Annotated in this window: 60 protein-coding genes, 1 pseudogene and 2 riboswitches (2 of these 63 cut by a window edge); of the genes and pseudogenes, 45 read left to right on the plus strand and 16 right to left on the minus strand. The window is 43.7% G+C overall.

The window, feature by feature from the left end; genetic code table 11:
• The 3 genes from ACH6CZ_RS10370 to ACH6CZ_RS10380 form a co-directional block, all read right to left on the minus strand.
• Positions 1 to 2,496: the 5' portion of an efflux RND transporter permease subunit gene (locus ACH6CZ_RS10370; RefSeq protein WP_374097353.1), read on the minus strand. The gene continues 582 nt to the left of window position 1, outside the view; only the first 2,496 of its 3,078 coding nucleotides appear in the window; the start codon lies at positions 2,494 to 2,496; its stop codon lies beyond the left edge, outside the window.
• A gap of 344 nt (positions 2,497 to 2,840) precedes the next feature.
• Complete coding sequence (locus tag ACH6CZ_RS10375; protein ID WP_374097354.1) at positions 2,841 to 3,593, minus strand: HAD family hydrolase; 753 nt, start codon at positions 3,591 to 3,593, stop codon at positions 2,841 to 2,843.
• 18 nt (positions 3,594 to 3,611) lie between these two features.
• Positions 3,612 to 3,929 carry a thioredoxin family protein gene (locus tag ACH6CZ_RS10380; protein ID WP_374097355.1) on the minus strand — a complete coding sequence of 106 codons (318 nt, stop codon included), beginning with the start codon at positions 3,927 to 3,929 and terminating at the stop codon, positions 3,612 to 3,614.
• A 369-nt stretch (positions 3,930 to 4,298) separates the two neighbouring features.
• Between ACH6CZ_RS10380 and ACH6CZ_RS10385 the strand changes: the two genes are divergently transcribed.
• Both ACH6CZ_RS10385 and ACH6CZ_RS10390 read left to right on the plus strand, forming a co-directional pair.
• A complete protein-coding gene (locus tag ACH6CZ_RS10385) occupies positions 4,299 to 5,120 on the plus strand; it encodes an ABC transporter ATP-binding protein (protein WP_374097356.1) in 822 nt (273 codons plus the stop codon).
• Between the two features lie 296 nt (positions 5,121 to 5,416).
• Complete coding sequence (locus tag ACH6CZ_RS10390) at positions 5,417 to 5,662, plus strand: DUF2573 family protein (RefSeq protein WP_374097357.1); 246 nt, start codon at positions 5,417 to 5,419, stop codon at positions 5,660 to 5,662.
• A gap of 63 nt (positions 5,663 to 5,725) precedes the next feature.
• Here ACH6CZ_RS10390 and ACH6CZ_RS10395 read toward each other — a convergent pair whose 3' ends face one another.
• Together ACH6CZ_RS10395 and ACH6CZ_RS10400 are read right to left on the minus strand one after the other, a co-directional pair.
• A complete protein-coding gene (locus tag ACH6CZ_RS10395; protein WP_374097358.1) occupies positions 5,726 to 6,019 on the minus strand; it encodes a spore coat protein in 294 nt (97 codons plus the stop codon).
• A 22-nt stretch (positions 6,020 to 6,041) separates the two neighbouring features.
• Positions 6,042 to 6,248 carry a hypothetical protein gene (locus tag ACH6CZ_RS10400; RefSeq protein WP_374097359.1) on the minus strand — a complete coding sequence of 69 codons (207 nt, stop codon included), beginning with the start codon at positions 6,246 to 6,248 and terminating at the stop codon, positions 6,042 to 6,044.
• A gap of 178 nt (positions 6,249 to 6,426) precedes the next feature.
• Between ACH6CZ_RS10400 and ACH6CZ_RS10405 the strand changes: the two genes are divergently transcribed.
• The 19 genes from ACH6CZ_RS10405 to sufB all read left to right on the plus strand — a co-directional run bounded on the left by ACH6CZ_RS10405 (position 6,427) and on the right by sufB (position 25,731).
• Complete coding sequence (locus ACH6CZ_RS10405; RefSeq protein ID WP_374097360.1) at positions 6,427 to 7,344, plus strand: proline dehydrogenase family protein; 918 nt, start codon at positions 6,427 to 6,429, stop codon at positions 7,342 to 7,344.
• A 402-nt stretch (positions 7,345 to 7,746) separates the two neighbouring features.
• A complete protein-coding gene (locus ACH6CZ_RS10410; RefSeq protein WP_374097361.1) occupies positions 7,747 to 10,125 on the plus strand; it encodes a 3-hydroxyacyl-CoA dehydrogenase/enoyl-CoA hydratase family protein in 2,379 nt (792 codons plus the stop codon).
• A gap of 230 nt (positions 10,126 to 10,355) precedes the next feature.
• Entirely contained in the window at positions 10,356 to 11,534 is a 1,179-nt protein-coding gene (locus tag ACH6CZ_RS10415; protein ID WP_374097362.1) for an acetyl-CoA C-acetyltransferase, read from the plus strand.
• Positions 11,535 to 11,741: 207 nt separating this feature from the next.
• The gene (locus ACH6CZ_RS10420; RefSeq protein ID WP_374097363.1) at positions 11,742 to 13,526 is read left to right on the plus strand and encodes an acyl-CoA dehydrogenase family protein; all 1,785 of its coding nucleotides are present in this window, start codon (positions 11,742 to 11,744) and stop codon (positions 13,524 to 13,526) included.
• Positions 13,527 to 13,862: 336 nt separating this feature from the next.
• Entirely contained in the window at positions 13,863 to 14,633 is a 771-nt protein-coding gene (locus ACH6CZ_RS10425) for an SDR family NAD(P)-dependent oxidoreductase (RefSeq protein ID WP_374097364.1), read from the plus strand.
• A gap of 13 nt (positions 14,634 to 14,646) precedes the next feature.
• Entirely contained in the window at positions 14,647 to 14,949 is a 303-nt protein-coding gene (locus tag ACH6CZ_RS10430; RefSeq protein WP_374097365.1) for an ArsR/SmtB family transcription factor, read from the plus strand.
• 14 nt (positions 14,950 to 14,963) lie between these two features.
• A complete protein-coding gene (locus ACH6CZ_RS10435) occupies positions 14,964 to 15,323 on the plus strand; it encodes an arsenate reductase family protein (protein WP_374097366.1) in 360 nt (119 codons plus the stop codon).
• 83 nt (positions 15,324 to 15,406) lie between these two features.
• A complete protein-coding gene (gcvH, locus tag ACH6CZ_RS10440) occupies positions 15,407 to 15,790 on the plus strand; it encodes a glycine cleavage system protein GcvH (RefSeq protein ID WP_374097367.1) in 384 nt (127 codons plus the stop codon).
• A 371-nt stretch (positions 15,791 to 16,161) separates the two neighbouring features.
• Positions 16,162 to 16,518, plus strand: a complete 357-nt coding sequence (locus ACH6CZ_RS10445) for a toprim domain-containing protein (protein WP_374097368.1) — start codon at positions 16,162 to 16,164, stop codon at positions 16,516 to 16,518.
• Positions 16,518 to 16,847 (plus strand): thioredoxin family protein, encoded by a 330-nt coding sequence (locus tag ACH6CZ_RS10450; RefSeq protein ID WP_374097369.1) that lies wholly within the window; start codon positions 16,518 to 16,520, stop codon positions 16,845 to 16,847. The genes ACH6CZ_RS10445 and ACH6CZ_RS10450 overlap by 1 nt, the downstream gene beginning before the upstream one ends.
• A 95-nt stretch (positions 16,848 to 16,942) precedes the next feature.
• A riboswitch (SAM riboswitch) is annotated at positions 16,943 to 17,045 on the plus strand.
• 144 nt (positions 17,046 to 17,189) lie between these two features.
• Positions 17,190 to 18,215: a methionine ABC transporter ATP-binding protein gene (locus tag ACH6CZ_RS10455; RefSeq protein WP_374097460.1), complete on the plus strand. Its 1,026-nt coding sequence runs from the start codon at positions 17,190 to 17,192 to the stop codon at positions 18,213 to 18,215.
• Positions 18,208 to 18,876 (plus strand): methionine ABC transporter permease, encoded by a 669-nt coding sequence (locus ACH6CZ_RS10460; RefSeq protein ID WP_374097370.1) that lies wholly within the window; start codon positions 18,208 to 18,210, stop codon positions 18,874 to 18,876. Before ACH6CZ_RS10455 ends, ACH6CZ_RS10460 begins: the two co-directional genes overlap by 8 nt.
• Positions 18,877 to 18,919: 43 nt before the next feature.
• A complete protein-coding gene (locus tag ACH6CZ_RS10465; protein ID WP_374097371.1) occupies positions 18,920 to 19,762 on the plus strand; it encodes a MetQ/NlpA family ABC transporter substrate-binding protein in 843 nt (280 codons plus the stop codon).
• Between the two features lie 467 nt (positions 19,763 to 20,229).
• A complete protein-coding gene (locus ACH6CZ_RS10470; protein WP_374097372.1) occupies positions 20,230 to 20,376 on the plus strand; it encodes a YuzK family famiily protein in 147 nt (48 codons plus the stop codon).
• Between the two features lie 170 nt (positions 20,377 to 20,546).
• Positions 20,547 to 21,329, plus strand: a complete 783-nt coding sequence (gene sufC / locus ACH6CZ_RS10475; RefSeq protein ID WP_322422554.1) for a Fe-S cluster assembly ATPase SufC — start codon at positions 20,547 to 20,549, stop codon at positions 21,327 to 21,329.
• Positions 21,330 to 21,346: 17 nt separating this feature from the next.
• The gene (gene sufD / locus ACH6CZ_RS10480; RefSeq protein WP_374097373.1) at positions 21,347 to 22,657 is read left to right on the plus strand and encodes a Fe-S cluster assembly protein SufD; all 1,311 of its coding nucleotides are present in this window, start codon (positions 21,347 to 21,349) and stop codon (positions 22,655 to 22,657) included.
• On the plus strand, positions 22,654 to 23,883 hold the full coding sequence (locus ACH6CZ_RS10485) for a cysteine desulfurase (protein ID WP_374097374.1): 1,230 nt from the start codon (positions 22,654 to 22,656) through the stop codon (positions 23,881 to 23,883). Before sufD ends, ACH6CZ_RS10485 begins: the two co-directional genes overlap by 4 nt.
• Entirely contained in the window at positions 23,873 to 24,307 is a 435-nt protein-coding gene (gene sufU, locus ACH6CZ_RS10490; protein ID WP_039810760.1) for a Fe-S cluster assembly sulfur transfer protein SufU, read from the plus strand. Before ACH6CZ_RS10485 ends, sufU begins: the two co-directional genes overlap by 11 nt.
• Before the next feature lie 26 nt (positions 24,308 to 24,333).
• Positions 24,334 to 25,731, plus strand: coding sequence for a Fe-S cluster assembly protein SufB (gene sufB / locus ACH6CZ_RS10495; protein ID WP_374097375.1), 1,398 nt, complete (start codon positions 24,334 to 24,336; stop codon positions 25,729 to 25,731).
• Positions 25,732 to 26,178: 447 nt separating this feature from the next.
• On the opposite strand, the gene brnQ is transcribed toward sufB, so the two are convergent.
• Positions 26,179 to 27,543 (minus strand): branched-chain amino acid transport system II carrier protein, encoded by a 1,365-nt coding sequence (gene brnQ, locus ACH6CZ_RS10500; RefSeq protein WP_374097376.1) that lies wholly within the window; start codon positions 27,541 to 27,543, stop codon positions 26,179 to 26,181.
• Between the two features lie 252 nt (positions 27,544 to 27,795).
• Here brnQ and ACH6CZ_RS10505 point away from each other — a divergent pair, with 252 nt between their 5' ends.
• The 9 genes from ACH6CZ_RS10505 to ACH6CZ_RS10545 all read left to right on the plus strand — a co-directional run bounded on the left by ACH6CZ_RS10505 (position 27,796) and on the right by ACH6CZ_RS10545 (position 37,322).
• Entirely contained in the window at positions 27,796 to 28,644 is an 849-nt protein-coding gene (locus tag ACH6CZ_RS10505; RefSeq protein WP_374097377.1) for a DUF72 domain-containing protein, read from the plus strand.
• 18 nt (positions 28,645 to 28,662) lie between these two features.
• Positions 28,663 to 29,487 carry a sulfite exporter TauE/SafE family protein gene (locus ACH6CZ_RS10510; RefSeq protein ID WP_374097378.1) on the plus strand — a complete coding sequence of 275 codons (825 nt, stop codon included), beginning with the start codon at positions 28,663 to 28,665 and terminating at the stop codon, positions 29,485 to 29,487.
• Positions 29,488 to 29,511: 24 nt separating this feature from the next.
• Complete coding sequence (locus ACH6CZ_RS10515) at positions 29,512 to 30,867, plus strand: bifunctional metallophosphatase/5'-nucleotidase (protein ID WP_374097379.1); 1,356 nt, start codon at positions 29,512 to 29,514, stop codon at positions 30,865 to 30,867.
• A 28-nt stretch (positions 30,868 to 30,895) separates the two neighbouring features.
• Positions 30,896 to 31,993, plus strand: coding sequence for an HD-GYP domain-containing protein (locus tag ACH6CZ_RS10520; RefSeq protein ID WP_374097380.1), 1,098 nt, complete (start codon positions 30,896 to 30,898; stop codon positions 31,991 to 31,993).
• A 56-nt stretch (positions 31,994 to 32,049) separates the two neighbouring features.
• Positions 32,050 to 32,805: a sporulation protein YunB gene (gene yunB, locus ACH6CZ_RS10525; protein ID WP_374097381.1), complete on the plus strand. Its 756-nt coding sequence runs from the start codon at positions 32,050 to 32,052 to the stop codon at positions 32,803 to 32,805.
• A gap of 66 nt (positions 32,806 to 32,871) precedes the next feature.
• A riboswitch (Lysine riboswitch) is annotated at positions 32,872 to 33,054 on the plus strand.
• Between the two features lie 123 nt (positions 33,055 to 33,177).
• The gene (locus tag ACH6CZ_RS10530) at positions 33,178 to 34,797 is read left to right on the plus strand and encodes a Na+/H+ antiporter NhaC family protein (protein WP_374097382.1); all 1,620 of its coding nucleotides are present in this window, start codon (positions 33,178 to 33,180) and stop codon (positions 34,795 to 34,797) included.
• A gap of 298 nt (positions 34,798 to 35,095) precedes the next feature.
• Positions 35,096 to 36,619, plus strand: a complete 1,524-nt coding sequence (locus ACH6CZ_RS10535) for a sodium-dependent transporter (protein ID WP_374097383.1) — start codon at positions 35,096 to 35,098, stop codon at positions 36,617 to 36,619.
• A gap of 14 nt (positions 36,620 to 36,633) precedes the next feature.
• A complete protein-coding gene (locus tag ACH6CZ_RS10540) occupies positions 36,634 to 36,744 on the plus strand; it encodes a methionine/alanine import family NSS transporter small subunit (protein WP_374097384.1) in 111 nt (36 codons plus the stop codon).
• Positions 36,745 to 37,037: 293 nt separating this feature from the next.
• Positions 37,038 to 37,322 carry a YutD family protein gene (locus ACH6CZ_RS10545; RefSeq protein ID WP_374097385.1) on the plus strand — a complete coding sequence of 95 codons (285 nt, stop codon included), beginning with the start codon at positions 37,038 to 37,040 and terminating at the stop codon, positions 37,320 to 37,322.
• 296 nt (positions 37,323 to 37,618) lie between these two features.
• Here ACH6CZ_RS10545 and ACH6CZ_RS10550 read toward each other — a convergent pair whose 3' ends face one another.
• Together ACH6CZ_RS10550 and ACH6CZ_RS10555 are read right to left on the minus strand one after the other, a co-directional pair.
• Positions 37,619 to 37,846: a cytosolic protein gene (locus tag ACH6CZ_RS10550; protein ID WP_374097386.1), complete on the minus strand. Its 228-nt coding sequence runs from the start codon at positions 37,844 to 37,846 to the stop codon at positions 37,619 to 37,621.
• 48 nt (positions 37,847 to 37,894) lie between these two features.
• Positions 37,895 to 38,164 carry a DUF3055 domain-containing protein gene (locus ACH6CZ_RS10555; protein ID WP_374097387.1) on the minus strand — a complete coding sequence of 90 codons (270 nt, stop codon included), beginning with the start codon at positions 38,162 to 38,164 and terminating at the stop codon, positions 37,895 to 37,897.
• A gap of 115 nt (positions 38,165 to 38,279) precedes the next feature.
• On the opposite strand from ACH6CZ_RS10555, the gene ACH6CZ_RS10560 reads away from it, so the two are divergent.
• The 3 genes from ACH6CZ_RS10560 to ACH6CZ_RS10570 all read left to right on the plus strand — a co-directional run bounded on the left by ACH6CZ_RS10560 (position 38,280) and on the right by ACH6CZ_RS10570 (position 40,672).
• A complete protein-coding gene (locus ACH6CZ_RS10560) occupies positions 38,280 to 38,717 on the plus strand; it encodes a DUF86 domain-containing protein (RefSeq protein ID WP_374097388.1) in 438 nt (145 codons plus the stop codon).
• 21 nt (positions 38,718 to 38,738) lie between these two features.
• Positions 38,739 to 39,503 (plus strand): TIGR01457 family HAD-type hydrolase, encoded by a 765-nt coding sequence (locus ACH6CZ_RS10565; protein WP_374097389.1) that lies wholly within the window; start codon positions 38,739 to 38,741, stop codon positions 39,501 to 39,503.
• Positions 39,504 to 39,709: 206 nt separating this feature from the next.
• Positions 39,710 to 40,672, plus strand: coding sequence for a 2-hydroxyacid dehydrogenase (locus tag ACH6CZ_RS10570; RefSeq protein ID WP_374097390.1), 963 nt, complete (start codon positions 39,710 to 39,712; stop codon positions 40,670 to 40,672).
• 69 nt (positions 40,673 to 40,741) lie between these two features.
• Here the strand turns inward: ACH6CZ_RS10570 and ACH6CZ_RS10575 are convergent.
• Positions 40,742 to 41,034: pseudogene (locus tag ACH6CZ_RS10575) on the minus strand (NifU family protein).
• A 257-nt stretch (positions 41,035 to 41,291) separates the two neighbouring features.
• Between ACH6CZ_RS10575 and ACH6CZ_RS10580 the strand changes: the two are divergent.
• Positions 41,292 to 41,621 carry a YuzD family protein gene (locus tag ACH6CZ_RS10580; RefSeq protein ID WP_374097391.1) on the plus strand — a complete coding sequence of 110 codons (330 nt, stop codon included), beginning with the start codon at positions 41,292 to 41,294 and terminating at the stop codon, positions 41,619 to 41,621.
• 46 nt (positions 41,622 to 41,667) lie between these two features.
• Here the strand turns inward: ACH6CZ_RS10580 and ACH6CZ_RS10585 are convergent, their stop codons facing one another.
• Both ACH6CZ_RS10585 and ACH6CZ_RS10590 read right to left on the minus strand, forming a co-directional pair.
• The gene (locus tag ACH6CZ_RS10585; protein WP_374097392.1) at positions 41,668 to 41,835 is read right to left on the minus strand and encodes a hypothetical protein; all 168 of its coding nucleotides are present in this window, start codon (positions 41,833 to 41,835) and stop codon (positions 41,668 to 41,670) included.
• 153 nt (positions 41,836 to 41,988) lie between these two features.
• On the minus strand, positions 41,989 to 43,056 hold the full coding sequence (locus ACH6CZ_RS10590) for an NAD(P)/FAD-dependent oxidoreductase (RefSeq protein ID WP_374097393.1): 1,068 nt from the start codon (positions 43,054 to 43,056) through the stop codon (positions 41,989 to 41,991).
• Between the two features lie 234 nt (positions 43,057 to 43,290).
• Here ACH6CZ_RS10590 and ACH6CZ_RS10595 point away from each other — a divergent pair, with 234 nt between their 5' ends.
• Complete coding sequence (locus ACH6CZ_RS10595) at positions 43,291 to 43,527, plus strand: YuzB family protein (RefSeq protein WP_374097394.1); 237 nt, start codon at positions 43,291 to 43,293, stop codon at positions 43,525 to 43,527.
• Positions 43,528 to 43,571: 44 nt separating this feature from the next.
• Here the strand turns inward: ACH6CZ_RS10595 and ACH6CZ_RS10600 are convergent, their stop codons facing one another.
• Positions 43,572 to 44,255, minus strand: a complete 684-nt coding sequence (locus ACH6CZ_RS10600; protein ID WP_374097395.1) for a DUF2225 domain-containing protein — start codon at positions 44,253 to 44,255, stop codon at positions 43,572 to 43,574.
• A gap of 224 nt (positions 44,256 to 44,479) precedes the next feature.
• Here ACH6CZ_RS10600 and ACH6CZ_RS10605 point away from each other — a divergent pair, with 224 nt between their 5' ends.
• Entirely contained in the window at positions 44,480 to 44,842 is a 363-nt protein-coding gene (locus ACH6CZ_RS10605; protein WP_374097396.1) for a HesB/IscA family protein, read from the plus strand.
• 34 nt (positions 44,843 to 44,876) lie between these two features.
• Here the strand turns inward: ACH6CZ_RS10605 and ACH6CZ_RS10610 are convergent, their stop codons facing one another.
• A complete protein-coding gene (locus ACH6CZ_RS10610; protein ID WP_374097397.1) occupies positions 44,877 to 45,524 on the minus strand; it encodes an SDR family oxidoreductase in 648 nt (215 codons plus the stop codon).
• Between the two features lie 68 nt (positions 45,525 to 45,592).
• A complete protein-coding gene (locus tag ACH6CZ_RS10615) occupies positions 45,593 to 46,588 on the minus strand; it encodes an NAD(P)/FAD-dependent oxidoreductase (protein WP_374097461.1) in 996 nt (331 codons plus the stop codon).
• A gap of 301 nt (positions 46,589 to 46,889) precedes the next feature.
• Between ACH6CZ_RS10615 and ACH6CZ_RS10620 the strand changes: the two genes are divergently transcribed.
• The 5 genes from ACH6CZ_RS10620 (at position 46,890) to ACH6CZ_RS10640 (ending at position 50,526) form a co-directional block, all read left to right on the plus strand.
• Positions 46,890 to 48,104, plus strand: a complete 1,215-nt coding sequence (locus ACH6CZ_RS10620) for an NAD(P)/FAD-dependent oxidoreductase (protein WP_374097398.1) — start codon at positions 46,890 to 46,892, stop codon at positions 48,102 to 48,104.
• Between the two features lie 51 nt (positions 48,105 to 48,155).
• Positions 48,156 to 48,641 carry an NUDIX domain-containing protein gene (locus ACH6CZ_RS10625; protein WP_374097399.1) on the plus strand — a complete coding sequence of 162 codons (486 nt, stop codon included), beginning with the start codon at positions 48,156 to 48,158 and terminating at the stop codon, positions 48,639 to 48,641.
• A 382-nt stretch (positions 48,642 to 49,023) separates the two neighbouring features.
• The gene (locus ACH6CZ_RS10630) at positions 49,024 to 49,131 is read left to right on the plus strand and encodes a YuiA family protein (RefSeq protein ID WP_162182134.1); all 108 of its coding nucleotides are present in this window, start codon (positions 49,024 to 49,026) and stop codon (positions 49,129 to 49,131) included.
• A gap of 344 nt (positions 49,132 to 49,475) precedes the next feature.
• Entirely contained in the window at positions 49,476 to 49,766 is a 291-nt protein-coding gene (locus ACH6CZ_RS10635; protein WP_374097462.1) for a YuiB family protein, read from the plus strand.
• A gap of 121 nt (positions 49,767 to 49,887) precedes the next feature.
• Positions 49,888 to 50,526 (plus strand): 3D domain-containing protein, encoded by a 639-nt coding sequence (locus ACH6CZ_RS10640; RefSeq protein ID WP_374097400.1) that lies wholly within the window; start codon positions 49,888 to 49,890, stop codon positions 50,524 to 50,526.
• A gap of 40 nt (positions 50,527 to 50,566) precedes the next feature.
• On the opposite strand, the gene ACH6CZ_RS10645 is transcribed toward ACH6CZ_RS10640, so the two are convergent.
• Both ACH6CZ_RS10645 and ACH6CZ_RS10650 read right to left on the minus strand, forming a co-directional pair.
• Positions 50,567 to 51,379: a cobalamin-binding protein gene (locus ACH6CZ_RS10645; protein WP_374097401.1), complete on the minus strand. Its 813-nt coding sequence runs from the start codon at positions 51,377 to 51,379 to the stop codon at positions 50,567 to 50,569.
• A 14-nt stretch (positions 51,380 to 51,393) separates the two neighbouring features.
• Positions 51,394 to 51,873, minus strand: a complete 480-nt coding sequence (locus ACH6CZ_RS10650; protein WP_374097402.1) for a divergent PAP2 family protein — start codon at positions 51,871 to 51,873, stop codon at positions 51,394 to 51,396.
• A 129-nt stretch (positions 51,874 to 52,002) separates the two neighbouring features.
• Between ACH6CZ_RS10650 and ACH6CZ_RS10655 the strand changes: the two genes are divergently transcribed.
• The 4 genes from ACH6CZ_RS10655 to ACH6CZ_RS10670 form a co-directional block, all read left to right on the plus strand.
• A complete protein-coding gene (locus ACH6CZ_RS10655; RefSeq protein WP_374097403.1) occupies positions 52,003 to 53,517 on the plus strand; it encodes a leucyl aminopeptidase in 1,515 nt (504 codons plus the stop codon).
• Between the two features lie 166 nt (positions 53,518 to 53,683).
• On the plus strand, positions 53,684 to 55,003 hold the full coding sequence (locus ACH6CZ_RS10660) for a Na+/H+ antiporter family protein (RefSeq protein WP_374097404.1): 1,320 nt from the start codon (positions 53,684 to 53,686) through the stop codon (positions 55,001 to 55,003).
• 276 nt (positions 55,004 to 55,279) lie between these two features.
• On the plus strand, positions 55,280 to 55,669 hold the full coding sequence (locus tag ACH6CZ_RS10665) for a hotdog fold thioesterase (protein WP_374097405.1): 390 nt from the start codon (positions 55,280 to 55,282) through the stop codon (positions 55,667 to 55,669).
• Positions 55,670 to 55,723: 54 nt separating this feature from the next.
• Positions 55,724 to 56,046, plus strand: the 5' portion of a protein-coding gene (locus tag ACH6CZ_RS10670; protein WP_374097406.1) for a DUF2188 domain-containing protein. The gene runs 61 nt beyond the window's last position; the window shows 323 of its 384 coding nt (coding positions 1-323); the start codon lies at positions 55,724 to 55,726; its stop codon lies beyond the right edge, outside the window.

The following is a 56,046-nucleotide window of genomic DNA, read 5'->3' on the forward strand; positions in this document are numbered from 1 at the left end:
GCGTACATCTTCTACAATGTCAGTTGTTTTTGCTTCAAGGTCTTCCACATCGCCAGGGAAAGCGCGGATTGTAATGGCACGCTCACCGTCTTCATGCTGGATCCGCTGCAGCTGGGAGGTTTCTTCAACTGTCACAAGATCTGAGAGCGGGATCAGCTGAGACGGACCGTTTTGCTGGGCCGCAACCGGCACTTCAATCTCATCAAGCGGGATGTTCTGACCTTCTTCAATCGGATCAACAAGCAGTTTCATATCACGCTGCGTCACACCATCGTCAAATGAAGCCATCGGAATGCCTTCAGTGACAAGTCTAATCTGCTGGCTGATCGCCTGAATGCTGATATCATTTTCTTCAAGTGCTTCGCGGTCCGGCACATATGAAATCACCGGCTCTTCCTCACCGATATTATCAAGGACAAGGTCAACGCCAAGATCTTCAATCTGTGTCATCACTTCATCGCGGATCGATACAATTTCATCAAGCTCAGGTCCTTTTACAGTGACTGTTACAGGTGCACCAGATGGCGGTCCCTGTTCAATTGTATTCATAAAGATAATCGCATCTGGATACTGGCTTCTTAATTCATCTGTCCAATCTTCAATCAGTCCCTGTGCCGTCTGGTTTTCACGGTCAACTCTTGCAACGACCTGACCAGTGTATTCTCCAGTCGTATTCAGTGAACTGTTGAAAAGGTTTGGCAGTCCGGTACCGGCAAATACAGCCGTTTCATAGACGCCTTCATCCTGTTCAAGCACCTCTGCCATTTCAAGCAGTGTACTCTCTGTTTCATCAAGCGGCGTTCCGATTGGAAGTGTTACATCTACTGTTACCTCTTCACGGTCAGCAGCAGGGAAAAATTCAAATGGTGTTAACACGACAAGTCCGAATAACAATGTCGTGATGATCAGTCCGATCGCACCAGTTAATAGCGGCTTCTTAGCCGTTCTTTTCAATACTTTGTCCGCATAGAAATCGGCCAGAATATTAAGCGGCTTACCAAGCAGACCAGGAGCATCTGATACTTTTTTAGATGTATTTCTGTAGAATGTGTATCTAAGCATTGGTACGAGCAGTAAAGCAACGATTGTTGACGCAATAATCGTCGTGATCAGTACTGTCGGCAAGGCTCTGATAAAGTCTCCATTCCCGCCTGATAAAAAGACAAGAGGGAGGAAGGTAAAGACAATTGCAAGTGAAGAAGTGATAATCGACACCCAGACTTCCTTTACCCCGGTTACAACGCCCGGTAGTGCCTTATCACCAAGCTTGAATCTGCGCTGGATATTATCATTCACCACAATCGAGTCATCGACCAGAATACCAAGTGCGATAATCACACCAATAACTGAAATCTGGTTTAAATCAACGCCTGCACCAGGTAGTGGAATAATGCCCATTAATACAGACATTGGTACTGCAATCGCAACCACAATGGCCCCACCTGCAGTCAGTCCGAGTGAACTTGTTACGATAACTGCAAGTACAGCAATCGCAAGTGAGAAAAACAGTCCCTGGAAAATCTCATTAACTAAATTAGCCTGTGAATAATACGATTCAAATGAGACTTCTTCAGGCAGTTGTGATTCAAGTTCAGCGACTTTTTCTTCAACTGCTTCGCTCACTGAAGGAATATCTTCACCTGATTCTAAGTAAGTCGTAACGGAAACAGCCGGCTGACCGTCAAGTGTAATCAGGTCTTCGGTTTGTTTCGGCTGAACTTCAACCGTACCAACATCAGAAAGCAGGACTGATTCTCCCTGAGGATTCTGTCCAATGACAACCTGTTCCATTTCATCTACAGAACTGTAAGATGAAATGGCAAGCTGATAAATCGTGCCGTCAGCTTCCTGCTTTCCAAGCGGTACAGGATTAAACTCTTCTTCAATCGCAGTCAGTACCTGCGGGAAAGCAAGGCCATTGTCCCCAAGATCCTCACTGTTTAATGTAAGTATAATTTCTTCTTCCTGAACACCTTTTACAGTGACGCCTGAGATACCAGGTACAGCAGATAACTCTTCTTCCCATGTATCCATGACACTTCTGAGGCCTTCAAAGTCTTCACGGCTGTCTGCAGTCAGCATATAGGATGTGACCGGGAAATTAGCAGCCGCTTCACTGACAGTCGGTTCAAGTACTTCTTCCGGGAAAGAAGCGCCTGCATCTGATACTTCCTGTCTGATCGCTGATAATGTCTCCTGCTTATCAGCATCACCAGTCAGGGTCACGATAATCTGTGAGAACCCGGCAGCAGAAGATGAGGAAATACTGTCAATCCCATCCAGACCATCAAGATTTCTTTCAATCGGATTGGTTACCGTCCGCTCCACGGTTTCCGGTGTGGCACCCGGGTATGGAGTGGAGATCGTTGAGACGTTAATCGATGTCTCAGGAATTTCCCGCTGTGGTAGCTGAAGGAAAGTCAGCACACCGACAATCAGGAATAATACAAATAAAATCATAAATATTTTTGATCTTTTCAGCACCCATTCAAACATGGTTGCACCTCCAATTGTTCTATCAATACGCTAACTTTTTCACAAAACCGACAGTTGTGTCAAGAATGAAGGTGCTCGGATGTGTTTTAATTTTCGAGGGGCGTTTTTCGTTGGGAGGTGTAAGCTGGATGGTAAGTGTCGTATGCTGCCCGCTGACATCGCTATGTCGCTGATTGACTGCGCGATACACCCGGGTTGAACGCTGTATCAGCGCAACTGAACGACATGAAGTCAGGATTGACTGTCAAGAGAGGACTATCGACTGCGCTAAAGCCCCATTTAGATGCATGAAGCGGCACAAAAAAATCCGGAACACATCAGAACATGTTCCGGAATCTTAAATATTATGTTTCCCATTTAATCATAATATCAGCCACACTCGGGAGGCTGAAGTCAGCTCTTAGTGACAATTCCTCAAGCAGTGCCGGGTTTTCATTCACGGCAATTGACTTGCATCCCGCTGCTTTCGCCATCATACAATCAACCATACTGTCACCGACCATCAACACTTCGTCAGGCGGGACAGTAAAATCTCTGCAGATTTTCTCTAGCATATCCGGAGCCGGTTTGCCATGTGATACATTTGCAGGCGTCACAATAAAGTCTGCATCATAAAAACCGAGCAGTTTCATACAATGAGAAGCCCGCTCTTTATTATCGGAAGTTGCGATCCCAACGATATATCCGGCATGTTTCAGCTCATGAAGCAGTTTTGCAGCTCCATGAACCGGTATAAATGCTTCTTGAATATTCAATGACTGATTACTTTCTTCAAGCAGCTTTTCAGCGAGTGCAAGCGATTCAATCCACGGCTTCCCGGTATGCTGATAAAGCAGGGCAGCAATCACGATTGTTTCTTCAGCTTCACTTGCCACAGCTAAAAGTCCGCTGTGATCCACGCCTGTTTCGTTCACACCCATGAACCGGTCCCACTCTTCTCCGTGGTGAAGACCGGTCATTGATACAAAACGCTTTTTTCGTTCTTTATTCAACGCTTTCCAAAAAGGTTCTGCCTGGAACAGCGTGCCATCCTTATCAAAAGCGACGATTGAAGCTGAAACAGGGGTTTCACCAACCTGAATCGTTCTTGCTGTCATAGCTGACCTCTCCTCTGATTACTTTTGCGCGTCAAGAAATTCTTTTACCTGTTCAGGGCTCTTCGCATTTGCTGAATGAAGATGCGCTTTCTTTTCACCGTTTTTAAACAGGAGCAGACTTGGAATACCCATGACTTCCTGTTCATCTGCAATTTCAGGAAGCTCATCACGGTTCAGTTCATACCAGCCGTATTCATTATAAGTATCCATGATATCATCAATGAACATATCCATTCTGCGGCAGTCAGGGCACCAGTCCGCTGTGAACTTGACGATAACCGGCTCATCCTTATTAATGGTTTCTTTAAATTGATCGTTATTTTTAATACCTTGCATTGTTCATCCCTCCATAAAGGAATCATAAGAGTTTTCTGTGTAAAACGCAAAAATAATATGCTCTGAAATGGTGGCTGGTGATTTCCGCTTCAGGGGGACGCTTTCCGCAGGATCGGCGGTGAGCCTCCTCGCGCTTCGCACTGCGGGGTCTCACCTGTCCGATTTCTCCTGCTGGAGTCGCCCCCTTCCGCTACAATCACCAGCTGTGCTAGAACATCATTGGTCTTTAATATAGCTATTTTAAAAAAAGTAAAGGTGAATTTAATGATAATGATTCTCAAATTCATTGACTGAATCTTTAAAAGAAGCTAGACTAATAGAAGTGAAGTTGCTGAAGCCCGCGAAGGAAACTAAAGGAGATCGGTTTAGATGCTAAAGACACAGTCATTAACATTAGGATACGGAGATTCCATTATAATAGAAGAGCTTGATTTAACGATTCCAAAAGGGGAAATTTCTGTTCTGATCGGTGGTAACGGCTGCGGCAAATCGACGCTGCTGCGTTCGATGGCACGTCTGTTAAAACCTCAGGATGGCGATGTTCTGTTAAATGGAAAAGAAATCAATCGCTATTCATCCCGCAAAGTAGCGCAGGAAATGGCGATCTTACCGCAATCACCGGTTGCACCTGAAGGTCTTACGGTTCTCCAGCTTGTTAAGCAGGGAAGATATCCTTATCAGGGTTTTTTACAACAGTGGTCTAAAAAAGATGAAGAAGCTGTGAACAGCGCACTTGAAGCAACAGGCATGACTGAGCTTCAGGATCGTTTCGTCGATGAATTGTCAGGCGGTCAGCGCCAGCGTGCATGGATTGCCATGACACTCGCTCAGGACACAGATCTGATTCTGCTAGATGAACCAACAACTTACTTAGATATGACACACCAGATTGAAATTCTGGATTTATTATTTGAGCTAAATGAAAAAGAAAACCGTACGATTGTAATGGTCCTGCATGACCTGAACCTTGCATGCAGATACGCACATAACCTGATCGCAGTGAAAGACCGCAAAGTATATAATCAGGGTAAACCTGAAGAAGTCATCAGCTGCGACCTTGTCAGACACGTATTTGAAATGAACTGTCAGGTTACAACAGACCCGCTTTTCGGCACACCACTCTGCATCCCGCACGGCAGAGGCCGATGCATCGTCCAGGAAACCAAAACCACTGCAGACGCAGTTTCATAACCAAAAAACCGTCTATTAAAAGGCGGTTTTTGTTTTTAATTTTTTCGAAATAATTTTAATCCACTATCGATATAATTTCACAGATGTGGATTGGAGCGTAAGGCGGCGACTCCGAGACGATTAGAGGGAAGCTGAGACCCCGCAGCCGAAGGCGAGGAGGCTCAGCAACCTCCGTCCGGAAAGCGTCCGCCTGAAGCGGAAATCCACAGCCAACCTTCATAAAACAGGACTAAATTTATCAACAAATTACCAAAATAAGATTAAACCAAATCAAACAGGGAAGGGATGTAAGTACAATGATGAAAGACAAGATGGATGCAATGGCAGAAAAATACGCAGAACTGCTAACAGGCGACACATCAGAACAATCAATCGAGGAAATTAAAATGTACGTACTCTATAACCACATTTCAAAAACAATGCCAGCACTCGCAAGACACTGGAACAGCCTTTATCCAGAAGGCAAAGAGGAAATGAAGCGGATTGTGAGAGACATTCAGAAGAAAAATAAATCAGTCCGAGCCGAAAACAAAGAAGAGTAGGTACCATTAAAAGTACATAAAAAAGCCGAAAAGTGTCCAGACACTTTTCGGCTTTTCCATCCATTAATGTACTGGCAGCTGGCTCTTATCAGTATGTGCCTGATTTGCAGCATTCTGGATATTGACCGGTGTCTCTTTCGCCGGGTTATACCAGTTTTGCTGTTCCATATAAGAGTAAAGGGTATGCTGCTGTCTCGACGTTTCAGACAGGATTGCCTGAAGAAACTGAAATAGCTGGTTAGTACTTGCTTCATTTGAAGCAACACTGTAGCTGACAGCAAGATGTTTTTCTAAAATAAGAAGATCGGTTGCCCAGTCTTTTTCAGACATGGTCGCAGTCTGTTGCATATTCTGCATTGGAATTCCTCCTGTTTTATCATTACTGAACCGGCTGACCTGATAGGAAAGCAGATGTTTTTTCATAGTGATTCTTGTGCATTGTACAGCATGCTTCAAGCATTGTTTTTAATTCTGGCGTTGCGCACTGAGTAGCTGCGTAATGGGCTTTCTTTGAAGCAAGAAGATTCCATTCAAGTACATCTTTCAGGTATAGAAGATCTTTAGTTGATAACTGTTGCTGTATCATCTTTTTCGCCTCCTTTTTTGTCCTGTTTACTATGTGCAGGAAAGGAAGGAAATATACGTCGATTTTTGTATTCAAATGGAGAATGGCATGATAAGATTAGGCTAGTTCGCTAAAGGATTCTTTATTTTGAAAAAATAGAAAGCGGTTGCAAAATTTATGATTCAGGGGGTTAGTCATCATGGAAAAAGTGATGCGTGATTTCTTTTTGTTTTTATCTTCAAATAAGCCGATGACGAAAGCAGCCAAACAGTATGGTTTGAAGTTTGGTGCGAACAGATTCGTTGCAGGAGAAACAGTTGAACAGGCAGTGCAGACGATTAAAGAGTTGAACGAAGAAGGTTTATGTGTAACCCTTGATTGTCTTGGGGAATTTGTGGACAATGAGCAGGAAGCAGAAGAAATCACAGAGCTATGTATCGAAGCTGTCCGTGGCATTGGTACAAACAATCTGGACTCAGAGCTTTCATTAAAATTAACATCTTTGGGACTTGATCTTTCAGAAGAGATTGTCCTTGAAAATATGAGAAGAATCCTTGATGCGGCAACTGAGCATGGCGTGTTTGTCACAATTGATATGGAAGACTATGAGCGCTGCGGTAAAACGATTGATGTATTCACTCAGCTGAAATCCGAATACGATCATATTGGTACAGTGATTCAGGCGTATCTTTACCGTACTGAAGAAGACATCAAAATGCTCAATGAATATTCTCCAAATCTGCGCCTGGTAAAAGGGGCTTACAAAGAATCACCGGAAGTTGCATTTCCTGAAAAGCGGGATGTGGATGAGAACTTCAAAAAGATTATTAAAATGCATCTGTTAAATGGGAACTACACAGCAGTCGCTACCCATGATGATGCAATCATTGACTATACATTAAAGCTTGTTGAAGAACATGGAATTTCAAAGGATCAATTCGAATTCCAGATGCTATATGGTATTCGTGAAGAGCGCCAGCGGGAGCTGCACAAACAGGGCTACAAAATGCGTGTGTACACACCATTCGGTACTGACTGGTACGGCTACTTTATGCGCCGTCTGGCTGAACGTCCTCAGAATGTGGCGTTTGTGGCAAAGGGGATTATTAGTAAGTAAATGTGAGGACTGTCCAATTTGGGCAGTCTTTTTGATTTTGCTGTTGAAAGCGATCTTTTAAATGTGAGTTGCTACAACTTCGGACTGGATCAGGTGAACTTTTGGCTTGATTGCTACAACTTTTAGCATGATTAGTGCAACCTCCCGGGTGTATCGCTACAACTTTAGCGGGGATTGCTACCTCCCGGAAAAGAACCATAACAAACAGTCTCGAGCGCCTCAAAAATGTCATGCTGAAAATTTTTCCTCTATTTATGAAAGCGCTTCTAATTTACTGTTGCTTTATTCTGAAAACTTGATTAAGATAGAAGTGTAGAGAATTTTCTTATATTTTTTTGCCGTAAAATGAATGAGTATTCATTCAAAAAAGCGGATTTAGTTTAAAAGGGGGATCTTTAATAGATGAGACACATTCAAAAAGCAGTAGTGATCGGCTCGGGTGTCATGGGCTCAGGCATTGCTGCCCACCTTGCAAATATCGGTATTCCGTCGCTTCTACTGGACATTGTGCCAAAGGAATTAACAGAAGCAGAACAGGCAAAGGGACTGACGCTTGAAAGTCCGCAGGTCAGAAACCGCCTGAGTCAGGGAGCTGTACAAAAATTATTCAAACAAAAACCAGCACCGCTTGCTTCAAAGTCAAATGCTGCACTGATTACAGCAGGTAACCTTGAAGATCATATGGATCAGCTGGGTAAGGCAGACTGGATCATTGAAGTCGTTGTTGAAAACCTTGATGTGAAAAAGAAAGTATTTGAGAAAGTAGATCAATATAGAAAGCCTGGCAGTATTGTAAGTTCTAATACATCAGGTATTTCAATAGAAGCAATGGTTGAAGGAAGATCTGAGGATTTCAGCAAACATTTCCTTGGCACACACTTTTTCAACCCACCTCGTTACTTAAAGCTGCTTGAAGTCATTCCGGCAAGTTCAACTGATCCGGAAGTCGTTCAGTTCATGAAAACGTTTGGTGAAGATACGCTTGGTAAAGGAGTTGTATTTGCAAAGGATACACCGAACTTTATCGCTAACAGGATTGGAACATACGGTTTACTTGTAACGGTAAAAGAAATGCTGAAAAGCGGATACAGCGTTGGAGAAGTCGACTCGGTTACGGGTCCATTAATCGGACGTCCAAAGAGCGCTACTTTCAGAACACTTGATGTGGTTGGTCTTGATACATTTATCCACGTTGCGAAAAACGTCTATGATCAGGTTGATGGCGAGGAGAAGGAAGTATTTGACGTGCCGGACTTCATGCTGAAAATGCGTGATAACGGCTGGCTTGGCAGTAAGTCTGGCCAGGGCTTCTTCAAAAAAGAAGGAAAAGAAATCCTTCAGTTAAATCCTGAAACGCTTGAATACGAAGCGCGCGGGAAGTTGAAAGCCGCTTCAGTCGAAATGGCAAAGCAGGAAAAAGGATTCTCAGGCAAGATGAAGACACTTGTCTATGGAAAAGACCGTGCATCAGAACTACTCTGGTCAATCCTTGCACCAGTTCTCGTATACTCAGCAGAACTGAATGGAGAAATTGCAGACGATATCACGGGTATTGATCAGGCAATGAAGTGGGGCTTCGGCTGGGGTAAAGGACCATTTGAAACATGGGATGCAATCGGCGTAGCGAAATCAGTTGAGCGTATGAAAGCTGAAGGATTGAATGTACCTGAGTGGGTTGAAGACATGATCGCAAACGGCCACGACTCTTTCTACAAAGAAGAAAACGGAGACCTTTTCTTCTTTCATGACGGTGCATATCAGCCGGTACAGGAAAATGCAAAAGTGATTGACCTGAAGCGTCTGAAGAAAAAGAACGGTGTCATTAAGAAAAACTCAGGTGCAAGCCTGATAGACCTTGGAGACGGCGTTGCGCTTTTAGAATTCACTTCACCTAACAATGCGATTGGTATGGATATCACTCAGATGATCAATTACGCAGTAGATGAAGTTTCTAAAAATTATAAAGGGCTTGTGATCGGTAACCAGGGTAAAAACTTCTGTGTCGGCGCAAACCTTGCCATGATCTTAATGGAAGCACAGGATGACAACATTTTTGAAATCGATATGGTCGTAAAGCACTTCCAGCAGGCGATGATGAAGCTGAAATACAGCTCATTCCCTGTAGTAGCTGCACCATTTGGCATGACGCTGGGTGGCGGAACTGAAGTTTGTCTGCCGGCTGACCATATTCAGGCATCAGCTGAAACATATATGGGTCTTGTAGAAGTGGGCGTAGGCTTGATTCCTGGCGGTGGCGGTAACAAAGAACTTTACCTGAATTACTACAACAGCCTGCCAAAAGGCGTAGACTTCGATCTTCAAAAGGTAGCAAACAGAGTGTTTGAAATGATCGCCATGGCGAAAGTATCAACATCTGCCGCTGAAGCAAGAGACTACAACTTCCTGAGCCAGTCTGACGGAATCAGCGTAAACGGAGATCACCTGATCTATGACGCAAAGCAGGCAGTCCTTCATTTAGCTGAGAACTATACCACACCTGTTAAAAAGAAAGTGCCTGTCGTCGGCGAACCGGGATACGCAACATTACTTCTTGGAGCACAGTCGATGTATCAATCAGGCTTTATCTCAGAGCATGATCTGAAAATTGCTAAGAAACTTGCATACGTCATCGCAGGTGGAAAGGTACCTTATGGAACGGAAGTAGACGAAGAGTACCTGCTTCAGCTTGAAAGAGAAGCATTTCTGAGCCTGATCGAAAAACCAAAATCACAACAGCGCATGCAGCACATGCTCGTAAAAGGCAAGCCGCTGCGTAACTGATTTTTCAATTAATATCAGTTGAGGATTTGACTTTATATCAGCAACTTTGAAATTTAAATTACCATCTAGTCGAACGGAGTGGAGGGCGGTGACTCCGGCGGGATTAGACGGACAGGTGAGACCCCGGAAGCGAAGCTGAGGAGGCTCACCGCCGTCCCCGCGGAAAGCATCCGCCCGGAGCGCAGTTCGACGGTCTAATCAGATAAATCGAGTTTTTAAGGGGGAGCATTATGCGTGAAGCAGTAATCGTTGCCGGAGCAAGAACGCCGGTCGGCAAAGCAAAAAAAGGATCACTGGCTCATGTACGTCCGGATGATTTGGGCGCACTTGCTGTCAGAGAAACACTAAAGCGTGCAGGAAACTATGACGGTGAAATTGATGATCTGATCTTCGGCTGTGCAATGCCGGAAGCAGAACAGGGAATGAATATGGCGCGGAACATCGGTGCACTTGCAGGACTGAATTACACAGTACCTGCAATCACGATTAACCGCTATTGCTCATCAGGACTGCAGTCAATCGCATACGGCGCAGAGCGCATTATGCTTGGTCAGGCAGATACAATTATTGCAGGCGGAGCAGAGTCAATGAGCCTTGTGCCAATGATGGGTCATACAGTCCGACCAAATTCAAAAATCGCTGAAGAAATGCCTGAATACTACATGAGCATGGGTCACACAGCAGAGGAAGTAGCGAAGAAATTCGGTATTTCACGTGAAGACCAGGATGCTTTTGCAGTAAGAAGTCATCAGAAAGCAGCTCAAGCTGTTCACGGCGGCGTATTTGATGAAGAAATTGTACCGGTGGAAGTCACACGCCGTACAGTTGGAGAAGATTATAAGATGAAAGAAGAAACATTTACTTTCTCAAGAGATGAAGGCGTTCGCCCTGACTCTTCTGTTGAATCACTCGGTAAACTTCGCCCGGCATTTTCAACGACTGGTTCAGTAACAGCTGGTAATGCTTCTCAGACGAGCGACGGAGCGGCAGCTGTGATGGTGATGGATCGTGAAAAAGCAGAGTCACTTGGACTGAAGCCAATCGCTAAATTCCGTTCATTCGCAGTAGGCGGCGTCCCACCTGAAATCATGGGTGTGGGTCCGGTTGAAGCCATTCCTAAAGCATTGAAACTTGCAGGACTTTCATTATCTGACATTGATCTGTTTGAACTGAATGAAGCTTTTGCTTCACAGTCAATTCAGGTCATCAGACAGCTTGGCTTAAATGAAGACATTGTGAATGTAAACGGCGGTGCGATCGCACTTGGTCACCCGCTTGGCTGTACTGGAACAAAACTGACACTGTCGCTGCTTCATGAATTGAAGCGCAGACAGCAGCAATTCGGCGTTGTCACAATGTGTATCGGCGGCGGAATGGGCGCAGCAGGCGTCTTTGAAATGATTAACTAATTAACTTTCCATAGGCCGGCTGCTCATTCCGCTCCAGGCGGACGCTTTCCGGACGGTGGTTGCTGAGCCTCCTCAGGCAAGCCTTGCGGGGTCTCAGCTTCCCACTAATCGTCCCGGAGTCGCCGCCTTCCGCTGCATTCGCAGCCTGGAAAATGACTTGCTACTAATTTCAATTTTAATAAAAGAACATAAAGGGAGGAATTTTTCATGTCAAACGAAACAAAAGCATTGGTAAAAGGCGGCAGCTTTCTGATTGAGGATGTTGAAGCTTCTAACGTATTCACACCGGAGGATTACACTGACGAGCAGAAAATGATTGCAAAAACAACTGAGGATTATGTGATTAACGAAGTAGTTCCTGAAGTTGAGCACATTGAAAACCACGAGTTCGACCGTTCAGTTAAGCTTCTGAAAAAAGCAGGGGATCTTGGTCTTTTAGGAGCAGATGTTCCTGAAGAGTACGGCGGTCTTGGACTTGATAAGGTCAGCTCAGCTTTAATCGCTGAAAAAATGTCACGCGCCGGCGGTTTCTCAATTACTCACGGTGCACACGTAGGAATTGGTTCATTGCCGATCGTTCTTTTCGGAAACGAAGATCAAAAGCAAAAGTATCTGCCAACACTTGCGACTGGTGAAAAAATTGCAGCTTATGCACTGACTGAGCCGGGTTCTGGTTCTGATGCACTTGGCGCAAAAACAACTGCTAAGCTAAACGAAGCTGGCACTCACTATGTATTAAACGGTGAAAAGCAATGGATTACAAATGCAGGCTTTGCTGATGTATTTGTTGTTTATGCAAAAATCGACGGCGAGCACTTCTCTACATTTATCGTAGAACGCGACTTCCCGGGCGTTTCGGTTGGTGCTGAAGAGAAAAAGATGGGTATTAAGAGTTCTTCAACTCGTACGCTGATCCTTGAAGATGCAGAAGTACCGGTTGAAAACCTGCTTGGTGACGCTGGTAAAGGTCACGTGATTGCATTTAACATTCTGAACATCGGCCGTTATAAGCTTGGCGTAGGTACAGTTGGTGCTTCAAAGCGTGCGCTTGAACTTGCTGTGAAATATACAAACGAGCGTAAGCAGTTTAATACACCAATCTCAAGCTTTAACCTGACTAAGGAAAAGCTTGCGACAATGGGTGCGAAGCTTTATGCAACAGAAAGCTCAGTTTACCGTACAGTTGGTCTGTTTGAAGATCGTATGAGCCAGCTGTCTGATGAGGAAATCAAAGACGGTAAAGAAGTAGCGAAATCAATTGCTGAATATGCAATCGAATGTTCACTGAACAAAGTATTCGGTACTGAATCACTTGATTATATTGCAGATGAGGCAGTTCAGCTGCACGGCGGTTACGGCTTTATGCAGGAGTATGAAGTAGAGCGCATCTACCGTGACTCACGTATCAACCGTATCTTTGAAGGGACAAATGAAATTAACCGCTTATTGGTTCCAGGAACATACCTTCGTAAAGCAATGAAGGGCGAACTGCCATTACTTCAAAAAGCACAGGCGCTTCAGGAAGAATTGATGACGATGATGCCTGAAGAAATCAGCGATGAGCCGTTAAAGCAGGAAGAGTATCTTGTGAAAAATGCGAAGAAGATCGGTCTTCTTGCTGCAGGTCTTGCTGCACAGAAGTACGGCAAAGCGCTTGAAGCAGAGCAAGAAATCCTTGTGAATATTGCTGATATCGTATCACTTGCTTATGCGATGGAGTCTTCACTTCTTCGTACACAGAAGGCTGTTGAAAAATCAGGTCTAGAGAAGAACCAGCAGAAGGTTCTTTATACGCAGATCTTCTGTCAGGAAGCGTTCAACGAGATCGAACAGCATGCGAAAGAAACGCTGATTGCTGCTGAGAGTGGTGATTCACTGCGCATGATGCTTTCAGCACTTCGCAAGTTTACTCGTTTCACTCCGGTAAACCTGATTCCAGTGAAGCGTGAAGCGGCTGCGAAGCTGATTAATGCTGAGAAGTTTGTCGTTTAATTAATTGAATAAAACCTACTTAAAGAGTCTGAAACGGATTATGTTTCAGGCTCTTTATCCGTTCCGCTGCGCTTCAAGGGGGACGCTTTCCGGCCGGTTGTTGCTGAGCCTCCTCGGCTTCGCTTGTGGGGTCTCAGCTTCCAACTTATCGTCCCGGAGTCGCCCCCCTTCCGCTTCGCTGCACTAAGGTTCAAATTAAATGTGGGTGAATTAATCAGATTGAAAATTTAGCAACAATAAACTTTCTTGTGAAAGCATCTTCAATTGACATTCTGTATATAAGTATTTAAAATATGTCTAAACTTTTAAACATATAGACATAAGGAGTGTGGTTGGATGAATGTGTTGATTACGGGTGCGTCTGGCGGGATTGGAAAAGAGTTGGCGAAGCTTTTTGCAGAAAAGGGGCATACGTTGATTCTTGCGGCGAGAAGTATGGATAAGCTGAATGAACTGGCGGATGAATTGAGAGAGAAATATACGATTGAGACGCATGTTTTTCAAAGTGATTTATCAAAAGCGGGTGCTGCCGAGGCTCTTTTTGCTGAGGTGAAAGGACAGGATTTGCAGGTTGATATTCTGATTAATAACGCAGGCGTCGGTTTATTTGGAGAGTTTCATCAGACTGATCTTCAAAAGGAACAGGAAATGATTCAGTTAAATATTACGTCATTAACTGAGCTGACAAAGCTGTTTGGCCGGGAGATGGTGAATGCGAAATCAGGTAAGATACTGAATGTCGCTTCGACAGCTGCGTTTTTCCCGGGACCATTAATGTCTGTGTATTATGCATCAAAAGCATATGTGAAATCATTTACTGAGGCGCTTGATAATGAATGGGCTGAGCATGGTGTGCAGGTGTCAGGGTTATATCCCGGACCTACAAGCACCGGATTTAAAGACACTGCTGAGCTGAATGATTCAAAGTTATTTAAGAACGGTACGATGAAACCGCAGGCGGTAGCAAAGATTGCGTTTATCGAATTCATGAATGGGAAAAAGCAGATTATTCCTGGCGGGATGAACAAGCTTCAGTCCAGAGCGAGCCGACTTATCTCCAGATCGGCTGCTGCCGGTATTGTAAGAAAAACTCAGGAAAGAGAGTAGTGAGGTGACAACGATGGGGGAACAAGCAGAAAAAGCATTTCGGGATTGTATACCGTTATTTCAGGCATTAAGTGATCCTTATCGTCAGGATATTGTCTTAATGCTGTCAGATGCCGATTCAATGACAGTGAATGAACTAACGGAAAGGCTTCCACTATCCCGTCCTGCTGTTTCTCATCATTTGAAAATTCTGCGTGAACAGGGTATTTTAAAAATGGAACAGCATGGCACACAGCGCAATTATTCCCTTGCACTTGAGGGTGCGCTTGAGACGTTAAAGCATCTGATCATTACAGTGGAAGACCGCTGTTATTAAAAGGAGGAGTTAACATGGCGATTACTTTTTATACGTACCCAAAATGCGGTACGTGCCGCAAAGCAAAAAAATGGCTGGATCAAAACGAGGTGTCATACGAAGAAATTCACTTAATTGATTCACCACCTTCAAAAGAGGAACTTTCTGAGCTACATAAAAAAAGTGGTATGGAACTGAAGAAGTTCTTTAATACAAGCGGCGTAAAGTACCGGGAGCTTGGCCTGAAAGACAAACTGGCTGACATGTCAGATGATGAAAAGCTTGAATTACTGGCTTCAGATGGCAAGCTGATCAAGCGTCCGCTGACAACTGATGGCACACAAGTCACTGTTGGATTTAAAGAACCTGAATTTGAGGAAAAATGGCAGGGCTAAATCAGAAACAATTCTTGTTTTCAGGCACCTGTTATGCCAATATGAAGTAGTATAGAAATCATTCATATGCGGAGGGAAAATACATGAGTTCACCAAAAGAATTACGTTATTCAGAAGAACACGAATGGGTAAAAGTTGAAGACGGTAAAGCACGAATCGGTATTACTGAATTTGCACAATCAGAACTTGGCGATATCGTATTCGTTGAACTGCCGGAAGTTGGCGACGAGCTGCAGGCAGACGAGCCATTTGGCAGTGTTGAATCTGTGAAAACAGTTTCAGAACTTTACGCACCAGTCAGCGGTAAAGTCGTTGAGGTAAACGAAGACCTTGAAGACAGCCCTGAATACGTTAACGAATCTCCATATGAAAAAGCATGGATGGTCGTAGTAGAACTTTCTGACGAATCAGAAGTTGACGAACTGATGGATGCTGAAGCATATGACAAAATGACAGACGAAGACTGATTAACATGCCGTTCACCTGGTTTGGTGAGCGGTATTTTGCTATCAAAAAGTGGCAGGTGATTTCCGCTTCAGGGAGACGCTTTGCGTGGCCGGGCGGTGAGCCAGCAGGCTTCGCCGTATGCCTCACCTGTCCCTTCATGCCACAGGAGTCGCCCCCTTACGATCCAATCACCTGCAGTGCAAGTATAAATATTTCTTTAAAAACTCCTGAATGATAATTGGCAAACCACACCTTCTAAGGTAAAGTACTACTGCAAAAGGAACTTCCCCATCTCATTTACTTGCATTTCTTCACTGTACAGGCGACAATTAAAGCAGCAGCATACCATGTAAGAAAGCCGTGCGATCCTTAGGTGAGGGTGTGATGGGAAATGGAGTGCAAAAAGGTTATTATTGTTGAAGGCAAATCTGATAAACGCAAGGTACAGCCGATTATTAGAGAACCGGTAGATATCATTTGTACAAACGGCACAATCAGCCTTTCAAAAATGGATGAACTGATTGATGAATTGTATGAAAAAGATGTCTATGTGCTTGTGGATGCGGATGATGCAGGCGAAAAACTGCGAAAACAGTTTAAAAGAGAGATGCCCGAAGCCGATCATCTGTATATCGACAGAGCCTATCGTGAGGTTGCAACTGCGCCTGAGCAGCACCTGGCAGTTATTTTAGCGGGTGCGAACATTGATATTTACACTGAGTTTTTAGAAAAAAGGATGAATCTTTAATGATAAAAGAATGGACAATTGAGGATCTGGATCAGCGATTACAGCAGCAACAGCAAGCAGCGATGTATTTGTATACACCAATGTGCGGGACATGTAAGCTTGCAGGTAAAATGCTTGAAGTTACAGCAGCAGCAATTAAAGACACTGAAATCGGTAAAGCGGATCTAAATTACGTCGAGCCGCTTGCAGAACGCTATCAGATCGAGAGCGTACCGTGTCTACTGTTATTTAAAAACGGCGAAATGGTGCAGAAAATCTATAAATTCGAATCGGTTCCAACGATTTTTGAAGCTTTCGAAGAACTTTCCAGGCAGCCGGTCGAAAAGTAAATGTGCAATTTTTGAAAAAAATCGTTGACATTAATTTTAGGGTCATGATACGATTTGTCTCGTACTCTTAATGAATCTTAACTAAATACGCGAAACTCTTATCAAGAGCGGCGGAGGGAAGTGCCCTATGAAGCCCGGCAACCGACAGTTTACTGGAAAGGTGCCAAGTCACACAGGTGAAAACCTGGCAGATGAGAGAAAGCCGTTTTAATTTTGGACGCCTTTCTGCTCATCACGCAGAGAGGCGTTTTCGTTTTTGTAGATGAGTGGGCAATTTATGGAATCATTTTAATGTCCCACTTTAACGGGATAATAAGTTAATTGACGAAAGTAGGTGATGGTATGATAACCATCTCAGATGTAAAAAAAGTATTTAAAACAAGAAGCGGTTCGCTGACTGCAGTAGATAAAGTCAATCTGGAAATCCAGGAAGGCGAAATATTTGGGGTTATTGGCTACAGCGGTGCCGGTAAAAGTACATTGATTCGCATGTTGAACGGTCTTGAACAGCCGTCAGAAGGTAAAGTGGATATAAACGGCAAGCTGATTTCCTCTATCAAAGGAGGCGATTTAAGAAAAGCAAGACAGAAAATCAGTATGATCTTCCAGCATTTTAATCTACTCTGGTCACGCACTGTCAGTGAAAATATTGCTTTTCCTCTTGAAATTGCTGGCGTACCAAAGCAGGAGAGGCAAAAGAGAGTCAATGAACTGATTGAGCTGGTTGGTCTGGAGGGACGTGGAGATGCATATCCGTCCCAGCTGAGTGGCGGTCAGAAGCAGAGAGTCGGGATTGCAAGAGCGCTTGCGAATGACCCTGAAGTGCTGCTGTGTGACGAAGCAACTTCAGCGCTTGATCCTCAGACAACAGATGCGATTCTTGAACTGCTCGTTGATATTAACAAACGTCTCGGGCTGACAATTGTCCTGATCACACATGAAATGCATGTGATCAGAAAGATCTGTCACCGTGTGGCAGTCATGGAAGGCGGAAAAGTTGTTGAACTCGGAGATGTGCTTGAAGTATTTAAGCAGCCGAAAGAAAAGATTACGAAACGCTTTGTTCAGCAGGTAACAGAGCCTGAAGAAACAAAAGAAACGATTGAACATCTTCTTGAAGAATATCAGGATGGTAAAGTGGTTAAGCTGTCATTCGTTGGAGAATCAGCAGAGCAGCCGGTCGTTACAAACCTGATCCGTTCATTTGATCTGCAGGTGAATATTCTGCAGGGGAAAATTTCTCAGACGCAAAATGGCGCATACGGTTCACTGTTTATTCATTTACACGGTAAGCAGGACGAGCTTGAGCGTGCGATTGAATTTTTAGAAGCGGCAAGTGTTGGAGTGGAGGTGATCACGCATGATTGAGCAGATTTTTCCGAACGTTGAGTGGCCGGTCATGTGGGAAGCGACATATGAAACAATTTATATGACTGTGCTGTCAGTTGTGATCACATTTGTGTTGGGACTCGCACTCGGATTGCTATTGTTTCTCACTTCTAAAGGAAACCTGTGGGAGAACAAAATCGCCTACACCATTACAACAGCACTCGTTAATATATTCAGGTCAATTCCATTTATCATTTTAATTGTACTGCTGATCCCGTTTACACGCTTTCTCCTCGGAACAATCAGGGGAGCGGATGCAGCACTGCCTGCACTGATTATCGGTGCAGCTCCATTCTATGCACGAATGGTTGAAATCGCACTGCGTGAAATTGATAAAGGGGTTATTGAAGCAGCAAGATCAATGGGTGCAAAGGTAAGCACGATTATATTTAAAGTATTACTGCCGGAATCAATGCCAGCGCTGATCTCAGGAATCACGGTTACAGCGATCGCGCTTGTCGGTTATACAGCAATGGCTGGTGTTATCGGAGCGGGCGGACTTGGTAACCTGGCATTTCTTGATGGTTTCCAGCGAAGCAGAGACGATGTCACACTCGCAGCAACCATCATTATCCTAGCAATCGTCTTCATCATTCAATTCTTTGGAGACTTCTTCACCAACAAACTGGATAAACGCTAATTTAGCTTATTATAAAAAACACATTTAAGGGAGAGAATGACACATGAAAAAATTCGTAGCAGGAACATTCGCAGTAACAAGTATTTTCGCTTTAGCCGCTTGCGGTTCAGATAATGCAGAAGGTATCGGCACTGGTGAAGAGGGCGAGCCGGTTGAACTGAGAGTCGGCGCTTCTAATGTACCTCACGCAGAAATCCTTGAGCAGGCACAGCCGCTTCTTGAAGAAGAAGGCGTAGACCTTCAAATTGAAACGTATCAGGACTATATACTGCCGAACCAGGACCTTGAATCAGGTGAGATTGATGCAAACTACTTCCAGCACATTCCTTACCTTGAATCACAAATCGCAGAGCACGGCTATGATTTCGCAAACGCTGGCGGAATTCACATTGAGCCGATTGGTATCTACTCTCAGGAGCACGAATCACTTGATGACCTTCCTGAAGGCGCTGAAATTTTGATGAGTAATTCAGTCGCTGACCACGGTCGTATCCTGACAATGCTTGAAGCGCAGGGGCTTATCACACTTGACCCTGAAGTGGACAAAACTAAAGCGGAAGTATCAGATGTTGTAGAAAACCCTAAAAACCTTCAGTTTGAAGCAGATTACGAAGCAGCACTGCTTGTCCAGCTTTATGAAAATGGAGAAGGTGACGCTGTACTGATCAATTCAAACTACGCAATTGACGCTGGGATTAACCCGCTTGAAGATTCAATCGCACTTGAAAATTCAGATTCACCATATGTTAACGTAATTGCAGTGAACAGCGGTGAAGAAGATAATGAAGCAGTTCAGAAGCTTGTAGAAGTTTTAACTTCTGAAGAAATTCAGGACTTCATTCTTGAAGAATGGGGCGGCGCTGTCGTACCGGTTGACGCAGAATAATGTATTTGTCGCTGTCCAGGCTATGCCTGGGCATTTTTTACGTTTTGACGTATGGTGGGAGGATAGTTATAGCAGTTTTCCCCGGAGATGCACGAAACTCCGCTTCAGTTGTAGTGATACACCCGGGAAGTTGTTGTGATCCGGTCCGAAGTTATCGCGATCAACCACAAACTTGTAGCAATCCCACACCAAAATCCGCCCCGTTGAAAACCATCCGAATAAAAAATTTCAAATATTCTTCATCCGTTGATACACACGCAATGAAAACCCTTACATATACCTGATAAATATTTGTAATAGTCAAAAAATTATGCTAGGGTGTTTAATAAGTTTTCTAGCGGGTAATTACCCACTAGAAAACATTTTTAGAAATAATATGGAAACCAAGTCACGGACAAAAAATTGAAAAGGAATGATTCATTATCCATCCGATTAAAGTTGATTTTACAACTGACATGGAAAAGCAGATGCTAAGTTCGCACGGAGTTGGTTACGAAACGTATATGAGAGACCACGATGTGCGTATGAATGTGGAAATGAAACGTGAAGAAGAGTACAAAAAGTCACAAGACTTAGTCCAGGAACTTGAAGGTAAAGTCATCAATCATTTATAATAGTAGAGAAGTGAAAAAAGTCAGTGTATCTTACACTGACTTTTTTAATTGTAACGGCAAGGGTCAGCGTCATTTGATTCTAGTTTTAATTTGTTATAAGATTAGAATGAGAATAAATTGAGAATGGTTCTTCCATTTCAAATTCATATACAAACGGAGGTAATTAGACAATGGCTTCAACTTTAGTAATTAAAGATCTCCACGTTGAGATCGAAGGTAAAGAAATTTTAAAAGGTGTAAACCTTGAATTAGATAGCGGTAAGATTCACGTTATTATGGGACCTAACGGAACGGGTAAATCAACACTCGCTTCAGCAATCATGGGACACCCTAAGTTTGAAGTAACAAAAGGTGAAGTACTGCTGAACGGTGAAAACGTTCTTGAAATGGAAGTAGATGAGCGTGCACTTGCAGGTCTATTCCTTGCAATGCAGTACCCAAGTGAAATCACTGGTGTAACAAATGCAGACTTCCTTCGTTCTGCAATCAATGCACGCCGTGAAGAAGGCCAGGAAATTTCTCTAATGAAATTCATTAAAGAACTTGATAAGAACATGGACTTCCTTGAAATGGATCAGAACATGGCACAGCGTTACCTGAATGAAGGTTTCTCAGGCGGTGAGAAAAAGCGTAACGAAATTCTTCAGCTGATGATGATCAAACCTGAATTCGGTATTCTTGATGAAATCGACTCTGGTCTTGATATCGATGCACTGAAAGTTGTATCTAAAGGAATTAATAAAATGCGCAGCGAAGACTTCGGCTGCCTGATTATCACTCACTATCAGCGTCTTCTTAACTACATCGAGCCTGATTTTGTACACGTAATGATGCAGGGCCGCGTTGTAAAATCAGGTGGACCTGAACTTGCACAGCGCCTTGAAAGTGAAGGTTATGACTGGATCAAGCAGGAGCTTGGGATTGAAGACGAAACTGTAGGACAAGAAGCGTAACTGATAGGAGGATGAATATGACGACACAAATGAAATTGCCGGTTGATCAGCAAGCGGTGCAGGCTTTCTCAGAAAAGAACGGCGAGCCTGGCTGGCTGTCGTCCCTTCGATTGGACGCACTTGCGAAAGCAGAAGAGCTGCCATTGCCGAAGCCGGATAAAACGAAAATTGATAAATGGAATTTCACACAGTTTGCAAGCCATACTGTAGATAGCGAAGTTTATGCTTCATTAGAAGAGCTTCCTGAAACAGTGAAGTCTCTTGTAGACGCTGAGAAGCAGGAAAACCTGTATATCCAGCGCAACAATACACCAGCATACCTGAAGCTGTCTGACAGCCTTAAGAGTAAAGGTGTTATTTTCACAGATATTTTTACTGCAGCGAAGGAGCATCCTGAGCTTGTAGAACAATATTTCATGAAGGACGCTGTACAGGTGGACGAGCATAAGCTGACTGCGCTTCATGCAGCACTTGTAAATGGCGGAGCATTCCTTTATGTGCCTAAAAACGTTGAACTCGAAGAGCCAATTCAGGCTGTATACGTTCACGACAATGCAGACGCAGCTCTTTTCAACCACGTATTAGTGGTAGCTGAAGAGAATTCTGCGGTCACTTATGTGGAATCGTATCTTGCAACTGAAGGTGCTGGTGAGTCGCTTGCGAACATCATCACTGAAGTTGTAGCTAAAGATAACGCACGCGTTGTATACGGAGCAGTTGATAACCTGTCAGAAGGTACAACAACTTACGTAAACCGCCGTGGAACAGCAGCACGCGATGCAAAAATCGAGTGGGCACTTGGTATGATGAATGACGGTAATACAATTTCAGAAAACATCACGCACCTGATTGGTGATAATTCACATGGCGACACAAAGATGGTTGTAGTCGGACGTGGAAACCAAAAGCAGAACTTCACAACGAATATCAGACACTGGGGTAAAAACTCAGAAGGTTATATTTTGAAGCACGGTGTGATGAAGGACGCAGCTTCTTCTATCTTTAACGGAATCGGTAAGATTGAGCACGGCGCTACAAAAGCAAACGCTGAGCAGGAGTCACGTGTACTCATGCTGAGTGAAAAAGCTCGCGGTGATGCAAACCCGATCCTTCTGATTGATGAAGATGATGTAACTGCAGGTCACGCAGCTTCAGTTGGCCGCGTAGATCCAATGCAGCTGTTCTATCTGATGAGCCGTGGTATTTCTCAAAAAGAAGCAGAACGTCTTGTGATTCACGGTTTCTTAGCACCAGTTGTGACAAACCTTCCAATTGAAGGCGTTAAGCAGCAGCTGACAGAAGTCATTGAAAGGAAAGTGAATGTATGAATGTCGAAGAGATCCGCAGACAGTTTCCAATATTGGACCAGGAAGTAAACGGTCAGCCGCTTGTCTATCTTGACAGCGCAGCTACTTCTCAAAAACCGCTGTCTGTGATCCGGGCACTTGATGAGTACTATAAAGGGTACAATTCAAACGTACACCGCGGTGTGCACACGCTTGGAACCCGGGCGACAGACGGGTATGAAGGAGCTCGAGAAAAAGTTCGTAAATTCATTAATGCCGCAAAGTCTGAAGAGGTCATCTTCATGCGCGGTACGACAACAGCGATTAATACCATCGCACAAAGCTATGGGCAGGACAATGTGAAAGAAGGCGACGAAATCGTCATCACACATATGGAGCACCACAGCAATATTATCCCGTGGCAGCAGCTCGAAAAAAGAACCGGTGCAACGCTCAAGTATGTCCCGCTTCAGGCAGACGGCACGCTGTCACTGGATGATGTACGTGAAACGATTACGCAAAATACGAAAATCGTTTCAATTATGATGGTTTCCAACGTACTTGGCACAATGAACCCGATTAAAGAAATCACACAAATTGCCCATGAAAATGGTGCAGTGATGGTGGTGGACGGTGCACAGGCTGCGCCGCATATGAAGGTTGATGTGCAGGACCTTGACTGTGACTTCTTTGCATTTTCAGGTCATAAAATGGCTGGACCCACTGGTATTGGCGTTTTATATGGCAAGAAGAAACATCTGAATGCAATGGAGCCGGTTGAATTCGGTGGAGAGATGATTGACTTTGTCGGTCTTCAAGAGTCTACATGGAAAGAGCTTCCGTGGAAATTTGAAGGCGGAACACCAATTATCGCAGGTGCAATTGGTCTTGGGGCAGCAATCGATTTCCTGAATGAAATTGGTCTGGATGAAATTGAGAAGTATGAGCACCACCTGGCTGCTTATGCGATGGAGAAAATGTCTGAGATTAATGGTCTGACCATCTACGGACCAAAAGATCCATCAAAGCGTGCCGGCCTTGTGACATTTAATCTTGATGATGTTCACCCGCATGACTTAGCCACTGTACTTGATGCAGACGGTATTGCAATTCGCGCAGGTCATCACTGTGCACAGCCGCTGATGAAATGGCTCAACGTTTCTTCAACAGCACGTGCAAGTTTCTATCTGTATAACACAGAAGAAGATATTGACCGCTTAGTAAGTGGACTCGTTAAAACAAAGGAGTATTTCAGCGATGTCTTTTAATAACTTAGACCAGCTGTATCGTCAGGTGATTATGGATCATTATAAGAACCCGCGTAACAAAGGTGAAATCGAAGACAGTGTAACTGTTGATATGAATAATCCGACTTGCGGTGACAGAATCCATTTAACACTTGATGTACAGGATGGAATTGTAAAAGAAGCTAAATTCGATGGCGAAGGATGCTCCATCTCAATGGCGTCTGCTTCAATGATGACACAAGTGATCAAAGGCAAGCCCATTGATGAAGCACTTAAATATTCTCAAATCTTTTCAGATATGATGCTTGGCAAAGAATACGATGATTCAGTAGACCTTGGTGATATTGAAGCACTGCAGGGTGTAGCGAAATTCCCTGCCCGTATCAAATGTGCAACACTTTCCTGGAAAGCAATGGAGAAAGGAATTGACCAGCAGTCTGAATAACTGCAAACAAAGAAGGAGGAATCATCATGGCGAAAAAAATGCCTGAAGTTGGCGATTATAAATATGGCTTCCATGACAAAGACGTATCGATTTTCCGTTCGAAGCGTGGTCTGACGCGTGAAATCGTGGAAGAAATTTCCCGCATGAAAGAAGAGCCGGAGTGGATGCTGGACTACCGCCTGAAAGCTCTTGAACAGTTTTACAATATGCCAATGCCTCAGTGGGGCGGCGACTTAAGCGGACTGAACTTTGATGAAATTACGTACTACGTTAAGCCATCAGAGCGAAGCGAGCGCAGCTGGGACGAGGTCCCAGAGGAAATCAAGCGTACATTTGACAAGCTTGGTATTCCTGAAGCTGAGCAGAAATATCTTGCTGGTGTATCTGCACAGTATGAATCAGAGGTTGTATACCACAACATGAAAGAAGATCTTGAAGAAATGGGTATTGTCTTCAAGGACACTGATTCAGCGCTTAAAGAAAACGAAGAGCTTTTCAAAAAGCATTGGGGAACTGTTATTCCTTCTGGTGATAACAAGTTCTCAGCACTGAACTCAGCAGTATGGTCAGGTGGATCATTCATCTATGTGCCTAAAGGCGTAAAGGTTGATACTCCACTGCAGGCGTACTTCCGAATCAACTCTGAAAACATGGGTCAGTTCGAGCGTACACTGATCATTGCTGATGAAGGCTCAAGCGTACACTATGTTGAGGGTTGTACAGCACCAGTTTATACAACAAACTCTCTTCACAGTGCCGTTGTTGAAATCATCATCAAAAAAGACGCTTACTGCCGTTACACAACAATTCAGAACTGGGCGAACAACGTATTCAACCTGGTAACGAAGCGTGCAGTCTGTGATGCTAATGCTACAATGGAATGGGTAGATGGAAACATCGGCTCTAAGCTGACAATGAAATACCCTGCAGTCATTCTTCGCGGTGAAGGTGCACGTGGTATGACACTTTCTATCGCACTTGCAGGTAAAGGTCAGCACCAGGATGCAGGAGCTAAAATGCATCACTTAGCGCCAAACACATCTTCAACAATTGTATCTAAATCAATCTCTAAACAGGGCGGTAAAGTAACCTACCGCGGTATCGTACACTTCGGACGTAAAGCACACGGTGCACGGTCTAACATCGAGTGCGATACACTGATTATGGATAACGAATCAACATCTGATACAATTCCATACAACGAAATTCTGAATGACAACATTTCACTTGAGCACGAAGCGAAAGTGTCTAAGGTATCTGAAGAGCAGCTATTCTATCTGATGAGCCGGGGAATTTCTGAAGAGGAAGCAACTGAAATGATCGTAATGGGCTTCATCGAGCCATTCACGAAAGAGCTTCCGATGGAATATGCAGTAGAAATGAACCGTCTGATTAAGTTCGAGATGGAAGGTTCAATCGGTTAATATGATCAAAACCCGCACTTTTTGGAGTGCGGGTTTTTCTATGATTTGAAGAAGGAGCCGGGGAGGAATAGCAACAAGTATTGGTGGGATTGATACAAATTCGGCGTTTTCTGGTGCAACTTCCCGGGCGTATCACTACAACCTGAGCGGAGATTACTGCAACTCCGGCCAAAATAGCGACAATTGACCCCAGCTGCCCTGCATGCACTTGGGAAACAGGCTTGTGTCAAAGGGTATCAAGAGGATGTGGTGCAACACAAGTTCTAGATTGTATCCGACAACTAAAGAGTTTAATTGCTACAACCTGCGCGCGGAATGCTACAACTCCCCGAGTGTATCGCTACAACCTCAGCACGGAATGCTACAATTTCACCAGAAATCGCTACAAACTGGCCCCGTCCACTACAACCACAAAAAAAGACTGCCGCAGCAGTCTTTTCCCGAACACTAATATGATAAATCCTCGGAAACCTTATCAGCTGAAGGCGACCTCCAAACAAATCCAATCGCTGCACCAACTAGCGCAGGGAGCATCCATCCGAGTCCAATTTCATATAATGGCAGATAGGTCATATAAAATGCTGTTACGGCATCAAGCGCTCCGTTTGCGATGCCTGGCAGTGTGCCAACCAGCGCATTATACCCGTCAATCAGACTGACGAAGAATGTCAGAAACATCGCGCCTGTATAGATGCTGCGCTTGTGACCAAACAGGTTCGAAGTCAGTCCAAGTAAAATCAGTACAATAGCAAGTGGATATAAGAACATCAGCATTGGAATCGCATACTGAATAATATTCGTTAATCCGAAGTTTGCGATCAGCAGTGACATCAGTGAAAGAATCAGTACAAATGTTTTATAGCTGACTTTTGGATACAGCTGATGGAAAAACTCACTGCAGGCGATGATCAGGCCAATACTTGTCTTTACGCAGGCAAGCACGATAATCAGTGCAAGCAGGATCGCCCCAAATGGTCCGAAATAGTGCTGTGCCACAGCTGCGAATGTCAGTCCGCCATTCTCAAAGGTGCCGACAGTTTGTGGGCTTGTTGCCCCCATATAAGTGAGCAGTCCATAGATCAGCATCATTAAACCGGTAGCAAACAGACCGGACTTCAATGTTGTCTGTGCGATGGCTTTTTTATCAGTGATCCCCAGGGTTTTTATGGCGTGAATGACGATGATACCAAATGCCAGTGCACCAAGGGCGTCCATCGTGTTATAACCTTCACGGAAACCGCTCATAAATGGCAACGACTGATAATCTGTTGCAGGCGCCTGAAAGCTGCCCATTGGATTGACTACAACTGTAATAATTAAAATTGATAGGAAAAATAAAAAGACTGGTGTCAGGTATTTACCGACAATATCCATGACCTTTTCAGCTTTCAATGATAAAACATAGACAATGGCAAAGAAAATGATACTGAATACAGCCAGCCATAGACGGCTCTGTTCAGGGCTGATAAATGGCTCAAACCCTACCGTGAATGGCACAGTCGCAGTACGCGGGATTGCAAAAAACGGGCCAATTGTTAAATACAGAATTAAAGCAAAAACCGTTCCAAAAACCGGGTGGACCCGGCTTGCTAGGTCATGAAGCCCTTTACTGCCTGATAGACCGATCGCAAGAATCCCGAGAAGCGGGAGTCCAATTGCGGTGACGAGGAAACCGGCGAGTGCAGGCCAGAATGATGTGCCTGCAAGCTGTCCAAGGTGGATTGGGAAGATTAAGTTGCCGGCTCCGAAAAAGAGACCGAACAACATCGTCCCAATCATGATATAAGTGGAGAATGGTATTTTTTGTTGCATAAGCTTGTTCCTTTCCTGTAGCTTTTTGAGTGCGACGCTGTGACGTAATAAAGGTAATCCTAACAAGAATAAACATACGTTACAATAACAATTTTCTGTTTTTTTAAAACAGTTTTTTGAGAGCGCTTCCTTTTGCCAAAAGATGTTTTAGCGAGTATTTTATGTAAAAAACATCATTTTATCTGATCGCTACCGCAGTGTCTTAACTGTGATACAATAACGATATTAAATCGGTCGTAAGCGGGTGATTGTGTGATTTATATCGGTTTGACCGGATGGGGAGATCATCCGGATGTATATGATGAACATTCCTCAAAGCAGGATAAGCTGAAAGATTACGCCGGACACTTTCCGATCGTTGAGCTGGATGCTTCCTTTTATGCTGTGCAGCCTGAGCGCAACATGAAAAAGTGGGTGGCGGAAACGCCTGATTCATTTAAATTTATTGTCAAAGCCTATCAGGGCATGACCGGACATCAGCGTGGAGATATTCCTTTTGAGTCGAAAGAGGACATGTTCAAGGCATTCAGGCTATCACTTACTCCTTTTCTTGAAGCAGATAAGCTTGGGGTTGTGTTGCTGCAGTTTCCACCCTGGTTCGACTGCAGGAAACAGAATGTTGATTACATAAGATACTGCAAACGGCAGCTTGAAGGACTTCCTCTTGCGATTGAATTCAGAAACCAGTCGTGGTACTCAGATGAGTTTCGTAACGGTACACTTCAGTTTTTAAGAGATGAAGAACTTATTCACAGCGTCTGTGATGAACCGCAGGCAGGGGAAGGTTCAATTCCGCTGATTGCCGAGAGCACGCATAAAGGGGTAACGGTATTCAGACTTCACGGCAGAAATACAGCCGGCTGGACGAAAAAGGGCAATGAAAACAGCTGGCGCGAAGTAAGATATCTGTATGATTATACTGAAGCAGAGCTGAGAGATCTCGTTCCTGTCCTTCAAAAACTGGACCGTGCATCCGATAAAATATATGTACTTTTTAATAATAACTCCGGTGGACATGCAGCAGCCAATGCAAAAACAATGATTGAGCTGCTGGGACTGGATTATGGAGGTCTCGCTCCGCGTCAGCTTGACTTATTTTAAGATTGGGATGAAGTAGGTATGGAATGGTTTTTACTGCCTTTAATCGGGCTTGCAGCCGGGGCAATCGGGTCACTGATTGGTCTTGGGGGCGGCGTGATCGTCGTACCTGCGCTGCTGTTTTTTGGACCGGCACTGATGTGGATTGATGGTATCACACCACAGACAGCTGTTGGGATCTCATTAGTTGTGATGATTTTCACAGGCTTATCATCAACGCTTGCTTATTTAAAAACGAAAACGGTCGATGTGAAAAGCGGCCTGTTATTTTTCGCGGGAAGTGGTCCCGGGGCAATCGTTGGTTCTTATACAAATCAGTATTTGACATTAGGATCTTTTCATCTGTATTTTGGATTATTTATGATCTTTTTATCGTTTATTCTTTTAATCAGAAATAAATTGAAACCGATTGAAAAATTCAAAACGGCTTCGTACCAGCGTCATTTTACTGATCCGCAGGGCGTACAATGGGCATACGGATTTCCACCGGCTGCGGGTGTCATTGCAGCATTTGCGGTAGGGTTTGCATCTGGTTTATTTGGTATCGGAGGAGGCTCTGTCATGGTGCCGGTGATGATTATTGCTTTTCTTTTTCCACCGCATGTAGCAGTCGGTACTTCAATGCTGATGGTCTTTCTCTCGGCATTGCTGGGCTCAGCTTCACATATTGCGCTTGGAAATGTAGATTGGCTATACGTTGCCCTGCTCGCTCCAGGTGCATGGTTCGGTGCAAAGCTTGGCGCCTGGATGAATCAGCGGATGCAGTCTGATAAGCTTGTGATTGTACTCAGACTCATTCTGGTGTTAATCGGAATCAGATCGATTATTGAAGGAATATATGGCTAAAAGGCAAGGTGGAGGTGATAAAAGATGAAGGAAAGAATGACATTTTTTCATACAAATGATCTGCATAGTCATTTCGAGAACTGGCCCCGGATTCATCAGTTCCTGCAGCAGCAGAAGCAAATGCTTAAGCAGGACGGGGAAGAGGTTTTTCTTTTTGATATCGGGGATCACGCAGACCGTTCCCACCCTTTGACAGAAGGGTCATCCGGAAAGCGGAATGTGGATCTGCTCAATAAAGCCGGATATGACGCCATAACAATTGGTAACAATGAAGGCATTACTTTTTCATATGAAGAGTTAAATGAACTGTATCAGCACGCTGACTTTGAAGTGGTCTTAGCGAACCTCTTTACGTCTAAAGGTAACCGGCCGGACTGGACACGGCCGTATCTGATTAAAACGACAAAAAGCGGTGTGAAGATCGGCATTACAGCGGTGACTGCTGAATATCCCGTTTTTTACGAAAAGCTTGGCTGGCATATCACATCTGCAAAAGATGAACTGAAAGCACAGGTCAGAGCGATGAAAGACAAAGTGGACATCATTATCCTGCTGTCCCACCTTGGAATCCGTGAAGACGAGTGGGTGGCTGAAGAATGTCCTGATATCGACATTATTATGGGGGGACATACACACCACGTGCTTGAAAATGGAAGGCTCCATCATCAGGTGCTCCTTGCTGCAGCTGGTAAGTACGGGATGTATACAGGGAAAGTTGAGATTGAATTCGATCATGTAACGAGGGAAGTATCCGGAAAAACAGCAACTTTATATGAGACGAGTGAACTGGAGGCCGCCGCTGACTTGAACAGTGCTTGGCTTGAAGAAGGAAAACGGCTTCTTTCAAATGAAATTACTGTGCTTGATCAACCGATACCTCATAACCCCCTCGAGGCGGCATCACCACTGTCAGTTCTGCTGGCTGAAGCAGTGCTTGAGTGGTGTCAGGCAGATTGTTCAATCGTAACAGGCGGTCTGCTGCTTGGTCAGCTTGAAGCAGGACCTGTAACGGAATATGACCTTCATAAAATTCTTCCTCACCCCATCAATCCTTGTATGGTGGAACTGACAGGGAGTGAATTAAAAGAAGTACTCAGAGAATCCAGACATCAGAACTGGCCAACTACGGTGATCAGGGGACTTGGGTTCAGAGGCACAATTTTAGGCGAGTTTATTTACAAAGGGCTTGAAGAAATTGATCATCAATTTTATGTAAACGGAGAGTTGGTGCGGTCAGATCAAGTTTACCGGATTGCAACCGTTGATATGTTTACATTTGGTTTTTTCTTTCCGGAAATGCACAGAGCAAAAAAACAGTACTTTATGCCTGAATTTTTACGTGATATTTTAAAGGAGAAGCTTAAAACTACAGCCCGTTAAAAAATAGACAGAGAAGGGTGATCAGTCAATGAGATTAATATCCACAAAGGTTCTTCGGGCTGGGATGGTATTGGGTCATACCATTTATAATGTAAATGACAAACCTCTATTGCAGGCAGGTGTTACGCTGAGTGAGCCAATGATTTCCCGACTACGTTTTTTGAAAGTGCAGTACGTCTATATTTCAGATGAGAAATCTAAAGGCATTGAGGTAAAAGAGAGTGTGCCTGTTCATGTCAGACAGGAATCGATCAGGGAAATGAAAGATGCATTTTCTTCAATACGGACAAGCAAGCAGAAAAATATGGCTGCCATGCTTGAAAGCAAGACCGAAAAAATACAACATGTATTAAAAGGAATTATGAGTGAAATGGATGCAAATCAGGATCTGCTCATGATCTTATCAGATGCTTATATTTATGATTCTTATATATTCCATCATTCATATAATGTCACGCTGTATACACTGGCGATTGGAAAAGAGCTGAGGCTACCGGTTAAACAGCTTGAACAGCTGGGACTTGGCGCCATGCTCCATGATATTGGAAAAACAATGGTGGATGAGTCAGTCCTGATGAAGGAAGGGCCGCTTACAGAAGAAGAGTTTGAGGAAATTAAAATGCATACAGTACATGGATTTGAAGTGCTGAAAAATCTTCATAATGTTTCGTTACTGACCGCTCATTGCGCGTTTCAGCATCACGAAAGACTGAACGGTTCAGGTTACCCGCGGGGCATCTTTGTTGAGGATATTCATCTTTATGCAAAGATTCTCGCTGTTGCAGACGTATTTGATGCCTGCACGTCAAACCGTGTTTATCGTGATAAAATGCTGCCTGCTGATGCGCTTGAAATTATCCTGGCTGGGTCAGGTACATTATTTGATCCGACAGTGATTAAAGCTTTTCAGATGGGTGTGGCGATTTATCCGAACGGGCTCACCGTACAACTGAGCGACGGTAGAAAAGGAATTGTGGCGCGGCAGAATAAAGGCGTTTCAACGCGGCCGGTGATCAGGGTAGTGGAAGAGAGCGGGAAAATCGTCAGAGCTACATATGAAGTTGACCTGTCGGCACATCTGGATGTGACAATTGCTGAGACTGATATCTCTTTTATAACTGAATAATTCTAAGTAAAAAACCCTTCTGACCTGCATACACTGCGTTATAGGAGGGCTTTTTTATGCGCAGAAAAAGAATGATGATCAAGCCGCTCACAGCACGCTCTGTCTGGCTGCTGTCATTGGTGTTATTTCTGCTGATGACAGCCATTGGGCTCGCTGTTATCAATACTGGTATTAAGCCAACTTTGATGATCTATGCCGAGTCCCAGACACAGAAAATCGGTGCGCTTGTAATCAGTAAGGCAGTAAACAGAGAGATTGCAAACGTCATGGATATCAATGAAATTATTGAAAATGTACCAACGGATTCAGCTGAAATGGTCACCACAAAGTTTAATACAGAAATTATTAACCGGGTACTTGCAGAAACCACAGAGCTTGTACAGGAACAACTGCGGGCAATTGAAAGAGGAGATACAAGTATTTTAAAGTCTCTGACTGAATTAGATCTAGAAGTGGAAGATGCCGGCAACCTTGAAGGAATCGTCTATACGGTGCCTCTTGGTCAGGCTACCGGAAACGCGTTACTTGGAAACCTTGGACCAAAAGTACCAATCAGGTTTCATGCAGTCGGAAGTGTGACGTCAAACATTAAATCAAATATTGATGAGTTTGGTATTAATAACGCATTTGTTGAGATTAATATACACCTTGTAGTAAATGTTCAGATTATCGTACCGTTTGCGACAGAAGTGACGACAATTGAACAGGATATACCGGTTGCAATGGGGCTGATTCAGGGACAGGTTCCTGAAATTTACAATGTCGGCGATGGTATGTCTCCTTCACTTGAAGTTCCGATTCCAACAAATTAGTCTTGAATTGAAGACAGTCACTTGTTATAATTGTTCAGTAAAATGAATAATCACCACATCATAATCCGATGGGGTAGAGGAGCAGTATTTAAGAGTAATCTGTGTGAGGATGACAACTGCGATCACAGATGAAAGGGGATCACTGCCGAAATGGTAATAATCAGTCAGGGTTTTATCATTGGGGTTATCTTTAATAAGGATAACACTCTCTTTCCGCAGCATTTTGCGGGTTGAGGAGCTACAGATCGTGATGGAGCATAACATTACTAACTTTCAAGGGTAATGGTAGAGTCCTCTATCATTGCCCTTTTTTGCGTTTTTTACGATTATGCCTCATACCTTGCCCTATCAAAAATTAAAGGAGGGAACATTATGGAAGGAACTTGGTTATCACTTTTACCACCAATCATTGCAATTGTAATGGTTTTACTTACTAGACGCGTCCTACTTTCGCTTGGCGCGGGTATTGTCGCAGCAGCACTATTAATCACAAGCTTTGGACCGCTTGCGACGCTTGAAACACTCTGGATGTCATTTAGCGGCGTATTTTGGGAGCACGGGTCAGATGGAGAACCCGGCGCACTGAACTTATGGAATATTTTTATTATGTTATTCCTGATTATTCTTGGTGTGATTACAGCATTCATTAACGTATCTGGAGGCGCAAGAGCGTTTGGGGAATGGGCAATGAAGCGCGTGAAAACACGTGCCGGTGCTCAGGCTGTAACTGCTTGCCTTGGTATTATTATCTTTATTGATGATTACTTCAACAGCCTTGCAGTCGGACAGGTGGCACGTCCACTGACTGACCGTCACCGCGTGTCGCGTGCAAAGCTTGCTTATCTGATCGATTCAACAGCAGCGCCGATCTGCGTGGTGTCACCCGTATCAAGCTGGGGAGCATACATCATCGCAGTAATTGGCGGGATTCTTGCTACACATTCAATTACTGAATACACAGCATTCTCGGCATTTATTCAAATGGTGCCAATGAATCTTTATGTATGGGCAGCACTTGGAATCGTCTTTATAGTCGCACTTCGCGGTGTTGATTTTGGACAAATGAAAGTGCATGAAAACCGTGCGATTGAAACAGGCGAAGTATATGACCCTAACAAAGATATTCCGGGAGAACTTAAAAATGATCTTCCTACATCAAAGCACGGAACAGTCGGAGATCTAATCTGGCCAATCATCGCTCTTGTGGTTGGTACAGTGGCTTCGATGATGTGGACAGGCGCTCAGGCTTATACAGCTGACACAGGAGAATCTGCAACGATTCTTCAGATGTTCGAGTATACTGATGTAGCAAAATCACTTGTATATGGTGCGCTAGTTGGACTGGCGGTAGCCATCGCATTCTTTATCCGTCAAATTGGCCGTTCTGAGAAAATCGGTGGAGCTGAATTTTTCCTTGCACTAAAAGAGGGCGTTAAATCAATGCTGCCGGCGATCTATATCCTTGTATTTGCTTGGATGATTGTTGGTCTTATTGGTGATCTTGGTACTGGTGAATATCTTGCAGGAATCGTAGAATCATCGAATCTGCCACTTGGATGGCTGCCAGTGTTACTATTCTTAGTTGCAGGCGTAATGGCATTCTCAACAGGTACATCATGGGGATCATTCGGTATTCTGCTTCCAATCGCAGGAGAAATTGCAGCAAGCACAGATATTTCACTCCTTCTGCCATCACTTGCAGCCGTACTTGCAGGTGCTGTATTCGGAGACCACTGCTCACCAATTTCTGATACAACGATCCTTTCTTCAACTGGAGCGGGAAGCAATCATATCGACCACGTTGCAACGCAGATCCCTTATGCCCTAACTGGTGCTGCCATTGCTTCAGCAGGTTACATTATGCTTGGCTTCTCAGGAAACACGTTACTTGCGCTTGGACTTGTCATTGTACTGCTTGTTTTATTTGCAGTGATAATGGGCAGGAATCCTGATAAAGCGAGAACCGTGTCAGCTAAAGAAGAGCTGGAGTAAGACATTTGAAGCCTGAATGGTTAACGCCATTCAGGCTTTTTTTAAAAGGACTATTGTACGATTGGAAAAATGTATGAATTATATAAAGTGTGAAAGATTTTGCACACTATTTCAATAAACATTGATATAACAGTGTTTATTTATTTTTCTAGATTATAGTAATATAATTTCAGAATTTTTTAAAATAGTACTTTTACATTTAGGAAGCAAGTGCTATACTGTTTTTAGATTATGAGAAATAATCTGAATATATAAAAACTTCCACTTATTCAGGAAGTACTTTCAGGGGGGTAATTAGATGAATCGTCAACAGTGGGGATCGCGTGCCGGATTTATTCTTGCAGCAGTCGGTTCCGCAGTCGGACTCGGAAACATTTGGCGTTTTCCGTATGTCGCTTATGAAAACGGTGGGGGAGCATTCTTTATTCCATATTTATTTGCACTCTTAACAGCCGGTATTCCAATTCTTATCATGGAATTCACCATCGGTCATAAGTACAGAGGATCAGCGCCACTGTCATTCTTCCGCATGAGCGGTAAAAAAGCAGAATGGCTTGGGTGGTGGGCAGTATTTGTATCGTTTGTTATTTCCACCTACTATGCAGTTATTATTGCCTGGGCAATGAGGTATACAATCTTCTCATTCGGTCAGGCTTGGGGAGAAGATACAGAAGGCTTTCTATTCAGTGAATTTTTACAGCTTGACGTAGCACCTGGTGAAACAGGCGGCATTGTGTGGGGAATTTTCATCCCACTCGTACTTGTATGGGTCATTACACTGGGGATTCTACTTGCTGGTGTTAAGAAAGGGATTGAATATGCAAACCGTATTTTCATCCCGACACTTGTTATTTTATTCCTGATTATCGTCATCAGAGCGGTAACACTTGAAGGTGCAGCTCAGGGTCTGAATGCATTCTTCCAGCCGAATTTTGAAAACATACTGGAACCGTCAGTCTGGGTAGCAGCTTACGGTCATATTTTCTTCAGTTTATCAATTGCGTTTGCAATCATGATTACTTATTCAAGCTATCTTCCGAAAAAATCGGACATTACGAATAACGCATTTATCACAGGTTTTGCAAACTCAGGGTTCGAGCTTTTAGCTGGTATCGGAGTATTCGCAGCGCTTGGATTCATGGCTTCACAACTGGATGTTCCGGTTTCAGAAGTTGCTTCTGCCGGTGTAGGACTTGCCTTCGTGGTATTCCCGCAGATTATTAATCAGCTTCCGGGGTTAAACGGAATTTTCGGTGCACTATTCTTCTTCTCGCTTACACTTGCCGGATTGACTTCACTAATGTCGATCACTGAAACGTATGTAGCAGGTTTAACTGAGAAGCTTGGTATCTCCCGTAACAAGGCTGTTCTTTTCGGGGGCGGACTTGCCGGATTAATTTCTATTCTGTTTGCCACTCAGGGCGGGCTATTCTTCCTTGACGCAGCAGATTACTACATTAACCAGTTTGGTGTAGCAGCTATTGGTCTGGTCGAAGTGATTATGATTGCATGGATTCTGCGTAAAACGAACGTGCTTCAGGGTCACGCTAACCTGACATCAGATATTCACCTTGGCGGATGGTGGAAAGCATGTCTTGCGATCGTTACACCAATCGTACTTGGATACATGATGTTTGGACTTGTTACAGATAACCTCTTCCAGCAGTTTGACAACGATTCTGGTAACTATGAAGGTTATTCCAACGGATTTGCACTGACGATGTTCTTATCGTCAGCAGGTGCAGCATTTGTCCTTGGAATTGTGTTATCAACACTAAAATGGAGCCGTTCAACACCAGTTGAGCTTCCGGATAAGGACTAAGGGAGGGATTCGCAATGACAGCCAGTGCAATTGTAATGATGGTAATTGGGATCGTTCTTTTATGGGGCGGACTTGCTGCAAGTATTACGAACGCAGTAAAGAAATCCAAAAATAAAACAGCTTAATAAATAGGCTGCCTGTGCTTAATGCATAGGCAGTTTTTTTAATGTATACTCAGGAGCTAGGTCATATTCATTCATGGCAGAAGGAAGCCATGATGACATAGGTGATACCTCGGGCGGCTCCGGTTCTTTTGAACATCCAGTTATCAGCAGGATCAAAAGAGCAGCATAAATAAGCTTCATCGAAACAACACTCCTTTATGCAAGTTTGTCCAGTTCGAATCGGAATCATGCATAGAAAAAATTGTGTTGTCATGTATAATAGGAAGTAGTTAACAGGCAGGAGTGAGAATCTGATGATTACAATGCATAATCAGCAATATGAAATCATAGAGGAATTCAGGGAAGGTTATAATGAAGAGGCTTTTGAAGCGAGATACAGTGAGATTCTGCATAAGTATGATTACATTGTAGGTGACTGGGGATACGGACAGTTGCGGCTGAAGGGCTTTTTTGAGGATACGAATCAGAAGTCTTCTTTTGATACGAAGATTTCTACGGTGAAGGATTATTTATATGAGCACTGTAATTTTGGGTGCCCTTATTTTATTGTGAAGAAGGTTGCCGGGGCTAAAAAGTAGATGGTGTGGTGAAAACTAACCGTTTCGCTGCGCTTCGGGCGGACGCTTTCCGGACGGAGGTTGCCAAGCCTCCTCACCTTCGGTTGCGGGGTCTCGGCTTCCCTCTAATCGTCCCGGAGTCGCCGCCCTACGCTCCGCTGCACTATATTGGTGTTTAATATACAATGAAGTATGTCTCCTTTTAAATTGAGATATACTTCTTTTTGTTTTCGATGTGTTAAAAGCCATTTTGGTTTATGCACAGCTGGAGCTACAATCACCAGCCAATTTTAAAAAAGACAAATCAGTAAAAAACATCAAGGCTTATGTGCACCGGGATCGAGTCTTGGAATGTATTCGTGGTCGCCTTTGTTTTCGTAGTTGAATGCGCTGTAGTAACGCTGTCCTTCTCTCCATGGGCCAGATTTGTTTCTGACGAGTGTATATTTCCCTCTGGGTGAGCCGTAGGGGCCTTCCGGGAGGGTTTCCGGTATCAGGTATTCCTTTTGGACTTCGACGTTTGAAAAATCGCTGTAGCGTTCCATTACACTGCTCCTTTTTGGTTTAGTATGAGCAGGCGGGCTTCAATTGATTCACAGGATCACTTCGTATAAAAATTCTCGCAGCTCGGATGCGTCCTGTTCAGAAAGCTTGAATGCATGTTCAATATAACCCTCTTCATCAAGATCATCCTGTCCGATAATCGCAAAGCGGCTGCCCTGGATGTCCATCACCATTGCTTTCCCGTAGTGGCGGTCGGAATATAGGATAGCCAGGTCAAAGCGCTGATTTTCTCCCATAAAGCTGACAAACCTCGTTTTTGTTTCCTCTGTATCATCATAAAGAAAAAATCGTTCAGTCATATTAAAAATCCTCCTTAAGCTATACATACAATTATAACGATTAACACACGTCATGCCAAAAAATCTGAAGGCTTATGGTACACTAAAAGCAGACATTTTGATGGAGTGTGAAGAGATGTACTTCGTGGATAGAGAAACAATTGAAAAAACATTAACGTTTATGGAAGAACAGCTCAGCTTTTTACATGGGCACAGTTCATGGGAATCTAAAATTGAACAGCTGGCGCTTGAACGCAGTCTGCATACCGTTATAGAATCAATTATTGATGTAGGAAATTCAATGATTGATGGGTTTATTATGCGTGATCCAGGCAGTTATGAAGATATTATTGATATTTTAGAGGATGAAAAAGTGATTGGCAAAGACATGCATGCTGATCTGGTTAAGGTTGTAAAACTAAGAAAACACCTTGTACAGGAGTTTACTGAAGTAGACCATCAGATGTGCATTGATACATTTACATCAGCAGAAGGTGCACTTAAAGCATTTACACCTGCAGTCAGAACCTATCTTGAAAATGGGCTGGGCCCGGTCTCAGCATTTAGACGGTAAGGAATAGAGAGGACGTAAAGAATGAAAGCATATAAAGGTTATTTAATTGATTTGGATGGAACGATGTATAGAGGAACGGAGCCGATTCCTGAAGCAGTTGAGTTTGTTAAGAAGCTGAAGGCAAAAGGCATTCCGTATTTATTTGTCACGAATAATTCTTCAAAAACACAGAAACAGGTAGCTGCACACCTGCAGAATTTTGATGTACCTGCTGAACCGGAACAGGTGTTTACGACATCTCTTGCAACTGCAGCAGTTATTTCCCGGGAAATGCCGAATGGCTCAGCCTATGTGATCGGCGGCGACGGGATCCGTCAGGCTTTGACTGAAAAAGGGATTACAATTAAGGATGAAAAGCCGGATTACGTGATTGTTGGCCTGGATCGTGAAATCACTTATGAAAAGCTTGCGCTTGGCTGTCTGGCTGTCAGAAATGGTGCGAAATTTATTTCCACCAATGGCGATATTGCGATTCCGACTGAGCGGGGGCTGCTCCCTGGTAATGGCTCGCTTACTTCAGTGATCACGGTATCAACACAGACAGAACCGCTATTTATCGGTAAACCTGAGTCAGTGATTATGGAGCAGGCCTTAAATGTCCTTGGCCTGCCAAAAGAAGATGTTGTGATGGTCGGTGATAATTATGATACAGATATTAAAGCCGGTTTTAATACTGGGATGGATACGTTAATGGTCCATACCGGCGTGTCACCAAAGAGCCTGCTTGCTGAAAAAGAACAGCAGCCTACCTATTCGATTAATTCATTGGCTGAGTGGGAAATCTAGATATCTTATTGTAACGCGGCTGTTGATTTCCGCTACAATCACCAGCTGTGCTTAAACAACATTTATCTTTAACATAGCTTTTTATTAATAGTTACTCAGCAGGATCTTGTAGTGGAGGACGAAGACTCCCGCCCGGGGGCAGGAAAGCGAAGTCTTCTACGGAAAGATACTGCGTTTTTTAAAGCTAAACAAAGGGGATGCAGCTTATGTCGAAAGTTTTTGTTACCCGCAAAATAGATGATGCAGTGATTGATGAGCTGAAAAAGAGTTTTGATGTTGAGGTCTGGGATTCTGAGGATGAGGCTGTACCTAGAGATGTGCTATTAAAGAAGGCGAAAGAAAGTCATGCAATACTTACAATGCTTTCTGATCAGGTGGATGAAGAACTGCTGGCTCATGCCTCTCATTTGAAAGTCGTTGCGAATATGGCTGTCGGATATGACAACATCGATGTTCATGCTGCTGAAAAGGCTGGGATCATTGTGACCAACACGCCTGACGTTTTAACGGATACTACAGCTGATCTTGCTTTTGCACTGGTCCTTGCAGCAGCAAGAAGAATTCCTGAAGCGGCAGACTATATTAAAAATGGGGACTGGACGTCATGGTCGCCGTACTTACTGGCAGGGCGTGATGTTCATCATAAAACACTCGGCATTATTGGGATGGGGAAGATTGGACAGGCTGTTGCCAAGCGCGCAGCCGGCTTTGATATGAATATCCTATATCACACACGAAGCAGAAAATCAGAGGCTGAAGAACAATTTGGCGCACAATATAAAAGCTTAAATGATCTGCTTGAGAAGTCGGATTTCGTTCTGGTGCTTGCGCCGTTGACAAATGAAACGCGTGGCATGATTGGAGCTGAGCAGTTCGGACAAATGAAGGAGTCTGCCATTTTTATTAATGCAGGCAGAGGTCCTGTTGTAGACGAGGAAGCGCTGGTTGATGCGCTTGAAAATGGTGAAATAGCAGGAGCAGGACTTGATGTATTTGAAAAAGAACCGATCTCAAAAGATCATCCATTGCTGTCCATGAAAAATGTGGTCGCTGTACCCCACATTGGCAGTGCGTCAACTGAGACCCGCTTTATTATGATGAAGCTGGCAGCTGATAATATTAAAGCGGTATTAAACGGTGAAAAGCCTTTAACAAAAGTGTCAGGCTGATTCTCATTTAATTTAAATATTTCTCAATAAAAAATCCCCCTGCTTTTTTTAGCAGGAGGATGATAACAATTAAAATACCTGTTCAACTTCCACAACGCCAGGTACTTCTTCAAGCAGTGCGCGTTCGATACCTGCTTTTAGTGTAATCGTTGAACTTGGGCATGTACCGCATGCGCCAAGAAGTCTTAATTTTACGATTCCATCTTCAACGTCAACGAGTTCGCAGTCTCCGCCGTCGCGAAGAAGGAATGGACGAAGTTTATCAAGTACTTCCTGAACTGAATCTTTCATTTCTACTTCTGTCATTCGAATCGACTCCCTTCCTGTGTTCTATTATAATGAGTATGACGGAAAAAATCCATCCATGTTAATTGAAATTATTATTGTTTACACTTTTCGATCTGGGAGAGATATACTTTCTGAACGAAGACAGAGACGGGTGCTCCAGGCGGACGCTTTCCGCAGGGCCGGCGGTGAGTCTCCTCGGACGCTTCGCACCTGCGGGTTCTCACCTGTCCGGCTTCTCCTGCTGGCTCACCGCCCGGCCACGGAAAGCGTCCCCCTGGAGCGGAAATCATCAGCCAACCTATTAAAGATTTATTTAAAGGAGTTGTTAGATATGGCAAATAAAGCTGTGACGATTACGGTGTATGGGGCGGAGACGATTTGTGCGAGCTGTGTGGGTGCGCCTTCTTCTAAGGAGACGTATGAATGGCTTGAAGCGGCGATTGGCCGTAAGTTTCCGGATCGTACGTTTGTAATGGATTATGTGGATATTAATACTGATCAGGAGGATCCGAAGAAAGCTGCGTTTGTTGAACGTGTGTGGGAAGAGGATCTGTTTTATCCGATTGTGTTAGTGGAGAATGAAATCGTGGGGGAAGGGAACCCGCGTTTAAAAGCTGTATATAAAGAGCTTGAAAAGTATGGTTTTCAGACTGCAGAATAAATGAAAAGCGTCCAGAAGTGATTTCACTTTTGGCCGCTTTTTTTGTTCAGACTTCCGTAAAATTAAGACCTTTTAACACTTCAGCATCTGATTTGTCACACAGATAACATTTATCATGCTCATCTCTCATGACAACAAAATCAGGGTTCTGGTTATCATAATTCTCCGGAACTTCTACAAGGTTGTAGCGTTCATGGAATGGTAATAGTGACATGCAAATTTCACCGCCTGAAAAGATTTTCTTCAGTATATACGATGTGGGTATGAATCTATACTTTAGAAATTATTAAATGTGTTAATAGGCGCAGGTGAAATGATTCTATACTAAATCAAAAGGCTGGAACACGAATGTTCCAACCTTGTTTAATCATCCATTATGGTACTTATACATCCAAAGTACACCTGACTTCAGCAGTCTTGCGATACGTCCTGTTACGGTGCGGTCTGCAAGGTAGGCGAAGCCCTGTTTCTTACCGAGTGAGCCCATGAAGCCTTTTAGCTTAATTTTTGGCATCTGCTCAGGCAGCTCTTCGGTTTTCCAGCGTGCAAGAAGCACTTTGACAATCTGTTCCGCCTGTTCCTCTGCAAGTTGTGCACTTGGTGCGAAAGGAAGGCTTGCGCAGTCACCTACAACATAGACGTGCTCATTGTCCGGCAGGTTATGATACTGCGAAATAACAACGCGATTTGAAGAATCCTTTTCACCAGGCAGATCGCGCACGACTTTAACAGGCTGAATGCCGGCTGTCCATACACAAACATCAACAGGAATCTGCTCTTCGTGGTTATAAAGCATAGTAGGTTCTACCTTTGTAATGTTCGAGTTGCTGACAACTTCAACATTATTGGCATCAAACCATTTTTGTACATAGTTACTCAGACGCTGAGGGAAGGCAGGAAGGATGCGCTCACCGCGGTCAAAAAGTTTAATCTTCAGGTCTTCACGGCTTTCGCGCAGTTCACTTGCCAGTTCAATCCCGCTCAGTCCCGCTCCTACTACACCAACAACTGATCCTGAAGGAAGGTTTGAGAGGCGTTCATAGGTCGCTCTTGAACGCTGAATGGACTGGATGCTGTACGTATGTTCGTCTGCACCTGGTACGCTGTGATATTTATCCTCACATCCCAGTCCGATTACAAGATCATCGTAATGAACTTCAGTGTTATCCTCAAGAATGACACGGCTTTCTTCAGTATCAATTTTCGCTACAGAGCCGTATTTTAATTCCAGGCGTTCATGCTCAGGAAAGCTTACACGAACTTCCTGATCTGAAGCAGTACCAGCTGCCAGCGCATAATACTCAGTTTTTAGACAGTGATATGGTGTGCGGTCAATTAATGTAATTTTTACGTCTTCAGGCAGCTTATCCGGCAGCAGTCGCAGTAACACGCGCATATTGCCGTAGCCTCCACCTAATAATACTAAGTGTTTCATGGATAGCCCTCTCTTTACAGTAAGCATATTGGTAAGTAAGCACTTTCAATATGATCATACATACACAATGTGTTTGATCATTACGTTTACATTCATTAAAAAGTATATCGGAATAAAGGTCTTAGTACAATCATATTAAGAGATTTATTTCACAAACTTGTCATGAAAAAGAGCAGGATCATTGACGAACTTTATATAAGACGTTACATTTGAAGTGAGTATGAGGTGATAAAAATGAAACCAATTATAGAGTTTTGTATTAGCAATATAGCAAGCGGATCACAGGAGGCATTTGAAACGCTCGAGCGTGACCCGAACCTTGATGTGATTGAATACGGCTGTACAAGCCACTGCGGAATTTGTGCAGCGTCGATGTTTGCGATTGTAAATGGGGAATTGGTGGAAGCTGATACACCAAAAGAACTGGTGGAAGCTGTCTATGAGTTTCTTGAAGAAAATCCGATGTTCTAATAGAATGAACTAAAAGAAGCTGGTCGATTCCGATCAGCTTCTTTTTACAGGGCTTTACGATCTTCTCGGTAAAGCTGCCATCTTTCTTTCGCCATATGAACCATTTTACGGTCAGTGGAAGTGTGCTGCCTTTCAATGATTTTTGAGAAATGTCTGGTTGCTTCATCTTCTTCCCCGAGACGCAGTGACAGCTCTGCAATCAGATACAGTACACGTTCTGTTGTGATCTGTGATCCAGTATAATCTTCCTTGGAATAAGCATCTTTATAAGCCTCAACAGCCAGGCGCTGGAATCGCTGCTCCTGGCTGTCATCTCGCCCGCGGAAGAGCCATGAAAGTCTCAAGTATAATCCCGCAAGTGTGATGCTCTTTTCCCGCTTAATGACAGCGATATAAATGGCCAGCTTGAAAGCCTTCACCGCTTCATCAATGGAGCGTTCACCGGAAAAGTCGAGGTGCTGCCAGTGCCTGGAGATTTTTTCTTCTATTTCTTCTTTACCTCCGGGTGGGAAATAAGAAGCAAAGTCATCTGTAAAAGAATAACCGCATTCCGGACATAAATATACATGATACAAATTGGGATTTAATGATTGATCCTCATAAATCGGCATTAAGTCAGAGCTGTGGTCTTTTGCACGTACAAAGCGCCCTCTGATCTTTGTCGTTTTAAATGTGTGAGTACACAATCCGCAGGTTATATGCTTTTGATACAATGGCGTTAATTCCATCCCGGAACACCTCCTATTAGTTCAATATGCTCTAATTATAATTGTTTGATGAGTATATTATACCCTTGAAATAGGTCTTTTGAAACATATATTTAAAAAGAATGAATGTATCATTTTTATACGGCTCGCTGCTGAATATAATCAAACAACCCGATTCCAATCGGTTGAGTCAAAGCTTAAATAACGATATACTAAAAATAGTTAAAAACGTTGGAGGTGCTGAAATGGCAAATGTAATTAAATTATCAGAAGCTGCAGCGCTTCAGGTGAAAGATATGATGAAGCAGGCTGAAGAGGAAGATGCATATTTGCGCGTCGCAATTAAAGGTGGCGGATGCAGCGGATTATCTTATGGAATGGGCTTTGAGCACGAGCTTGGCGATACAGACCAGGTTGAAGAACACCATGGTATCCAAGTGCTTCTGAAAAAAGAAGACGCTGATATTTTGAATGGAACTGAAATTGACTATAAACAGTCACTGATGGGTGGCGGTTTTACAATTGAAAATCCGAATGCGATCGCTTCATGCGGATGTGGGTCTTCATTTAGAACAGCAACAAAAGCAGGTACACCTGAGAATTGCTAATACGAAAAAATCGCCGGCAGCGCCGGCGATTTTTTTATATAGCTTTTAATGCTTCCTTAATCGGATCATCTCCATTCACCATTTCAATCGTTTTATGATGAAGGTTTGTACAGAGAATGGATTCTACAAGTATCGTTGCAACATCCTCACGGGTAATTTCACCCTCGCGATGCTTCATTTCCTCTGATACATCAATTTTCCCGGTTGCCCCGTCGTCTGTTAATGCGCCGGGACGTATAATCGTATAATTTAATCCACTTTGTTTTAAGTGAACATCTGCGTCATGCTTCGCCTGAAGGTAGTGATGGAATGTTTCGCTGTCTTCAGCAAGTGAGGGATCATCGGCACCCATTGAGCTCAGCATAATAAAGCGCTCAATGCCTTTTTCTTTGGCGTAATCAATCGCTTTAATTGCGCCATCACGGTCAACAGCGGTTGTTTTGTCCATTCCTGTATCAGGGCCGGATCCTGCTGCGAAAATAACTGCATTTACATCTTCAAACGCGTAGTTAAACGTCTGTTCAAGGTCAGCGATAATTGGTCGTGCCCCGAGATCCTCCATTTCCTTGGACTGCTCGGATTTACGGATCATTGCTTTTACAAGATGCTGTTCACTTTCAGCCAGCTTCTTTACTGTCATTCGTCCGGTCGTTCCGTTTGCACCAATTACAAGTACATGCATGGTATCACTCTCCAAAAATAGTTGATACTCTATAACATACCCGTAGCTGCTTTTTGCTAAACGAATGATCAGCTGAACATAGACGTACTGTGCATCGGCTGAACGCGTGCTTTTGGATCAATTGAAGCTTTTGCATTGTTCACAGCGGTCGGTGCTTCACCGAATCCTGATGCAATCAGTTTCACTTTCCCGTCATACGTACATACATCACCTGCAGCGTAAATACCAGGAATATTCGTCTCCATTCTGGAATTTACGACGATTGAATTTTTCTCAATCTCCAGTGTCCATTCTTTAATCGGACCAAGTGATGACACAAAGCCGTAATTCACTATTAAGTGATCGAAATTTAACACAGTTGTTTCTTCTGACTTCGCTTTTTGAAGCGTAAGAGACTGAATATTATCATTCATGGTCTGATACCCAACAGGTGTATAAGGCGTCATGGCATTCACACTCGACTCCTTCAGCTGTTCAACGCTTGCTTCATGTGCACGGAATGTATCACGTCTGTGAACCAGTGTGACTGATTTTGCTACCGGCTCAAGCATCAGTGCCCAGTCAACCGCCGAGTCACCGCCGCCTAAAAGCACAACGTCCTGATCCTTAAAGTTTGAAAGGTCTTCTATAAAGTAGTGAAGATTCTTTTCTTCAAAGTCATGCAGACCATCCAGATTTAACTTTCTCGGCTGAAATGCACCATTGCCTGCAGTGATAATGATGGTTCTTGTATAGTGAACTTCTTCAGGTGTTGTCAGCACAAATACACCATCTTCACGTTTTTCAACCTTTGTCACTTCCTGACCAAGGCGGATTTCTGTATCAAACCGTGACATTTGAGCTGTCAAATTATCTACAAGCTCCTGTGCTTTTACTTTCGGAAAACCTGCTACATCATATATATACTTATCGGGATATAAAGCAGTTAGCTGTCCGCCAAGATGCGGAAGACTTTCAATCAGCTTTACACTTGCCTGGCGCATACCGCCGTAAAAAGCCGTGAATAGTCCAACCGGACCGCCGCCTATCACTGTAATATCATAAATCGAAGTATCCTCTTTCATCATGAGATCCCTCCACAAAACCTGATTTGCATGTAGTGTAACACATCATTCGATCCAATAACCTTTCACGAGGTTCTAAAAAAACACTTTTCAGACTTTCGAATGAGGACACAAAGTTTTCAGATTTTATCATAAAACCTTGAAATAAGAAGAAAAAAAGAATATGATGGTTTAAGATAAAGAATCAATAGAAGAAGTATGATGTTCATTCACGTGAACAATTTCACAATCTTTTATGATGGCTGGCGTTGCTGCCTTAAAAGCAGCGTAATCTCATATTAAAAAGGTGGAAGTGATCTAATTGAAAAGACCTACAGTGGTTGTTTTAGGAGCAGGTTACGGCGGATTATCCGTTATTACTAAACTTCAGAAGCTTGTAAATGCAGACGACGCAGACATTATTCTGATTAACAAGAATGATTACCATTATGAATCAACTTGGCTGCATGAAGCAGCTGCAGGTACAATGTCTCCTGACTCAGTACGTTATGATATTGGCGGCGTACTTGATAAAGGAAAAGTTAACTTTGTACAGGCAACAGTTGAAAACATCGATACAAAAGCACAGAAAGTCATTACAGACCGTTCTGAAATCAGCTATGACTACCTTGTAGTTGGTCTTGGTTTCGAAGGTGAAACATTCGGAATCCCTGGTCTAAAAGAGCACGCTTTCTCAATTGCTAACGTTAAAGCTGCACGCCAGATCCGTGACCACATCGAATATCAATTTGCAACATACAGCCTTGAAGAAGTGAAAGATCCTTCAAGATTGACAATCATCGTAGGTGGAGCAGGCTTCACAGGAATTGAATTCCTTGGAGAACTTGCTGACCGCCTTCCTGAGCTTTGCGAGGAATATGATGTAGATCCTAAAGCTGTCCGCATTCTGTGTGTTGAAGCTGCACCAATGGTTCTTCCAGGATTCGATGAAGAGCTTGTTGAATATGCAGTTAACTACCTGAAGAGTAAAGGAATCGAATTCTCGATCGGTACACCTTTAACAGAAGCAACGCCTGAGGGAGTTAAAATTAAAAAAGGTGAAGATGTATTCGAAGAAATTCCTGCAAAAACTGTTGTATGGGCTGCCGGCGTACGCGGTAACTCAATCATCGAAAAAGCAGGCTTTGAAAACATGCGTGCCCGTATCAAAGTTGATCCGGACCTTCGCGCACCTGGACACAACAACGTATTCATCGTTGGTGACTGCGCATTAATGATCAATGCACAGACAGAACGTCCATACCCGCCAACTGCACAGATCGCAATGCAGCAGGGTGCACATACTGCACACAACCTGGTTGCACTGTTCAAGGGTGAAGAGCTTGAACCATTCACACCTGATCTGAAGGGTACAGTCTGCTCACTTGGTGAAAACGAAGCAATCGGCGAAGTATTCGGCCGTAAGATCACAGGTAAAAAAGCTGCTATGATGAAAAAAGTCATCGACAACCGTGCGCTATACATCCTCGGTGGTCCTGGCCTTGTATTCAAAAAGGGTAAGCTGAACATGTTTTAATAAAAAAGAGCGGCTGCGGCTGCTCTTTTTTCTACATATATAAGGGGTGTCATGATGAAAAGGGAAAAAGTCTGGTTAGGCGCAGCGGGCGTCATTGAAAACAGTAGAGGTGAATGGCTCGTCGTGAAGAAAAAATACGGCGGCTTAAAAGGGAAATGGTCCATACCAGCAGGGTTTGTTGAAGAAGGGGAAACAGCAGATCAGGCAGCAGTAAGAGAAGTAAAGGAAGAAACCGGTATCACAGCAGAAGTCATCAAAGTTGCCGGCTTCAGGAGTGGCGTGCTGAAAGATACGATCAGTGATAATATGATTATTTTTGTGATGAAGGCAGTGGATGAATCAGAAGCGCTGAAGGTTCCGGAAGAGGAGATTGCAGAAGCGGCGTGGATTGAAAAGCATGAACTGAGAGAGCACCCGGACGTATCTTCGATGATCCCTGTGATGATTGAACATGAAGAAACTGCAACACTTGAGATTAATCGCAATTCAGACCCTGGAGATCAGTTTGGGTATACGAAGTATCATTTGTTTTTCTGATGTGCAGGACATTAAAGATTTAAATTAGTATTATGGGTGAATAGTCAAATAATCCAGTCTTAGCGATCCCTTGGAGTGGGGGACGGAGACTCCCGCCCCAGGAAGGGACAGGTGAGACCCCGCAAGCGAAGCTGAGGAGGCTCACCGCCCGGGGGCAGGAAAGCGCAGTCCTCCACGGAAAGGGATCGCGGTTATAAAAGCCAATTGTGAACAAATTGCGAAATTTACCCACAGTTCTAAATTTTCTGATAATTAAAGAAAAAGGAAGAAACAGGCTTATGTATTCGCTTACATGGCTTTTTTTCATCAAATTTGGCGCTTTTCAGTATAAAAGCGTCCGTGCTATAGTACTCTCAATACATCAGAGGAGAGGGTGCTTCATATGAAGAAACAAACAAATTGCAGCTATTGTGCTGGAAAAGGATATTTTCAATTAAGACTAGGTGGATCAGAAACTTGCCCTAATTGTGGAGGGGAAGGTAAAAAATAAATGCTACAGCCGGGTGCAGCAGATGCATTCGGTTTTTTTATGTTGTTAGCAGTAATGAAAAGCTACAACTTCGGGGTGAATGGCTACAAGTATCCGGGTGTATCACTACAACTTCGGCGTGGATTGCAACAAGTACCCAGGCGTATCACTACAACTACAACAGAAATCACAACAAGTTCACATGCCTGCAGCTAAATCAACGATGAAAAACCAAGACTTTGTGTCATCAAATTGAACGTTTAAACAGGAGGATTGCACGAGGTTCCCAAGTAATGTACACTGTTCTAGTGAACATGGAGGTGTATCATTTGGCTTCGTTTGGATTGGCTGAACTTTTAATTTCAATGATGCTGTTTCTGATCCTATTTTTCGGAATCGGCTTTTTATTAAATATGTTATTACGTATGACGTGGATTATGGCAGTGATCTATCCAGTCATTACAATTTTGATTGTTGATGAAGTCAGATTTATCGAGTATTTTCGTGAACCGGGAGAATCATTTTCTGCACTCGGAACCCGATTTGCTTCGCTGGCAGTAGCGGATATCTTAATATTATCAAGCGGTATGGCAGGCGCGATCGTTGCAGGACTTGTAATGATTTGGCTCCGTAAGCAGGGTTACCGAATGTTCTAAAGCTCCCCGGATGACGTGGAGCTTTTTTAATTGTCAGTCAATTCTAATGATTAGGTATTTCGTCATAAATGATTAATCTTTGTTATATAGGGAATATGTAGTTTTGGAAGGAGTAGATTGAATGTCAAAATTAGTAAAAGTATCTGCAGGGTTCATACTTGCAGGGCTTGCTTCATTATTGTTTACGCACGAGAACAGGGCTGCTGCAGAGGGATGGTCAATTGCTCTCCCATCTGAAGGAATGGTACCGGTTGTTGAAGATATGAGAATGTTACATGACAGAGAGCTGTCATTAACATCAAAAACATTGTCCAGTGAAGATACAGCTTATAAGTTAGTTGCTTCTAAAGCAAAAGGAAATAAAGATAAGGCTGTGCCGAGACATGTCGTTGATAATCCTTCAAAGACAGTCACCGCAACTGGCTATACAGCCGGGATTGAGTCAACGGGAAAAGAACCTGGAGATGAACTCTACGGTATCACTTTTTCAGGTGTTGAGGTAAAAAGAGATTTATACTCTACAATTGCCGCTGATCCGAAAGTGTTTCCAATTGGAACTGTGATGTTTATTCCGGGCTACGGTTATGGCGTCGTAGCTGATACGGGCAGTGCAATTAAAGGAAATATCATTGATCTTTATTTTGATACGGTAGATGAAGTGTTTAATGAATGGGGCAAGCAGAAGGTGGAAGTGTACGTGCTGAAAGAAGGCGACGGTACACTGACTGAAGAAGAGTTTGCTGCGTTGAATAATCAATAAGAAAAAGTGTCACGCTCATTCAATGCAGCGTGACACTTTTTTAATGGATATGAAGTTCCTCCGGCAAATGGATCTGGTTATAATGCCGGGGGTGCAAAATCCGACCCAGTTTAATCAAACCTTCAAGTAAACGCGGAGAAGGTCTGCAGTACAGTGCTTCTTCAAGTACGTGAACCTTGCCGTTTTTCATTGCATCCAGTTCGCTCCAGCCCGGTCTTTTATTTAAAATAACAGGGTTTACTTTCCTCGGCTGAACACCGACCCAGGCCATGCAGATCACGTCAGGATTTCTGCTGTGGACATCTGCCCAGTCAGTTTGAATACTCGCAAGCTCTACTGATTCAAATAAATTTACACCGCCTGCGAGACGGCTGATTTCGGTCAGCCAGTTGATCCCGCCGGGTGTAAATACCGGTTTTGGCCACCATTCCCAGTAGAGAGAAGGGGAAATATCAACACCGGAAGCAGCCTCTTTGCATTCATCGATCACGCGCTGAAACGCATTTGCCACTTCTTCGGCACGCTCAGGTATGCCTGCTGCCTGTCCAAGTGTCCTGAGGTCCTGCACAATTTCTTCAAGTGATTGTGGATTGAAGCATATATGGTGGAGGCCTCTTCTATCAAGCTCCTGAATGTTCTTCTCCATACCCGGGACGCTTAATGAAGAAAGAATGAGGTCAGGCTTCAGTGCTTCCACTTTATCAATATCAATCGACAGGTCCGGACCAAGCTGTTCAAGCTCTTTTACGGCTTCCGGCCAGTCTGAAAAATCATCCACACCGACAATTGAATCTGTCAGCCCCAGGTAAGCGACCAGTTCGGTATTACTCGGACATAGTGACACAATTCTCATGACTGTCCCTCCAGTTACAGTGTAATCAGATAATGTACAAGCAGCGTTAGAAAAATGCCTGTCAGGCCGCCGAAAAATACTTCAATCGGTTTGTGACCAAGAAGTGTTTTAAGCTCTTTACGTCGCTCTTCCTGATCTTTTTCCTGCCAGCCTCTTGCCTCAGAAACGAATTTATTAAAATCATGCATTAATTGATTAATGACAGCAGCCTGTTCACCAGCCTGAAAACGTACGCCGGTTGCATCAAACATCGTGATAATGGCAAATACAGTCGCCAGTGCAAACACGGGTGATGCCAGCCCGTTTTCAATGGCAATTCCGGTTGCAAGTGCTGTCACTGCTGCAGAGTGAGAGCTTGGCATACCGCCGGTTGAAGTGACAAGTGACCAGTCCAACTTACGTGATGCCGCAAATTGGATCGGTACTTTTACAACCTGGGCAAATAAAATAGCAAATAATGAAGCCCAGAGAGGAAAATTGCTGAAGAGTTCCATAGACGATTGTCATCCTTTCAAATGGCAGGGGTTTTAAGCAAGTATATCATATTTCAAAAGCGGTTCGGATGTGCGGTAATCGAATTTTCACAACATTTACAGTATAATAATCAATCGGAGGTGTTTGATATGAAATGGACAATACATACAAATGAGAACGTGCTGAAAGAGGAGCACGATTATTTAGCAGCAGGGATCTGGAATCAGCCGGTCGTATCAGGCTTTTCAAAAGAAATTGATGAGCAGATGAACGGTGGTTTAACAGATCTGATCAAAGAGGGGGATATTGAATCCAAGTCAAAGCAGGTGACCGTTTTACCTACACTTGGTGCATTATCCTCAAAAAGAGTCGTTTTCTCAGGGCTTGGTAAAGAAGCTGATCTGACTTTTGAAGATCTCAGAGAAAGCTTTGGTGCACTTGGTAAGATACTGAAAAAGAAAAAGGTATCCTCACTTGCAGTTGCACTTGATTCCTATAAAGGAAATGATTTTGAAGCAACTGATATTGCACAGGCGCTGATTGAAGGCATGACGCTTTCAATGTATGCATTCGAGGGATATAAAAAGAAGTCAAATGTACCGGATGTGACGCTTGAAGAACTGCATATTTACACTGAGCATGACGCGCAGGAGGTAGAAGCAGCACTTGAAGTCGGACTTGCACTTGCAGAGGGTACAAATGAAGCGAGAACGCTTGTCAATATGCCTTCAAACCTTTTAACATCCGTTAAAATGGCTGAATATGCAAAGGAAATGGCTGAGCGCCACGATTTTGAAATCGAAATCCTTGGTAAGGAAGAAATCGAAGAGATGGGCATGGGCGCACTCCTCGCAGTCAACCAGGGATCAGAAATTCCACCTCGCATGATCGTCATGAAGCATCAGGCGACTGACAAGTGGGAAGATGTGCTTGCACTAGTCGGGAAGGGAATCACATTTGACACAGGTGGTTACTCAATCAAACCGAAAGACGGCATTGTAGGCATGAAAGCCGATATGGGCGGTGCAGCAGCTGTTCTCGGTGCAATGGAAATCATCGGCCGTCTGAAGCCGGAGCAAAATGTGATGGCAGTGATTGCAACAACAGATAATATGATCAGCCATACGGCATTTAAACCGGATGATGTCATCACTTCAATGAGCGGTAAGACAATTGAAGTATTAAATACAGATGCAGAAGGACGCCTTGTACTTGCGGATGCTGTTACTTACGCAAAACAGCATGGCGCAAACTATCTGGTAGATGTAGCTACGTTGACAGGCGGCGTGATTGTTGCACTTGGCCTTGATAAGACAGGTGCTTTAACTAATAACGAACCGTTATTTGAAAAGGTTCTTGAAGCTTCAGTTGAAGCTGGAGAATTTATCTGGCAGCTGCCTTATACAGAAGGAGACAGAAAGCGCGTACGCAACAGTCCTGTAGCAGATCTGAATAACTCTCCTGGACGTGACGGCCATGCGCTATTCGCAGGTGCATTTATCGGTGAATTTACAGAAGGCACACCATGGGTTCACCTTGATATCGCAGGAACTGCGACAACAAAGTCTGCTCACCTGTTAGGACCTGCAGGCGGCACAGGTGCGATGGCCAGAACACTTGCCCTGCTGACAGAACAGTTTGTGCTTGAGAGAGCGGCGAAATAGAGTGTTTAGGAATGTCCTTTTGGAGGGCATTCCATTTTTATGAGGTTCAGCCGCCTCAAACAACCCATTGACAACCACTCTTTTACTCTGTTAATGTATGAAAGGTGTTTTAATACGTTACCTGTTTAGCGTAGTAAAGAATTTTCTAAAAAAGGAGCTCATATAAATGAATGCTGTTGTCATTGCGGTTTTAGTGATGCTGGTTTTAAGTTTGATCAGGGTAAATGTTGTGGCGGCATTAATTATCGGTGCTGCAGTCGGCGGGCTGACAGGCGGTCTGTCGGTTGAAGAAACTGTCAGTGTATTTTCTGACGGTGTAGGAGGCGGCGCGAATATTGCGCTCAGTTATGCATTGTTAGGCGGATTTGCAGTGGCGATTTCATACACCGGGCTGCCGAAGCTCATGGTTGATAAAATTGTTGCTGCTGTCAGCAGAGAAGGGGAGCCGAGAACGAAAGCACTTCCGAAAGTGTTGATTATTCTTGCGATCCTGTCGATTTCAATCATGTCGCAAAATGTGGTACCTGTGCACATTGCGTTTATCCCGCTTTTAATTCCACCTTTATTACTGGTGATGAATGAGCTTGGGATTGACAGAAGACTGATTGCGACGGTTATTACGTTTGGATTAACTGCGCCTTATATTTTACTTCCGTACGGATTTGGTCAGATATTTCACGATACGATCGCAACGAATATGGAATTAAGCGGACTTGCAATTGACTTGGATGTCATTCCAACAGCGATGCTGATTCCAACTGGCGGTATGATTCTTGGACTGCTGGTTGCGATTTTTATCAGTTATCGCAAACCAAGAGAATATCAGAACAGAAAAGTGTCTCTTCAGGATGGAGATGCCAAAACAATTACAACGAAGGATCTGATTGTAACAATTGTGGCTATTGTTGCTGCACTTGTGATTCAGTCAGTATTCCAGTCAATGGTCTTTAGTGCGGTGATAGGTCTTGCAGTGTTATTTGTCAGTGGCACAGTGAAGCTACGTGATCAGGATCAGTTGATGACAGATGGTATGAAGATGATGGCATTCATCGGATTTGTGATGATTTCTGCAAATGGATTTGCAGCTGTAATGACAGAAACAGGGGCTGTTGAGAGTCTTGTGAATGGAGCAGCTGGCCTGGTTGGCGATAATCAGGCAGTCGGTGCCCTGCTGATGCTGATTGTCGGACTCGTTGTGACAATGGGAATCGGCTCATCATTTGCAACAATCCCAATCATTGCAGTGCTGTTTGTTCCTCTGTCACTTGAGCTTGGATTCAGTCCGCTTGCGACAGTCGCGCTGATCGGTACTGCAGGTGCGCTTGGAGACGCCGGTTCTCCAGCCTCAGACAGTACGCTTGGACCGACTGCCGGACTTAATGCAGATGGTCAGCACAATCATATCTGGGATACATGTGTGCCGACATTTCTGCACTACAATATTCCGCTGATCTTATTTGGATGGATTGCAGCGCTTGTATTATAAAATAATCTGAGGACTCTGACTTAGTGGTCAGGGTCTTTTGTAAATGGGTTATCGTATGGGCTCTAAGTCACTAAGTGGCGAAGGTTCGTCTCTGAACGTCGAACAGTTGAAGGTAAGTGTTGAACATACAGCGTTGAGTGCCGAACACATCAGTTCTTACGCCGAACATCCACCCGCAGACGTCGAACCTGAAACCACTACATCTTCAATTTATCAAAACCAGCTACTTGCCAACCCACCTCTACTAGTAGATGATATAAAAAAGGGGGATGAAAGATGGATTGGAATAGAGAGACACTCATGGATTCACTTGGCATTAATATGATCAGCGTGGAAAAGGGGAAAGCAGTTGCCAAAATGCCGGTAGATGGACGTACACATCAGCCGTTTGGCTATCTGCACGGGGGCGCGTCAGTTGCACTCGCTGAAACGGTTGCGAGCGTTGGATCTGCTGCTATGGTTGATTTGAACGAATACAGCTGCTTTGGTCTTGAGATTAACGCGAATCATATAAAGGCAAAAAAAGAAGGCACGGTAACGGGAATCGCAGAGATTATACATAAAGGAAAAACAACAATGGTGTGGGAGATCAAAATTGTGGATGAGGAAGAGGAGCTGCTTTGTATTTCACGCTGCACGGTGGCAGTTGTGCCAAAACGCAAATAGGGTTTAATTTCCTTCTCGCGTGGAAAAGAATGAACAATGAGGAGGAGATTGTAAATGCCCTGGAGTAAAAACGATTACCCTGATTCATGGAATAACCTTGATCCGGATGTCAGAAATAAAGCAATTGAAATTGGTAATGCGCTTTTAAGAGAACAGAATTATGATGAAAGCAGAGTCATTGCGATTGCGACTGATAAAGCAAAGCAGTCGGTTCAAAAAGACGATCAGGACACATACCAGCTGAAAAAACATGATGACGGCTGGCAGCTTGTTAAAAAGGGCTCTGACAAAGCAATTTACGTAGAAGAAACAAAAGGTGAACTTGAGGAAAAAGCAAAATCCTATGTAACGGATCACGGTGGTCAGCTTGAAGTTTA

It is taken from the genome of Jeotgalibacillus sp. JSM ZJ347, assembly GCF_044383825.1.
GTDB lineage: Bacteria > Bacillota > Bacilli > Bacillales > Jeotgalibacillaceae > Jeotgalibacillus.

Coding starts and splice junctions, on each gene's coding strand:
- ACH6CZ_RS10375 (WP_374097354.1), bottom strand. CDS start 3,593: ATGACAGCAAGAACGATTCAGGTTGGTGAAACCCCTGTTTCAGCTTCA.
- ACH6CZ_RS10380 (WP_374097355.1), bottom strand. CDS start 3,929: ATGCAAGGTATTAAAAATAACGATCAATTTAAAGAAACCATTAATAAG.
- ACH6CZ_RS10385 (WP_374097356.1), top strand. CDS start 4,299: ATGCTAAAGACACAGTCATTAACATTAGGATACGGAGATTCCATTATA.
- ACH6CZ_RS10390 (WP_374097357.1), top strand. CDS start 5,417: ATGATGAAAGACAAGATGGATGCAATGGCAGAAAAATACGCAGAACTG.
- ACH6CZ_RS10395 (WP_374097358.1), bottom strand. CDS start 6,019: ATGCAGAATATGCAACAGACTGCGACCATGTCTGAAAAAGACTGGGCA.
- ACH6CZ_RS10400 (WP_374097359.1), bottom strand. CDS start 6,248: ATGATACAGCAACAGTTATCAACTAAAGATCTTCTATACCTGAAAGAT.
- ACH6CZ_RS10405 (WP_374097360.1), top strand. CDS start 6,427: ATGGAAAAAGTGATGCGTGATTTCTTTTTGTTTTTATCTTCAAATAAG.
- ACH6CZ_RS10410 (WP_374097361.1), top strand. CDS start 7,747: ATGAGACACATTCAAAAAGCAGTAGTGATCGGCTCGGGTGTCATGGGC.
- ACH6CZ_RS10415 (WP_374097362.1), top strand. CDS start 10,356: ATGCGTGAAGCAGTAATCGTTGCCGGAGCAAGAACGCCGGTCGGCAAA.
- ACH6CZ_RS10420 (WP_374097363.1), top strand. CDS start 11,742: ATGTCAAACGAAACAAAAGCATTGGTAAAAGGCGGCAGCTTTCTGATT.
- ACH6CZ_RS10425 (WP_374097364.1), top strand. CDS start 13,863: ATGAATGTGTTGATTACGGGTGCGTCTGGCGGGATTGGAAAAGAGTTG.
- ACH6CZ_RS10430 (WP_374097365.1), top strand. CDS start 14,647: ATGGGGGAACAAGCAGAAAAAGCATTTCGGGATTGTATACCGTTATTT.
- ACH6CZ_RS10435 (WP_374097366.1), top strand. CDS start 14,964: ATGGCGATTACTTTTTATACGTACCCAAAATGCGGTACGTGCCGCAAA.
- gcvH (WP_374097367.1), top strand. CDS start 15,407: ATGAGTTCACCAAAAGAATTACGTTATTCAGAAGAACACGAATGGGTA.
- ACH6CZ_RS10445 (WP_374097368.1), top strand. CDS start 16,162: ATGGAGTGCAAAAAGGTTATTATTGTTGAAGGCAAATCTGATAAACGC.
- ACH6CZ_RS10450 (WP_374097369.1), top strand. CDS start 16,518: ATGATAAAAGAATGGACAATTGAGGATCTGGATCAGCGATTACAGCAG.
- ACH6CZ_RS10455 (WP_374097460.1), top strand. CDS start 17,190: ATGATAACCATCTCAGATGTAAAAAAAGTATTTAAAACAAGAAGCGGT.
- ACH6CZ_RS10460 (WP_374097370.1), top strand. CDS start 18,208: ATGATTGAGCAGATTTTTCCGAACGTTGAGTGGCCGGTCATGTGGGAA.
- ACH6CZ_RS10465 (WP_374097371.1), top strand. CDS start 18,920: ATGAAAAAATTCGTAGCAGGAACATTCGCAGTAACAAGTATTTTCGCT.
- ACH6CZ_RS10470 (WP_374097372.1), top strand. CDS start 20,230: ATGCTAAGTTCGCACGGAGTTGGTTACGAAACGTATATGAGAGACCAC.
- sufC (WP_322422554.1), top strand. CDS start 20,547: ATGGCTTCAACTTTAGTAATTAAAGATCTCCACGTTGAGATCGAAGGT.
- sufD (WP_374097373.1), top strand. CDS start 21,347: ATGACGACACAAATGAAATTGCCGGTTGATCAGCAAGCGGTGCAGGCT.
- ACH6CZ_RS10485 (WP_374097374.1), top strand. CDS start 22,654: ATGAATGTCGAAGAGATCCGCAGACAGTTTCCAATATTGGACCAGGAA.
- sufU (WP_039810760.1), top strand. CDS start 23,873: ATGTCTTTTAATAACTTAGACCAGCTGTATCGTCAGGTGATTATGGAT.
- sufB (WP_374097375.1), top strand. CDS start 24,334: ATGGCGAAAAAAATGCCTGAAGTTGGCGATTATAAATATGGCTTCCAT.
- brnQ (WP_374097376.1), bottom strand. CDS start 27,543: ATGCAACAAAAAATACCATTCTCCACTTATATCATGATTGGGACGATG.
- ACH6CZ_RS10510 (WP_374097378.1), top strand. CDS start 28,663: ATGGAATGGTTTTTACTGCCTTTAATCGGGCTTGCAGCCGGGGCAATC.
- ACH6CZ_RS10515 (WP_374097379.1), top strand. CDS start 29,512: ATGAAGGAAAGAATGACATTTTTTCATACAAATGATCTGCATAGTCAT.
- ACH6CZ_RS10520 (WP_374097380.1), top strand. CDS start 30,896: ATGAGATTAATATCCACAAAGGTTCTTCGGGCTGGGATGGTATTGGGT.
- yunB (WP_374097381.1), top strand. CDS start 32,050: ATGCGCAGAAAAAGAATGATGATCAAGCCGCTCACAGCACGCTCTGTC.
- ACH6CZ_RS10530 (WP_374097382.1), top strand. CDS start 33,178: ATGGAAGGAACTTGGTTATCACTTTTACCACCAATCATTGCAATTGTA.
- ACH6CZ_RS10535 (WP_374097383.1), top strand. CDS start 35,096: ATGAATCGTCAACAGTGGGGATCGCGTGCCGGATTTATTCTTGCAGCA.
- ACH6CZ_RS10540 (WP_374097384.1), top strand. CDS start 36,634: ATGACAGCCAGTGCAATTGTAATGATGGTAATTGGGATCGTTCTTTTA.
- ACH6CZ_RS10545 (WP_374097385.1), top strand. CDS start 37,038: ATGATTACAATGCATAATCAGCAATATGAAATCATAGAGGAATTCAGG.
- ACH6CZ_RS10550 (WP_374097386.1), bottom strand. CDS start 37,846: ATGGAACGCTACAGCGATTTTTCAAACGTCGAAGTCCAAAAGGAATAC.
- ACH6CZ_RS10555 (WP_374097387.1), bottom strand. CDS start 38,164: ATGACTGAACGATTTTTTCTTTATGATGATACAGAGGAAACAAAAACG.
- ACH6CZ_RS10560 (WP_374097388.1), top strand. CDS start 38,280: ATGTACTTCGTGGATAGAGAAACAATTGAAAAAACATTAACGTTTATG.
- ACH6CZ_RS10565 (WP_374097389.1), top strand. CDS start 38,739: ATGAAAGCATATAAAGGTTATTTAATTGATTTGGATGGAACGATGTAT.
- ACH6CZ_RS10570 (WP_374097390.1), top strand. CDS start 39,710: ATGTCGAAAGTTTTTGTTACCCGCAAAATAGATGATGCAGTGATTGAT.
- ACH6CZ_RS10580 (WP_374097391.1), top strand. CDS start 41,292: ATGGCAAATAAAGCTGTGACGATTACGGTGTATGGGGCGGAGACGATT.
- ACH6CZ_RS10585 (WP_374097392.1), bottom strand. CDS start 41,835: ATGTCACTATTACCATTCCATGAACGCTACAACCTTGTAGAAGTTCCG.
- ACH6CZ_RS10590 (WP_374097393.1), bottom strand. CDS start 43,056: ATGAAACACTTAGTATTATTAGGTGGAGGCTACGGCAATATGCGCGTG.
- ACH6CZ_RS10595 (WP_374097394.1), top strand. CDS start 43,291: ATGAAACCAATTATAGAGTTTTGTATTAGCAATATAGCAAGCGGATCA.
- ACH6CZ_RS10600 (WP_374097395.1), bottom strand. CDS start 44,255: ATGGAATTAACGCCATTGTATCAAAAGCATATAACCTGCGGATTGTGT.
- ACH6CZ_RS10605 (WP_374097396.1), top strand. CDS start 44,480: ATGGCAAATGTAATTAAATTATCAGAAGCTGCAGCGCTTCAGGTGAAA.
- ACH6CZ_RS10610 (WP_374097397.1), bottom strand. CDS start 45,524: ATGCATGTACTTGTAATTGGTGCAAACGGAACGACCGGACGAATGACA.
- ACH6CZ_RS10615 (WP_374097461.1), bottom strand. CDS start 46,588: ATGAAAGAGGATACTTCGATTTATGATATTACAGTGATAGGCGGCGGT.
- ACH6CZ_RS10625 (WP_374097399.1), top strand. CDS start 48,156: ATGATGAAAAGGGAAAAAGTCTGGTTAGGCGCAGCGGGCGTCATTGAA.
- ACH6CZ_RS10630 (WP_162182134.1), top strand. CDS start 49,024: ATGAAGAAACAAACAAATTGCAGCTATTGTGCTGGAAAAGGATATTTT.
- ACH6CZ_RS10635 (WP_374097462.1), top strand. CDS start 49,476: ATGATGCTGTTTCTGATCCTATTTTTCGGAATCGGCTTTTTATTAAAT.
- ACH6CZ_RS10640 (WP_374097400.1), top strand. CDS start 49,888: ATGTCAAAATTAGTAAAAGTATCTGCAGGGTTCATACTTGCAGGGCTT.
- ACH6CZ_RS10645 (WP_374097401.1), bottom strand. CDS start 51,379: ATGAGAATTGTGTCACTATGTCCGAGTAATACCGAACTGGTCGCTTAC.
- ACH6CZ_RS10650 (WP_374097402.1), bottom strand. CDS start 51,873: ATGGAACTCTTCAGCAATTTTCCTCTCTGGGCTTCATTATTTGCTATT.
- ACH6CZ_RS10655 (WP_374097403.1), top strand. CDS start 52,003: ATGAAATGGACAATACATACAAATGAGAACGTGCTGAAAGAGGAGCAC.
- ACH6CZ_RS10660 (WP_374097404.1), top strand. CDS start 53,684: ATGAATGCTGTTGTCATTGCGGTTTTAGTGATGCTGGTTTTAAGTTTG.
- ACH6CZ_RS10665 (WP_374097405.1), top strand. CDS start 55,280: ATGGATTGGAATAGAGAGACACTCATGGATTCACTTGGCATTAATATG.